Here is a 50,141-nt window from a genome sequence, read left to right as displayed (position 1 = left end):
CCATCACCTCGTCAGGCAATATCCCGACCTGTTCGAGGTCGAGAAGGAATGGTGCTGGAGCGGCACGCATTATCAGCGCACCGCGAACGACTGGCTGGTCAATTTCGATTCCAACCGGGAGGCCATCGAAGCGATCTTGCGCAAGGTCTATGGCGACGAGACCGTGCTCTGGATGCGGCGCTGGCGCTGGTTCTTCCTCGCCACCGCAGGTCTGTTCGGTTACGCCAACGGCAGCGAATGGGGCGTCAGTCATTACCGGATGAAGGCGGCGGCACAGGGGGCGTGCTCGCGACCCCGCACGCCGTAGAGTGTGCACGAGATCCGCTGTGCCTCTGATCGCGGCGCGATAGCTGAGCTTAGACCGGGTCTGAGTTGGGCCGATACGGGAAGCCTGCGCGACAAATTAAACGAGGAACCGGTGGGACTATCGAAGGGGCCCCGCCAAACCATACTGCGAAGCCCCAGGTTGAGTGAGGGATTCTCCGGATTGAAACCGGTCTTCCAACGGGTCTCAGTCCCTTGATTCAGGTCAAGGGCCTTGCGGATCACGACCCATGTCATTGGGACTTCGAAAGAAATGTCAGATGTCGACTCCGTAAGCGAACTAAACCAGTTCTAGACGTCGGCCGATAGGCAGAATGGCATGAGCGCAGCAGCGAATGCGAACACAACCGACGAGGTGGCGCCCTGGCACGCGATACCTCAGCATGAGGTCGTGGAGCGACTTGCTACCAGCTGCGAGAAAGGGCTTGCTCCGGCTGAGGCCGCTGTCCGACTTCAGAAATACGGTCAGAACCGCTTGCCCGAAGGGAGGAAACGCGGCTCGTTTGCGAGGCTTCTCGCACAGTTCAACAACATCCTGGTCTACGTGCTGCTCGCCGCAGGGTTCACCAAGTTGATGCTGAACCTGTGGGTCGACGCGGCGATCATCTTTGGCGTGGTCGTTCTCAACGCGCTCCTCGGTTTCATTCAGGAGGGCAAGGCCGAGAAGGCATTGGATTCCATCCGCAACATGCTGACCGCCGAGGCCAGGGCGGTACGCGGTGGGGAAACCCGCATGATCTCCGCGGAGCAGCTTGTCCCGGGGGACATCGTGCTCCTGGAGTCGGGCGACAAGATTCCTGCGGATCTGCGACTGTTCGAGACAAAGAACCTGCGGACCGAAGAGGCGGCCCTCACTGGTGAATCGGTGCCGGCGGAAAAGAGCGTCGACGCGGTGCCTGCGAACGCGACGGTCGGCGATCGCGAGAACATGGCATTTTCCGGCACCATGGTCGTATCCGGTCGCGCAACCGGACTGGTCGTCGCGACCGGCACTCAGACGGAACTCGGCCGTATCAACCAGTTGCTCGCCGACGTCAGCCCGCTCGAGACTCCGCTGCTGCGCCAGATCAAGAAATTTGGCTACGCCATCAGCGCGGCAATCGGGGTGATCAGCGTCCTGATCTTCGCCTACGGCAAGTGGGTGAAAGGGATCGACTTTGTGCAGCTCTTCCAGGCAGTCGTCGGCATCGCCGTATCGCTCATCCCGGAAGGACTACCTGCACTTATCACGATCACCCTGGCCATCGGCGTCCAGCGCATGGCCCAGCGCAACGCGATTATCCGGCGGTTGCCCGCAGTCGAGACGCTCGGCTCCGTGTCGCGGATCTGCTCGGACAAGACGGGTACGCTGACGCTCATGGAGATGATGGTGGTGTCCGCCGTCACGGCCGAGTCGGCGTATCAGGTCACCGGCGATGGCTATTCTCCCGTGGGCGAAATCAAGAAGGACGGACAGCCCGCTGGCAAGGATCCGGTCCTCGCGCTGATGGGGCGAGTGTCCCTGCTCTGCAACGACGCGGAGCTGTTCCAGGAGGAGGGCACCTGGAAGGTGGAGGGCGATCCGACCGAGGGCGCGCTCTATCCGTTCGCGGCAAAGCTCGGCATGGATCGGCAGCTCGAGCAGGCTGCATCTCCGCGTATCGACGCCATTCCGTTTGAATCCGAGCACAAGTTTATGGCGACGCTTCAGAGAGATGCGAAGGGCGAGCAAGTCCTGCTCGTCAAGGGCGCCCCGGAAGTCATTCTTGAACATTGCGATCGCCAGCAGACCGACGATGGCCAGTCGAGCCCGCTCGACCGCAATCACTTCTCGAAACAATCGGACAGGCTTGCGGCCCAAGGCGAACGTGTGCTGGCGTTCGCGTGGCTCCAGAACCCGAATGTGAAGGCTGGCGGTCTCACCGCGGCCGATCTGCCAAGGACGCTCGTCCTGCTCGGCCTGATCGGCCTCCTGGACCCGCCGCGCAAGGAGGCCATCGAAGCCGTGAAGGAGTGCCAAGGTGGCGGCATCCGCGTCACCATGATCACCGGCGATCACAAGATCACCGCCGCGGCCATCGCCAAGATGCTTGGGCTCGGCGACGGAAAGACCGCGATCACGGGCGCCGAAATCGAGGACATGGACACCGCGACGCTGCAGGAACGCGTTCGCGCCGTCGACGTCTTCGCGCGCGCCAGCCCCGAACACAAGCTGCGCCTGGTGAAAGCGATCCAGGCCAACAATCAAATCGTGGCGATGACAGGTGACGGTGTGAACGACGCGCCCTCTCTCAAGAAAGCCGACATCGGAGTCGCGATGGGGATCAAAGGCACCGAGGTCACGAAGGAAGCTGCCGAAATGATCCTCGCCGACGATAACTTCGCCTCGATCTCGGCGGCGGTGAAGGAAGGCCGCACCGTCTACAACAATATCGAGAAGGCCATGTTATTCATGCTGCCGACCAACGTCGCGCAGGCGCTGGTCATTGCGGTGGCGATCTTTGTCGGGTTCACCATGCCGATCACGGCCCCGCAAGTGCTCTGGGTCAATATGGTCACGTCGGTCGCGCTCGGCCTGGTCATCTCCTTCGAGCCGCACGAGATCGATGTGATGCACCGGCCGCCGCGCGCAGTAGACCGCCCCATCGTGACCGGCTTCGGGATTTGGCGGATCATCTTCGTCGGCTTGGCGCTCCTTGCTTACACCTTGCTGGCGTTCTTCTGGATGACAGGGCAAGGCGCATCGGATGGGCTTGCCCGAACGGTAGCCGTCAATGCCATCACAATCGGCCAGGTGTTCTATCTGCTGAATAGCCGCTACCTGCTCGATTCGTCGCTCTCCGTGAGGGCGCACTCGGGCAATGCGTACTTGCCGCTCGGCATCGCTGCCGTCGTGATCCTGCAACTGATTTTCACCTACGTACCACCGGTCCAGGCGATGTTTGGCAACGAATCTGTCCCGCTTTGGGTGTGGCCTTGGCTTCTCCTGGGCGGATTGCTGTTCTTCCTCGTGGTCGAGGCCGAAAAGCTTGTCATTCGCTCGTCAAGCTCCTTGCGAAAGATCGTTGTCGCCGCGGAAGCAGGTTCAGGAGACGCCTCGTCTTGAGCCTCAGGAGTCAGGCTTCGCGCGCAAGTTCCGCTCGAGCCGTGGCCAGCTCCTTCTTCTGCTCCGGACTTACCTTCGGATATGCGAGGTCGAGTTTCTCCACGGCCTCCACGATTGCCGCGGCGACGACAAGACGGGTGAACCATCTGTTGTCGGCCGGCACCACGTACCACGGCGCCTGCTCCGATGCAGTGGCCGTGATCGCCGCTTGGTACGCGCCCATATAATCGGCCCAGTACCTGCGCTCGCGCACGTCCGACGCGGAGAACTTCCAGTTCTTTTCGGGATTGTCGAGGCGCTTCATGAAGCGTTTCTTTTGCTCTGCGCGCGACACATGCAGAAAGAACTTGAGGATGACTGTGCCCTGCCGGGTGAGGTAATCCTCAAAGCGCGCGATGTCGGCCAGCCGTTCGTCCCAGATCCTGCTGCCCACGAACGACGACGGCAGCCTCTGCTGCTTCAGGATATCCTCGTGAACGCGCACAATGAGGACCTCCTCGTAATAGGAACGATTGAAGATTCCGATCCGTCCACGCTCCGGCAGACGCGATGCGTAGCGCCACATGAAGTCATGCGCGAGATCCTCTTGTGAGGGCTGCTTGAACGAAAAGACCTGGCAGCCCTGCGGATTCACCCCCGACATGACGTGTTTAATGGTGCTGTCCTTGCCAGCCGCATCCATGGCCTGGAACACGAGCAGCAGCGACCAACGGTCCTGGGCGTAAAGCATGTCCTGTTCTTCTGCGAGCCATCGAGTGCCCCGCTGCAGAAGATCGGCAGCTTCGCCCTTTTCCATGTTCAGACCGCGCGTGTCGCCGGGGTCGAAGTCCTTCAGCTGAAAGCCCTTGCCGCTGGAGATACGGAAGGGGTGGATGTACTTCTGAATCTGGTCGAGAATCTCTTTTCTCGGCATGGAGTGTCCTCCGTCTTAAGACAAAGACAATCTCGCGCTGCGTGAAAACGGTACGGACCCAAGCCGCACAGCCGGGTTCTGTTCGCGCGCAACTTTGACGTTAAACTTCCTGAGGTCGCCTCGCACCGGTTTATTTTCCCGCGCTCGAAAGCGAGAGCGGCGCAATCGCCGACCTCACCGGAGGTCCGAGTTGGGCCAACAGGCGACATTCGCGAAATGAAAGAGGCCGCCAACTGGGGCGGCCCTACTCTTTAGCGAGCTTCGCTGGCGTTCTGATTTGGCTGCTATTGCCACAATTCTGGCATGTGAACTTGTGCAGGACGGTGCGCTCGGCCTTGATCAACGCCGAATGAATCCAAGTCATCGCGATGCCGCACTTGGCGCAAATAGGTGCGCTCAAACGTTCTGGTTGCTTGAAGATTTCCATCTGAGGATGCCCATTCCTCTGACCGGAACATTCTACCTTGGAGGGCGTGGCCGCTCAAATAACAAAGGTTAGTGTTTCGCTGAGCGTTAAATACGGACCCCAGAGGGCATCTCCAATCGTCCCAGATGCGTTCGCCGCGCCGGCGCTCGTAAAAGCGAACGGTTTTGCCGTTTCGACTATCGCGCATGTTGTGAGCTAGGCGGCGCAGTCCACTCGGGGCCATAACCGGAAGTGGCCGGGCGGGGCAGCGTCGGCGCAAGGGGTAGGCCGAGCGTCTTGGCGTCTTGAGCATGATCATTTGAAGCTGTTACCCATTCTGCGTCCCATCCGCGTAGCCGCCGCCAATCTGTGTTCCTGGAGCGAGCAGCCCTTTGCCCGGAACATGATTAATCTCCAGCCTCGTGCCGTCTGGATCCTCGAACAGCACCGAGTAGTAGCCGGGGGCAAAACTGTCGTCTCGTGGTCCGTGAATGATATGTGCGCCGATCTTTACGAGGAAGTCATACGCCTCGTCGACATCGGCACGTTCTCGTGCACGGAAACAGTGGTGATGCAATCCAACAGAGCCCTGGCGGAATCGTTGGCCAACATACTCCTCTGCGGGCGCATGAATGCCGAATCCCGTACGGCCGCCGACGCAATAGAAGGTGTTCGATGTGTCGGCCACGATCGTAAGGCCCATAAACGGTAGCAGTTGTCCGTAGAAGGCACGTGCGGCTGAAAAATTTCCAGCCGTGATGAACGTGTGGGCAACGCCATTGATTTGCATGCTCGGTCCTCCCGCAAATATCATTTCTCGCAATGATCAATTTTACGAACAATACTCTGGGTACGCTGAAGTCCGCTACGCCCTCGGATAGCGGCGCAACAGGGGCAGCGCAGAAGTTGGTCTAGCCTTGACCGATGAGTTCGGCTTGGGGGCAACAGGCGACATCGCGAAACGAAAAAAGAAGCCGCCAACTGAGGCGACCTCAGTCGCCCCAGGCAAATTCTCCGCACAGGCATCGAAACAGGCGAAGCGTCCTACCGTTGCGGGAATCGAGTATCTCGATGAAAAGATGAAGCCTGGCGGCACATCTCGCACAAGAGACCTGCTCGCTCCTTCGGGCCTCGTTGCCCGCGCGCTCATCTGAATCAGTGCGATCCATGGTTTGTGTCCCCAGCTGCGTGCGCCCCCGGCCGCCAAGGTGGGTTGGGTTATGACCTGCGATCCGATTCGGTGCCTTATACTTTGTTACTTTTGCGAGTTGCGACGTCGGCGACCAAGCTCTGAATGCAGTCTTGACGAAAGCATGGCCGCACGATGGAGAGTATGGGGCGCGATGGAACACGGCGGTCGGGGCGCTGAGGTCAATACCGGCGATGAGTCCCGGCTGCGTTCGGCGCGCGCAAAGGATACAGTGTTTTTGATTAGGTTTCTGCCTTGCCCCGGTATCAGGAGGAAAAGATGCGGTTGCCAGTTGCAGTCTCTGTCGTACTGATTCCGGTCACATCGGTCATTGCGCGTGAGCAAGATCAGACCACATCCGTTGGGCCATGGACGATTGCAACTTCATTCAAAGCGGAGAAGTTTGACAGGTGCACGATGAGCCGGTCCGCCAATGATCTCGATATAACGTTTGCAAGATCCAATGACGGCTTGCGCCTGTTTCTCGATTCATCGAAATGGAAGCTCGAGAGAGGCAAGGCGTACGATGTGACGCTCGTTGCAGGTGCGCGATCAGTCCAGGCAAAAGCGTTGGCTGAAGGCAGGAGCGTAACGATCGCTCTATCGGACCGTCCGCTCAGCGAGAGAGTGCGCACGGCGAATATCCTCCAGGTGAGAGGAGAAGGAGCGACGTTGAAGGTACCACTCGACGGAAGTACTGCGGCCCTTGAACGCCTGGAATCATGTTTTGAGAGAAACAGCCACGCCGACGTTGAGAGTAACCCGTTCGTCGCCCCCAGTCGGAAGCCTTAGCACTTGACCTGGCTTAAACGGCAGTCCCCATCGACCTAGCGCGAGCCGGCATGATCCGTACAAGCAACTATATCGCGGGGAGATCTTCGACCCGCTTCCAGCGGTGGGACAAACACCGCCAAATATCCACCATCGCCTGCGAGCTGATACGTGGCGATCTCGCCATAGCCAACGGCGGATAATTCGCAACGCAACAGCTCAATCGGCGTGCCATGCCTTGAGGTCGGACGCTCGAAATCGACAATTCCGATCCGAGCGCCCGGCTTCAAGGCGGGCGCGAGATTATAGAGAAAGGCGTAGGGCTGGGTTATCTCGTGGTACATGTGCCCGAGGATGGCGGCATCCAGCGAGGAAGCGGGCAGGCGAGGGTCGTGTGGTTCGCCCATCGCGAACTTGACGTTTGCCAGCCCCAGTCGTTCCGTGCGCCTGCTCAGCTCGATGAGGTAATCCCGCATGACGTCCTGGGCGATGATGGCGCCCGTGGAACCAACGACGTACGACAGACGCACCGTGTAGTAGCCGCTGCCAGCACCAATATCGCCGACCGTCATGCCTGGGTTTAGCCCAAGAAGAAGTGCAACCTCTCCGGCTTCATTCAGGGAGTCGCGGTGCTCCTCGGTGGAGCGACTCAGGCTGGCGATCGGCGCAACCGGACGCCTAGGTGAGGGAAACTCCTTTGCAGGGATTCTTGGCGGCGTCAAATAACCAATGTCAGCGGCGAACGCGCGAATTGCGCCCAGCGCCATCACGATCGCCACTGCGCGGACGAGCGTGATCGTCGGGCCGCCAAGCATGAGGCGCGGCCGTCCACTTTGCGAAAGACGTGGCCCCGGGGGCATCTCTCTCCAACCAAACGCCGGAAGAAACGGCTTCGGAAATATAGCCAATCGATCGATTTGCTACGATCCTTTATTCCCGAAACAGCGGCTGCAGCCCGCTGGTGCGATGGTGCAAGCTGCTAACGCGGGTGAGCCCCGCTTCCCTTCTCGCGCCAATGAAGCATTCTATTGCGAGCATCGGCAGCAAAGTTGGCGTTCTGCCGGGCGCACATGTCGCAGAAGGCCATATGCGGACCGATCCAGCGCCGCCGCGCGGTGCTTCCAGTTCAGCCCGGAGGGGAAATCCCCGCAAGACGTCCGGCGCCCGTGATGCCAGCGATGTGACTAATCGTGAAGCCGCTGTTGTTGGGACGGCGCGACCTGGGCCTTACCTAAGCAGGCGCGGCTGTCGATTGGAGAAAAAGCGATGCGTTCTATTTTGGCATTGGGCCTTTTGATCACCCTGTGTGGCTCTGCGAACGCGGCTACAGTGCATCACACGCACCGAGGGCACGCTATCGTTCGTCCCGGTCAGGGCACGATCGCCTCCGACCCCGCTTCGGGTTTTGCCTACGCGCCATCCGGACCGGCGGTCCACTACCGGCCGGCACCGTACGATGATTACAATGGCCCGTATCCGGGAGATTCCCAGGGTTACGCGCCTGGCGAACGCGAGCAGTTTCTCGACAGTGTGAGACGAGGCGGTTAGACCGCCCAAACATATCAGAAGTTGGCCTTGCGGCGCAGGAAGGCCGGGATATCGAGAACGTCCTCCTCGATCCAATTGCGTGCCGTAGAGGAACGGCCGTACGGATCGAGGCCCTGCGGAGCCGCATGGCGCGCAGACTCCGAAGTCGGCTTTGTGGGTCTGCCCTCAGGGTGGCGGGCCGTCGGTGCGGGCGGCGGGCTCTCCAATGGCGGCGGCATCGGTGCGCTGCGCTCAATCCGGTCGGCGACGCGACGGCCGTCGTTGCCCAGCCTGCCGGCGAGTTCCGCGATTGAGCCTTGCGCTTGTTGCACCTGGCGTGCCGGCCCAAGATTATCGATGCCGGTCGCCACCACCGAGACGCGGACTATGCCCTCGAGGCGCTCGTCAAAAGTGGCGCCGACGATGATGTTGGCATCCTGGTCGGCCTCCTCGCGAATGCGGCTGGCAGCTTCGTCGACCTCGAACAGTGTCAGGTCCCTGCCGCCGGTAATGGAGATGATGAGGCCACTGGCTCGCTTGATCGACGGGTCCTCGATCAATGGATTGGAAATCGCGGCCACGGCGGCGTTGAGCACGCGCTTTGCGCCCGAGGCCTCGCCCCTGCCCATCATCGCCTTGCCCTTCTCGTGCATGATGGAGAGAACGTCGGCGAAATCGAGATTGATCAGACCTTCCTTGACGATGAGGTCGCTGATGCAGGCCACACCCGAATAGAGCACTTGATCGGCCAGGGCAAAAGCAGCGGCGAATGTGGTCTTCTCGTTGGCCACCCGGAACAGATTCTGGTTCGGGATGATCAGCAGGGTGTCCACCGCCTTCAGCAGATCCGCGATGCCCGCTTCGGCAAGGCGCATGCGGCGCTGACCCTCGAAGTGAAATGGCTTGGTGACCACACCAATGGTGAGAATGCCAAGCTCGCGCGCGGTCCTGGCTATCACAGGCGCTGCCCCGGTGCCGGTGCCGCCGCCCATGCCGGCAGTCACAAACACCATATGTGCGCCGGTCAAATGATCGCGGATCGCGTCGATCACCTCTTCGGCTGCGGCGCGCCCGACCTCGGGCTGCGAGCCGGCGCCAAGGCCTTTAGTCACCTGGGTGCCCATCTGGATGACGCGCTTGGCGTTCGACATGGTGAGCGCCTGTGCGTCCGTATTGGCGACGATGAAGTCGACGCCTTGTAACCCAGCCGCGATCATGTTGTTGACCGCATTGCCGCCGGCGCCGCCGACCCCGAACACGACAATGCGCGCTTTCAGCTCGCGAAGATCGGTGATGTCAGTCATTTTTGCCTCACGCTTTACTTCGGCGGGTTGGAGAATGTGAGAACTGGGATTGCTACTTGCATGCTCTGCGGTCTGCTTCCACGAGGTCGGCGAGGAGATGCCCCAGTCGGGATGTGGCTTGTCCGTGGCCGTCGGTCGAACCACCGGATCGGCCGCCGGTTCGCAGAGAGCCTTCAAGCCGCGCCGCTGCCTCCTTGGCGGCCGTCGCCTCGGCAGTCGCCTGCAGCAGCTCAGTTGTCAGGCGATCGGCGCGCTCTCGCTCCCGCTCGAAATCCGCCCGATGACCGGCTGCTGTTGCTTCGAGCCGCGCGATCTCCACCTGCAGTGCCAGGATCTTTTCTGCTTGCAGCGCGCCGTCGCCTGCTTGCCGACTTCCTGGTCGTCGTGGCGTATGCCGTAGATCGGCGAGATTAATGCTCACCAGTGCCTTTCCGGTATCCGAAAGTGAGCGCGGCAAGCGGCGCCGCTTGGCAAGCGAACGAGCCGCCAATGGCGAGATCTTCAGGCGAGCACCAAGTGCGGCATATGTCAGCGTCTCAATAGGCATCGGCTGTCCTCCTGGGACTGAACCGGGCGGTCGTGTGTGCGCTGATGACGACAGGCTAGGCCGCGATGGTTAACAGATCGTTAACGCGCCGGCTCCTCTCTTCCGCGTACGGGCAACTCGCGCGGACCGCGTGAGTCTCGCGCCTTTTCGGTGAGCCGCAATCTTAACCAAATTTCCAACTACGGCTCGGGCATTGGATCTGCCAACTGATTCGGTGAAAGATCGCGATCCCTGAGGATATTGCCATGGCATTCTTCAAGCGTGAGCTCGGCCCAGTCGAGCGCTTCGAAAGCGCACTAAAAAGTAGACAGGCGGAGCGGCAAAAACTGGTCGACCGGCTGGGCCTTGCCGAATCCGTGCTTGCGGAAACACGTGTCGCTGCCGAGCGGCTGGCGATGGCCGGCGCCGGCAATGCCAAGCTCGCGCGCGCGGAGGCCGAGCTGCGTTCAGTTGAGGATCGCGTCAAGACGGTGCGCGCGGCACTCGGAGAAACCAACGAACAGATCGTCGCAACCGAGCGTGCACTGGCCGACGCCATTGCGCAGCGCGACCGCGAATTGCTTGCGGATCGTATCGAGGCGCTCGCGGCGGCGATCGATCTGGCTGTCCCGGAATTTGCTTCGGGCGCAGCAGCGCTGGTCGGCGCTGTCGCCAAGGGTGCAGTAACGGTCGCGGAGGCGACGGGCTTCTCCGCCAGCGTGGACGAGGTGCGTCGCGAGGTGCTGTCGGCCGCGGATCTGGTCTGCTGGGAGCTGAGGACACTGGCAGCGCGCACGCGGGTGGGCAACGTCAACATCGCGCCGCCGCCGCCCGCCGCCACGCGCCCGCAGCCTCCGGAGGTCGAGCGGCAATTGATCTATACGCTCAATCCGCTCAAGTGGCAGGAGGGCAGCGAGTCGCGCAAAGCGCCTGCCTTCGCGCTGGTCGAGCTGCCGAAGACGCTGCTGCCCATCGCCCTGCGGCACCAGCATGTGGACTATCTCAATGCGAGGCGCGTGCAGACCCTGATGCACGTTCATGGCAGCGGCGGGAGCCAGGACGAGACACCTTGGGACGATCTACAGATCATCGATCTCGATGCCCTTACCGGCGAGGAGGGAGGGAGACCGCAAGCTGACGTTGCTTGAGCGCGGCGAGACGCTGACGGCATCCTCGATTGCCTTTGACTCTATCCGGCAACCTTATTCGATCACCTCGTCGGCGCGGCGCGGCGGGGCGACCTCGCACGGCTATCGATGCCAATCCGAACCCTTGGAACTAGAACCTCGGGACTAAACCGACGTCTCGTCGCGTTATACCGATGCATTAGCCCGAGCGTACCTCAGTACGGTCACTTCATACCTGCGCGCAATGGCGTCGCCCAGGTGCTCGGTGCTACCTAACCAATGCAGAGCGACAAGCAACGGAACCGGCCCGCGAGCAGGCAGTTGCAGGACAAGGTCTACGGCGTAGCGCCCGCCGGCCTTCCCTTTGATCGAGCCGCGCGTTGCCACTCCAGTTGAGTGTCTACTGCCACAATTGGCTGCGGAGAGTACGCCATGAAAAACGTCGCCGACTTCCTGATGTGGTTTTGGCAAGGGAGCCAGCCCGCGTCCAATACTCAGGTTGCGGCTATGGCCGAAAATCAGGATCGATCCAGCATGGCCGATTTTGTTCGCATCCTGCAGGCCTACGATCAAGACCAGTACGGCAGGAGTTAGGGCGACCGCGTCGGACCGCATTGCGTCCAGTTTTTCCATGTCTGCCGCGTCCGTTCAGGGTCCAGGTTGTGTAAAAACGCGTCGTCGGATTTGATTCTCGCGATATGATTCCTGCGCGATTTGCGGGGGATCGGATGAGACGTTTCGTTGAGGGCACTGATCGCGGGCAGAGCACGCTATTTCCTGAATGCCTGGGAGACTGGATCAGCGAGGACAATCCGGTTCGGGTGATCGATGTTTTTGTGGATGAACTCGATCTAGCCGAGCTTGGGTTCAACGGTGTCGAGCCCGAGGCGACCGGCCGACCCTCTTATCACCCATCGGTCCTGCTGAAGCTCTACATTTACGGCTATCTCAATCGGATCCAGTCGAGTCGCCGGCTTGAGCGCGAGGCTGGGCGCAACGTCGAGGTGATGTGGCTGACGGAACGTTTGGCTCCAGATCACAAGACGATTGCCGATTTCCGCAAGGACAATGGCACCGCCATCCGCAAAGTCTGCGCACGCTTCGTTGCGCTGTGCCGCATGATGGGCTTGCTTACGCAAGCCAGTGTCGCCATTGACGGCAGCAAGTTCAAGGCGGTCAACAATCGCGACAAGAACTTCACGCGCGCCAAGATGGACCGGCGCTTGGTGCAGATTGAGGAGAGTGTCGGACGCTATTTGCAGCAGCTCGACACCGCCGACCGGCAGGAGCCGTCCGAGGCACTTAAAACCAAGACGAGCCACCTGAAAGAGAAGATCGCGAAGCTGAAGGAGCAGATGCAGCGTCTCGAGGTTCTCAGGGTGGAAATGCTCGCCACTCCGGATCAGCAGATATCGCTGACGGATCCCGATTCCCGCTCGATGGCGACGAGTGGGCGCGGCTCCGGTGTTGTCGGCTACAACGTTCAGGTCGCCGTCGACACCGCAAATCATCTGATTATCACGCATGAGGTGACAAACGTCGGGACTGATCGATCGCAGCTCTCGGCCGTGGCCGAGCAGGCCAAGGCGACGCTGGAAGTGGAGAACCTCGATGCAGTCGCCGACCGCGGCTACTTCAGCAGCGAGCAGATCCTGGCCTGCGAGAAAGCAGGCATTACGGTCACGCTGCCAAAGCCAATGACGTCGCACTCAAAGGCGGAAGGACGCTTCGGCAAGCAAGACTTCCGCTACCTCGTGGCGGAGGACGTTTACGTATGTCCTGCCGGTGAAAGGCTCACCTACTCCTTCACAACCAAGGAAAATGGATTGGTCCTGTACCGCTACTCGACCAACGCTTGCCAGAGCTGCGCCATCAAGAACAGTTGCACCACAGGCAAGGAGCGCCGGATTACCCGTTGGGAGCATGAGCATATTCTTGAGGCCGTACAGCGCCGGCTCGACGAGCATCCGGAGAAGATGCGCCGGCGGCGGGAAACGGTCGAGCATCCCTTCGGCACGATCAAAGCCCGGATGGGTGCAACCCACTTCCTGATGAAGACGCTGCCACGGGTTGCCGCCGAGATGGCGTTGCACGTACTGGCTTATAATATGACGCGCGTCATCAACATCATGGGCACCAAACCGCTAATAGCGGCGATGAGGGCGTAGCTGCCCCCCACATCCGTCCGTCGGCTGTTGCAGAACCGCCCACGACGGCCGACGGCGTCAATGCTACCGCCAGCGCGTTTCTACACAACCAAGGTCGCAAGCGGAAATTTTCTAATTGATTGCGGAATTTTCCGCTTAGCCGTCAGAAGCCGAGATCATCTACATCTTTGTGCGTACATGCCCGGGCTCGTAACGATTGCTTGCGATGTTCTGTCGCAGTTGTGGACCTGGAGCCTGACTCACAAGCCAGTGAGGTCTGAAAACGGCCACGAACTCAGCGCCCTAGCGCGTGTGACATTGAGCCGCCCGTAGCATGCGTTGCGTCGCAGCACGCGCATTCTATCTTGACCGGATCAGCCGCGCGGAATCGCTTCGATATTGTTCCGTGCGTGTTGCTTTGTTCAACAACACCGGGGCACCCCACTTCATGTCAGGACTTCGAGCGCGATCGGCATGCGTTGCAATGATGCTCGCGGCCTTTGCGCCGCTGCTTGCGGGCTGTGATGAATCCAGCTCCGCGGTCTCCGCCGTCCAACCTTCCGAACCCGATGTCAGCATCGTCGTCGTCAAGCCGCAATCGCGCGCCGTGGTGCGCGAGTTGCCCGGCCGCATCGCGCCGACGCGCGTCGCCGAAGTGCGGCCGCGCGTCTCCGGTATCGTCGTCGAGCGTCTGTTCCGCCAGGGCAGCGAGGTGAAGGCGGGAGAAGCGCTCTATCGCATCGATCCGCGGCCGTTCGAGGTCGAGGTGATGGCGAATGAGGCAGGGCTCGCCAAGGCCGAGGCCGCGTTGATGCAGGCGCAGCAGCAGGCGCGCCGCATCGCCACGCTCACCAGCCAGCGTGCCGCCCCCGAAGCCGAGAACGAGAAGGCGATCGCCGCCGAGCGCCAGGCCCAGGCCGAGGTCGAGGGCCGCAAAGCGGAGCTCGCGCGCGCCAAACTCAACCTCGATTACGCCACCGTGCGCGCGCCGATCGACGGCGTCGTTGGTGCGGCGATCGTCAGCGAAGGCGCGCTCGTGGTGCAGAACGAGACCAATCTCGCCACGGTCCAGCAGCTCGATCCGATCTATGCCGACTTCACCCAGTCGGTCACCGAGCTGAACCAGCTTCGCCGCGCCTTCGAGAACGGCGATCTCGACCGCATCGCGGCCGATGCCGCGAAAGTCCGCCTCGTGCTCGACGACAACACGCTCTATTCGCTCGACGGCAAGCTCTTGTTCTCCGACGCCAAGGTCGACGCCCATACCGGCCAGGTGACGCTGCGCGGTGAGTTCCGCAATCCCAAGCGCGAATTGCTGCCGGGCATGTATGTCCGCGTCCGCATCGACCAGGGCATCGATGCCGATGCGATTGCCGTGCCGCAGCAGGCGATCCAGCGCAATGGCGGTGGCGGCAGCGAGGTGTTCGTCGTCAAGGACGACAACCGCATCGCGGTGCAGCCGGTGCGCACCGGCTCGGTGCAGGACGGCATCTGGTTCGTCACCGACGGATTGAGGGCCGGCGACAAGGTCGTGGTCGAAGGCTTCCAGAAATTCGCCGCCGGCGACAAGGTCAAGCCGCAGTCCTGGGCCGAGGCCGATGCGACGGCGGATGCCCAGCACGCCAGGGCCTTGCGGTAACGCGCCATGCCGAGCTTCTTCATCGACAGGCCGATCTTCGCCTGGGTGGTCGCGTTGTTCATCTGCTTGATCGGCGCAATCTCGATCCCGCTATTGCCGATCGCGCAATATCCGATCATCGCGCCGCCCTCGATCTCGATCTCGACCAGCTACCCCGGCGCCTCACCGGAAAACCTCTACAACAGTGTCACGCGGCTGATCGAAGAGGAGCTCAACGGCGCCTCCGGCATCCTCAACTTCGAATCGACCAGCGACTCGCTCGGCCAGGTCGAGATCATCGCCAACTTCGTTCCTGGCACCGACACCGGCGCGGCCTCGGTCGAGGTGCAGAACCGCATCAAGCGTGTCGAGGCGCGGCTGCCGCGCGCGGTGATCCAGCAGGGTATCCTGATCGAGGAAGCATCGAGCGCCGTGCTGCAGATCATCACGCTGAACTCGACCGACGGCAGCCTGGATGAGGTCGGGCTCGGCGACTTCATGATCCGCAACGTGCTCGGCGAGATCCGCCGCATCCCCGGCGTCGGCCGCGCCACGCTCTATTCGACCGAGCGCTCGCTTCGCGTCTGGGTCGATCCGGCAAAGCTCGTCGGCTATGGGCTGACGGCGGATGACGTCAACAAGGCGATCAGCGCGCAGAACGCGCAGGTCGCCTCCGGCAGCATCGGCGCCGAGCCGTCGACGGCCGACCAGCGCATCTCCGCGCTGGTGCTGGTCAAGGGCCAGCTCTCCTCCCCGGATGAGTTCGGCGCCATCATCCTTCGCGCCAATCCCGATGGTTCGACCGTACGGCTGCGCGACGTCGCGCGCGTCGAGGTCGGTGGTCTCAGCTATCAGTTCAACACCCGCCTGAACGGCAAGCCGACCGCGGGCCTCTCAGTGCTGCTGTCGCCGACCGGCAATGCGCTCGCGACCGCGAGCGCGGTCGAGGCCAAGATGAAGGAGCTGTCGCGCTTCTTCCCGGCCAACATCAGTTACGAGATTCCCTACAACATCACGCCTGTCGTCGAGGCCTCGATCAAGAAGGTACTATCGACGCTGGTCGAGGCCGTGGTGCTGGTATTCGTGGTGATGTTCTTATTTCTGCAGAACATTCGCTACACCATCATCCCGACCATCGTGGTGCCGGTGGCACTGCTGGGCGCCTGCACCACGCTGCTGCTCGCCGGCTACTCCATCAACATGCTCTCGATGTTCGGCATGGTGCTCGCGGTCGGTATCCTCGTCGACGATGCCATCGTCGTGGTCGAGAACGTCGAGCGCATCATGGCCGAAGAAGGCCTGCCGCCGAAGGAAGCGACGCGCAAGGCGATGTCGCAGATCACCGGCGCCATCATCGGCATCACGCTGGTGCTGATGGCCGTGTTCGTGCCGATGGCGTTCTTCCCGGGCTCGGTCGGCATCATCTACCGCCAGTTCTCCGTCACCATGGTCGCCGCGATCGGCTTCTCGGCCTTCCTCGCGCTGTCGCTGACGCCGGCGCTGTGTGCCACGCTGCTCAAACCCGTCGCGGCCGGCCATGGCCATGCGAAGAAGGGCGTGTTCGGCTGGTTCAACCGCATGCTCGAGGGCGGCAAGCAGGGCTATTCCCGCACCGTCGGCTTCTCGCTGAAGCGCACGGGACGGCTGATGCTGGTCTATGCCGCACTGTTGGTCGGCCTGTCCTGGGCTTTCGTCAACCTGCCCGGCGGCTTCTTGCCCGTCGACGACCAGGGCTTTGTCACCACTGACGTGCAGGCGCCGTCGGATTCGTCCTATGCCCGCACCGAGGCGGTGATCGAGAAGGTCGAGAAATATCTCGCCGAACGCCCCGGCGTGAAGGACGTCACCTTCCTCACCGGCTTCAGCTTCTCGGGTCAGGGCATGAATACCGCGCAGGCCTTCATCACGCTGAAGGATTGGTCGGAGCGCGGCCCGAAGGAGTCTGCCGCCGCGATCGTCTCCGACATCAACCGCGACCTGTCCTCGATCCGTGACGCAAAGATCTCGGCGCTCCAGCCGCCGCCGATCGATAATCTCGGTAACTCCTCGGGCTTTTCGTTCCGCCTCCAGGACCGCGGCCAGAAGGGCTATCCGGCCCTGATGCGCGCCGCCGACCAGCTCATCGCGGAGGCCAATGCGAGTCCCGTGCTGCAAAAGGTCTATATCGAGGGCCTGCCCGAGGCGGGCGTGGTCAATCTCGTGATCGACCGCGAAAAAGCCGGCGCCTTTGGCGTCACCTTCGAGGACATCAACAACACGATCTCGACCAATCTCGGCTCGAACTACATCAACGACTTCCCGAACCGCGGCCGCATGCAGCGCGTCGTGGTGCAGGCCGACGCGCGCGACCGCATGAAGACCGAGGACATCCTCAACTACAATGTCAAGAACAGTCGCGGCCAGCTCGTGCCTTTCTCCTCCTTCGCGACGGTCGAATGGTCGCGCGGGCCGACGCAGATCGCGGGTTTCAACTATTATCCGGCGGTGCGCATCTCGGGCGAGGCAAAGCCCGGCTTCACCTCGGGCGATGCGATCGCCGAGATGGAGAAGCTTGCCGGCAAACTGCCGCGCGGCTTCGGTTATGAATGGACCGGGCAGTCGCTGCAGGAGAAGCTGTCGGGCTCGCAGGCGCCGTTCCTGCTCGCGCTCTCGGTGTTCGTGGTGTTCCTGTGTCTGGCCGCGCTCTATGAGAGCTGGACCATTCCGCTCGCGGTGCTCTTGACCGTGCCGCTCGGCGTCACCGGCGCCGTGATCGCGGCGATGCTGCGCGGGCTTCCGAACGACGTCTATTTTACCGTCGGCCTCATCACCATCATCGGCCTTGCGGCGAAGGATGCGATCCTCATCATCGAGTTCGCCAAGGACTTGCGCAAAGAGGGCAAGCCACTGGTGGAAGCCACCATCGAGGCCTGCCGCCTGCGCTTCCGCCCGATCCTGATGACCGGCCTTGCCTTCATCTGCGGCGTGCTGCCGATGGCGATCGCCCACGGCGCCGGCGGCGCCAGCCAGCAATCGCTCGGCACCGTCGTGATGGGCGGCATGATCGCGGTGGTGATCCTGGCGCTGCTGATGGTGCCGGTGTTCTTCGTCTCCGTGCAGCGCGTGCTGGCGGGAGACAGGGAGCCGAAGGCCGCGAAGGACAGCGAGGCGTATGGGCCGCCGGCGGAGGTTAAGCGATAGCTCCGCGCGAATCCTTACCAAAGCTTCACATTCTCTGACGGAACCCGACGTAGGCAAATCTGATTGCCCGCGGGGTTAGGGGTTCCACGGAGAAATCGTCAAAATGTTGAAGAAGCTTCTTTCCGCTGCTGCTGTCGGCACCGGCGTGCTGATGATGTCGACCTTCACCGCATCGGCGGCAATCATGTGCCAGGGCCACACCTGCTGGCACACGCATGAGGCCTACGACTTTCCTCACGAAGCAGGGGTCGTCGTTCACGAGGACAAATGGCACTGGGGCCCGCGCGAAAAGTTTGCGTTCCGCGAGCACGAGGGCCGCGGTTACTGGCGCGGCCGCAAATGGGTGGCGTGGTAACAGCCGCCGTGTGACCTGAGACGGGAGGCCGCGATCTTGCGGCCTCCAAGTCGCGCGACGTCAAACAGGCGTTCGGCTTGCTTTCGCAGGAGCGTCGATCCAGAGTGCATCCCTGGATTGAACATGTGCATTCGCGCCGCGAAAGCACGTACAGCCTGCCGATTGAGAGCATGTGATGCGTCCGACCGACATTGCGATCTCGAACTATCGCTCCATTCGGCGGCTCTCGATACCAATCCATCCCCTGTCCGTCTTCGTGGGCGAGAATGGCGTCGGCAAATCCAATCTCTACAAGTCCTTGTCGCTTTTGCGCGACGCGGCGACCGGGCGGATCACGCGCACGATCGCCGACGAAGGTGGATTGAATTCAGTCTGCTGGTCCGGCATTCGCAAGCGTGGCGAGGATGGGCGACTACGGTTGTCGGCCAGGTTCGACCGTCTCAAATATTCCATCGAGATCGGATTTCCCGGCCCTCTCGAGGCAGCGTTTTCCGGCGAGCCGATGATCAAGGCCGAAACTATCGAGGCGACACAGGGCAAGCGAACGGTTCAGCTGATGGAGCGGAAGAACGCGCTTGTCAGCGTGCGCGGCGAGAGCGGCACCTGGAGCAGCCACAAGGATGCGGTGCTGCCGTCCGAGACGGCGCTTGCGGGTTTTTCCGATGGCAAGGAATGCCCCGAAATCGATGTGATCAGAAACGCAATCCTCGGTTGGCGATTCTATCACGACTTTCGTACCGATCCGGCGTCACCGATACGAAAGCCCTGTCTGGCGATCACGACGCCCTCGCTCAGCGCCGATGGAAGCGATCTGGCTGCGGCCCTGGCGACGCTCTATACTATCAGGGAAGACGCCATCGACCTTCAGGACGCCATCCAGGATGCATTCCCGGGCGCTGAGCTCCGCGCATGGGAAGCGAGCGGCTTGTGCGAGTTTGATCTGCAGCTGGAGGATATGCCGCGGCCGTTCAGGGCGCATGAACTATCCGACGGGACGCTGAAATACATTTGTCTGCTCGCGGTGTTCATGGGTTATCGGCTTCCGCCGTTCATCGCGCTGAACGAACCCGAGGCTAGCTTGCATCCCTCGCTCCTGGCGCCCTTGGCCCGGCTGATCGCCAAGGCATCACGCCGCGCCGACATCTGGATCGTCACCCATTCGGAACAGCTGATGGAGGCATTGCGAAGCGAGAGCTCTGTCCCGCTTCGCCGGGTCATCAAGTCGAAAGGGGCTACGACGATCGAGGGCCTGACTCTCGGCGGGGAATATCGCGACGAGGAATCGGGCGATGATGATTCTTAGCCGCGGCAGATCGAGCCGCAGCGCTGCCGCGCCAGCGGTTTGGGAAGGGGCAAGTGATCGATGAGAATCGTGGCCGTCATGGCGATCGCTTACATACTTACGGGCGCTCTCTACGTTTGGCGTGATTTCCGAAAGCCGATCGATAACCAACCCGGCTATGTCAGGTAGGGCGGGATACTGGCTTCCCGGTACGCTGTCTTCGGCATGTCGCGGCGGTGTCTTGCGAGATCAAGCCGTTCCATGGGCAATCTTTGCTGCCCTCACCGTCGCCGGGCTTTACTTCTCGAATATATAATTCCCCGCAGGCAGGGCATCGAGTCCGCCGCTTCCGTCCGTATCCAACGAACGTCTCTGGAATACTGGATCACCCGCTTTCTGTTTAGTCCGGGGACATGGAAGGCGGGTGATGACAGCGGAGAACGTGGCGGCTTATTACGCCGACTTCCGCAAGATCTTCACCAACTCGCCGTGCACGAACTCGTTGCCGCACACGACGTGGCCGGTCACCAGTGCGTCGCCCGGGGTTTCGATGTCGCTGACGGTGCCACCCGCTTCGCGGACCATGATCTGGCCGGCAGCGATGTCCCAGGATTGCAAATTGCGCTCCCAGTAGCCGTCGAGGCGGCCGGCGGCGACGAAGGCGAGGTCGAGGGAGGCGGCGCCGAAACGGCGCAGGCCCGCCACGCGGTCCTGGATCGCGGTCATCTCGCGGCGGAAGGATTCGTGGTCGCCGCGGCCGATATGCGGCAGGCCGCAGGCGATGACGCATTCGTTGAGCTGGCGGCGGCCGGCCACCCGCAGGCGCTGGTCGTTGAGGAAGGCGCCCTTGCCGCGCTCGGCGATGTAGAGCTCGTCATTGGCGGGGTTGTAGATCACGCCCGCGATCACGGTACCTTCGCGCGACAGCGCGATCGAGATCGCGAATTGCGGAATGCCGTGCAGGAAGTTGGTGGTGCCGTCGAGGGGATCGACGATCCAGGTGTGGCTCTTGTCGGTGCCTTCACGCGTGCCGCCTTCCTCGCCGATGAAGCCGTAGCCGGGGCGGGCCTTGGCGAGGTCCTGGTAGAGGATCTCTTCGGCGCGCCTGTCGGCGAGCGAGACGAAATTCGCAGGGCCCTTCAGCGAGACCTGCAAGTGCTCGATCTCGCCGAGATCGCGCTTGAGGCTGCGGCCGGCGCGGCGCGCGGCTTTGACCATGACGTTGATAGTTGCGGAATACAGCATGAGATCAGTCTTGATTTGCAGGAATTCGGCCCTCAAGCGCGATGAGATTGGGATAAACCGTCATCGCGCTTCAGGTTGTTGTTTGAGCATGATCTTTTCGGAAAACCGCTACGCACTTTTCCGGATCATGCTCTAGCCGCTCGATTTGGGGACTGGGTGCCCTGCGGCCGGGCTGGCGTCAAGTCATTTGGTCCCGAGCCATTTCTTGGCGGCGGCCTCGGCCTTGGCCCGGTCCTCGGGGGCCAGATCGCTCAATTGCTTGTCGAGATCGGGTTCGCCCTTGCCGGCGGTTCGGGCGATAAGATGCCATTTGAAACCCTCGATCTTGTCTACCGGCGTACCGTCACCATAAATCAGCACCCAAGCCAGTCGGCTCTGTGCGATTGGGCTACCCTGGCGGGCCGCCTTGCGCAGTAGCGCCACAGCGGCTGGCTTGTTCCTCGGCGTGCCGGTGCCGTTGAACAGCGCGATGGCATATTCGACCTCGGCATCGACATTGTCGGCGAGCGAGGCGGCCTGAAGCAGCCGCACCGCCCGGTCGATGTCCTTCGGCACGCCGGTGCCTTCCTTGTAGAAGGTCGCGAGCGCGTATTGCGCCTCGGGTAGCCCCGCATCTGCGGCCTGGCGCAGCAGCTCGGCCGAGCGCCTGACGTCCTGCGGCAGCGTCTGCCCGTCGAGATAGAGCAGCGCGAGATTGTAGGCGGCCTTTGGCTCGCCGAGCTTGGCGGCTGAGGCGAGCAGTTTTACCGCGTCGCCCTTGTCGATCGGGCCGCCGCGGCCGGCCACGCGCATCATCGCGAGCTCGAACATCGCCTCCCGGTCGCCGGCATCCGACGCGCGTTTGTACCATTCGGCGGCCTTGACATAGTCGCGCTTGATGCCGAGGGCGTTGGAATAGAGCTGGCCCAGCATGGTCATCGCCTTGGGATCGCCGGCTTGCGCTCGCGCGGTAGCAAGGTCGAAGGCGGTCTTGTACTGGCCGCGCTGATAGGCGCCGTACACGAGGTCGGCATTGGAATTGTCTGTCGGCGGCGCCGGGATCACGGTCGCGGCCGGCGGCGGGCTCGGCGAGGCCGAGGGTTTTGGCGCCGGCGCGGCCTCCTTCTTCTTGGTGATCGCGTGCGGCTTGGCCGCAGATTTTTCCTTTGGATTTTCCTTTGGATTTTCTTTGGGTTTCTCGGGCGCAGGGCTCGGCGTTGCCGCCGGCGGCGTCAGCGAGAGCTGCGCGGCCGCAGGCGTGGCGAGGAGTAACAGCGCCAGGAACGATGTGGAAAGCGGGGGCTTCATGATCGGCTGCTAGCCATGCTCCCGGCTTGCGGGCGCTTCCGCATAGGCCTTCTTGATCGCGGCTTCCGCGTCGACCAGCGCAGCCTTCGGCCCGCGCGGGTCGGCCCAGATGAAATCGCCAACCAGCACGAAATCCGCGCCCGCAGCGGCGAACTCGAAGGCTTCCGCCAATGAGGTGGCAAAGCCGACGCAGGGCGGCTCGAACAGCTCTGCCCACCAGTCCAGCCGCTCCGCGATCGCCTGCACCGAGGGGCGCTGGCCGTTTGCGTCGGGCTCGCCGAACAGCACGTAATCCGCGCCCATCTCGCCTGCGCTCATGGAATCATGCCTGGTCGTGAGCCCGCCGACGCCGGCGATGCGGTTCGGCTTCAGCGACGGCATGGCTTCTTCGAGCGCGGCGATGCCGATCAGATGCGCGCCATCGGCGCCGCCGCGCGCGACCAGCTCGACATGGCCGTCGAGCAGCAACGCAGCGCCGGCCTTCTGAACGACCGGCGCCAGCGCCTTCACCCGCGTGATCATCGTGCGCTGGTCTGTTTCCTTCAGTCGCACCAGCACGGCCGCGACATCGGCGGCGGCGAGCAGAGCGGGCAGCTCGCCGAGAAGGGAAGCGGGGTCGTCGACGAGCGGCGTCGCGAGATAAAGCCGCGGCGCCGGGCGCGCGGAAGCGGAATTGTTCGACAAGTCTACGCCGCCTTCTTTTCGAGCCCGCTGTCCCATTCGCCGCGGCTGGCGAGCGCGTTCATCCGCGCGCGATGGGCGAAGGCGCTTTGACCGGCCGCGACGTTTTCCGCCTTGCCCGACCAGGCCTTCTGCGGCGCGGCCTGGAGCGCGCGGCCATAGGAGAAGGTCAGCCGCCACGGCAGCGGGCCAAGCCTGTTCATGGCATCGAGATGCGCGGTTGCCTCCTCGTCGGACTGGCCGCCGGAGAGGAATGCGATGCCGGGCACTGCGGCCGGCACGCACGCCTTCAGCAGACGCACGGTCTTCTCGGCGACCTCCGCGACGGGGGCCTGCTTGGGGCACTTCTTGCCTGAGACTGCCATGTTGGGCTTCAGCACCATGCCTTCGAGCGCGACGCGCTGCACGCGCAATTCCTGGAACGTCTTGTTGAGCACGCGCTGCGTGACGTCATAGCAGCGGTCGATGTCGTGGTCGCCGTCCATCAGTACCTCCGGCTCGACGATCGGCACGATCTGCGTGGCCTGGCACAGCGCCGCGTAGCGCGCCAGCGCATGCGCGTTGACGCTGATGGCCGTCATCGAGGGGATGCCGCTGCCGATGTCGATCACCGCGCGCCATTTGGCGAAGCGGGCGCCGCGCTCATAGTATTTCTCCAGCCGCTCGGCGAGCTTGTCCAGGCCGACGGTAACGAGCTCGCCCGGGCACATCGGCAGTGCCTGCGTGCCCTCATCGACCTTGATGCCGGGAATGGCGCCGCTCGCTTCGATCAGCTTCACCAGCGGGGTGCCATCCTTGGCATTCTGCCAGATCGTCTCGTCATAGAGGATGACGCCGGAGATGTGCTGGCTCATGGCGTCTTTGGAGCGAAACAGCATCTCGCGGTAGTCGCGGCGGTTGTCTTCGGTGGATTCGACACCGATTGCGTCAAAACGTTTCTTGATGGTGCCGGAGGATTCGTCGGCGGCGAGGATGCCCTTGCCGGGCGTAACCATGGCCTGTGCGACCTTGTTGAGCTCAGTCAGATTCATCGAGAGGTCCTCCCAAAACGTTTCTGCCTTGCCCGCGAAAATAGACCGTTCTCGGGCAATTGCCGAGTTAACGTTGGTCGCAGGGTAAAGGGGGGAGATCGTTAGGGTCTGCGTTTTTGACCGGTCTGGGCGACCGCTTACCTCGCCCCGCTTGCGGGGAGAGGTCGCATCGCATCGAAGATGCGATGCGGGTGAGCGGGACTCTCCGCGAATTCGACTGTTACCGCATTTGCTGAGGCGGCCCCTCACCCCAACCCTCTCCCCGCGAGGGGCGGGGAGAGGGAGGGATAGATCACGCAATCTTCGGGTTGAGTTCGCCCTTGGCGTAGCGCTTGGCCATTTCGGCGGTGGTCAGGACGCGCTTGATCTTGGAGGCCTGGCCGGCGGTGTTGAACTCCTGGAGCCGCTGCTTGCACAGCTTGGTCATGGCTTCCATGGCCGGCTTCAGATACTTGCGCGGATCGAACTCTTCCGGGTTGTCCTTCAGGACCTTGCGGATCTGGCCGGTCATCGCCATGCGGTTGTCGGTGTCGATGTTGATCTTGCGCACGCCGTTCTTGATGCCGCGCTGGATCTCGGCGACCGGCACGCCCCAGGTCGGCTTCATCTTGCCGCCGTTGGCGTTGATGATCTCCTGAAGCTCCTGCGGCACCGAGGAGGAGCCGTGCATCACAAGATGCGTGTTCGGCAGCTTGCGGTGGATCTCCTCGATCACGTTCATGGCAAGGATGTCGCCATCCGGCTTGCGGGTGAACTTGTAGGCGCCGTGCGAGGTGCCCATCGCGATCGCGAGCGCGTCGACCTGGGTCTCCTTGACGAACTTCACGGCCTCATCCGGATTGGTCAGGAGCTGGTCGTGCGACAGCTTGCCCTCGGCGCCGTGGCCGTCTTCCTTGTCGCCCATGCCGGTCTCGAGCGAGCCGAGCACGCCGAGTTCGCCTTCCACCGAGATGCCGCCGAGATGGGCCATGTCCGTTACGGTCTTGGTGACGCCGACATTGTAGCCCCAGTCGCCGGGGGTCTTGCCGTCGGCCTTCAGCGAGCCGTCCATCATGACGGAGGTGAAGCCGGCCTGGATCGCGGTCATGCAGGTCGCCGGCTCGTTGCCGTGGTCGAGATGCACGCAGACCGGGATGTGCGGATAGATCTCGGTGACCGCGTCCATCATGTGCTTGAGCATGACGTCATTGGCGTAGGAGCGCGCGCCGCGCGAGGCCTGGATGATGACGGGCGCATCGACCTGGTTGGCCGCGTCCATGATCGCCAGCGCCTGCTCCATGTTGTTGATGTTGAAGGCCGGTACGCCGTAATCGTTCTCCGCCGCATGGTCGAGCAATTGACGCAACGTGATCCGAGCCATCTCTGTTTTTCTCCCGTTTCGGCCTTCCGGCCAACTAACTTACTTTGTGCGCAAAACCTCGACGCCGGGCAGGGGCTTGCCTTCCATCCATTCAAGAAATGCGCCACCGGCGGTCGAGACATAGGTGAAATCGGAGCCGACACCAGCCTGGTTGAGCGCCGCGACGGTGTCGCCACCGCCTGCGATCGAGATCAGCTTCTTGGTTTTGGTGCGTTCGGCGGCGTGCTTGGCGGCCGCCACGGTGCCGCGGTCGAACGGCTGAAGCTCGAAGGCTCCAAGCGGGCCGTTCCAGACCAGCGTTGCCGCATCGTCGATCGCGGCATGGATGCGCACAACCGATTGCGGGCCGACGTCGAGGATCATGCCATCAGCCGGGATCGCATCGAGCCCGTAGGCATGCGAGGGCGCATTGGCGGCGAAATGATAGGCGACGGTGGCGTCGACCGGGAGGATGATCGCGCAGTTCGCGGCCTCGGCCTTCTCCATGATGCGCACCGCCGTTGCGGCGAGATCCTTTTCGGCCAGCGACTTGCCGACCGCAACGCCCTGGGCGTGCAGGAAGGTATTGGCCATGCCGCCGCCGATCACGAGCGCATCGACCTTGCTGACGAGGTTTTCCAGGAGGTCGATCTTGGTCGAGACCTTGGCGCCGCCGATGATCGCGATGACGGGCTTGGTCGGTGCTTCCAGCGCCTTTTCCAGCGCATCCAACTCGGCCTGCATGGTGCGGCCGGCATAGGCCGGCAGCTTGTGGCCGAGGCCCTCGGTCGAGGCGTGGGCGCGGTGCGCGGCGGAGAAGGCGTCATTGACCCAGATGTCGCCGAGCTTTGCCAATTCCGCGACGAAGGTGGGATCGTTCTTCTCTTCCTCTTTGCGGAAGCGGGTGTTTTCCAGGCACAGGATGTCGCCATCGTTCAGCGCCGCCACGGCCTTGGCCGCGGGCTCGCCGATGCAATCGTCGGCAAATGCAACCGGCTTCTTCACGACCTTCGACAGCGCTTCGGCCACCGGTTTGAGCGAATCCTTGGGGTCGCGTCCCTTCGGCCGGCCGAAATGCGCGAGCAGGATGACCTTGCCGCCCTTGTCGGAGATTTCGGTAATGGTCGGCGCGACGCGCTCGAGCCGCGTTGCGTCGGTGACGCGCCCGTTGTCCATGGGCACGTTGAGATCGACGCGCAGCAGCACGCGCTTGCCCTTCACGTCGACGTCGTCGAGGGTGCGAAATCTGGCCATGTTTCTGATCACTCGTTAACTGGCGACGTTACGGCGCATCGCGCTCAGGTGGATTGCCTTCCTGCCTGGTCGTTACCTTGCTTCCCTGGCGCATGCCGTACGCGATCAATGCGAACAGCAGGATGACGCCAGGAATTCCGATCCAGGCAGGAAGCATCGCGCTCCCTTAGATCACCTTGCTCATCGCAACGGCGGTGTCCGCCATGCGGTTCGAGAAACCCCACTCGTTGTCGTACCAGGACATCACGCGCACCAGCGTGCCGTTCTGCACCTTGGTCTGGTCCTCGTGGAACGTGGAGGAGTGCGGGTCGTGGTTGAAGTCGATCGAGACGTTCGGTGCCGTGGTGTAGCCGAGGATGCCCTTGAGCTGCTGCTCGGAGGCGCGCTTCATCGCCGCGTTGACTTCCTTGGCGTCGGTGGCGCGCTTGGCGACGATCTTGAGGTCGACGACCGAGACGTTCGGGGTCGGCACGCGGATCGCGACGCCGTCGAGCTTGCCCTTCAGCTCCGGCAGCACGAGGCCGATCGCCTTCGCAGCGCCGGTCGAGGTCGGGATCATCGACATCGCCGCGGCGCGGCCGCGGTAGAGATCCTTGTGCAGCGTGTCCAGCGTCGGCTGGTCGCCGGTGTAGGCGTGGATCGTCGTCATGAAGCCCGTCTCGATGCCGACGAGGTCGTTCAGCACCTTGGCGATCGGGGCCAGGCAGTTGGTGGTGCAGGAGCCGTTCGAGACGACCAGATGATTCTTCGTCAGCGTGTCGTGGTTGACACCGTAGACGATGGTTGCGTCGGCGCCGTCGGCGGGTGCGGAGACCAGCACGCGCTTGGCGCCGGCGGTCAGATGCAAGGCGGCCTTGTCCTTCGAGGTGAAGATGCCGGTGCACTCCATCGCGATGTCGACGCCGAGATCTTTCCAGGGCAGCTTCGAAGGATCGCGCTCGGCGGTCACCTTGATCTTGCCGTTGCCGAGATTGATCGTATCGCCGTCGACGGTCACGGTTCCCGGGAAGCGGCCGTGCACGGAGTCGAAGCGGAGCAGATGCGCGTTGGTCTCGACCGGTCCGAGATCGTTGATGGCGACCACCTCGACGTCCTTGCGGCCGGACTCCGCGATGGCGCGCAGGATGTTGCGGCCGATGCGGCCAAAACCGTTAATTGCAACGCGGACTGCCATCTTTCGTCTCCTTCAATGACCGTTGTCATCCCGCGGAACGCTAGCTAGCGCGCCTGCGAGGGTTTTTAGGGCGGACGCCCGGTTCGGCCGGGCGGTACTTGATCATATGGGGAGCTTGGTAGTCCTTTTTTCCGGCAAGCTCAACTCTCAGGAAATGCGCTTCAGGACAGCGTTAACTGCAGCCTCGGCGGTAATTCCAAAGTGCTTGAAAAGGTCCTTGGCAGGCGCGCTCGCGCCGAAGGAATGCATGCCGATAAATTCGCCATCCTGGCCGATCACGGCATCCCAGCCCCAGCGGACCGCGGCCTCGATCGCGACCTTGACCGGCGCGTTGCCGATGATGGCGGCACGCTTCGCCTCTGGTTGCGCTAACAAGAGCTCGAGCGAGGGCACCGAGACCACCCGCGTCGGGATGCCGCGCTCGGCGAGCTGCTTTTGGGCGGCGACCGCGATCTCGACCTCGGAGCCCGAGGCGAACAGCGTCGCCTTGGCCTCGCCTTGGGCGGCGACCAGCTCGTAGGCGCCGTACTGGCAGGGGTTCTCGTTCGCGGAGCTGCGGAGCTGCGGCAGGTTCTGGCGCGTCAGTGCGAGCACCGTCGGACCGTCGATACGGTTCAGCGCCAGCTCCCAGCACTCGGCGACCTCGATGGAGTCGCAGGGGCGCAACACGCGCATGTTCGGAATAGCGCGCAGCGCGGCGAGATGCTCGACCGGCTGATGGGTCGGGCCGTCTTCGCCAAGCCCGATGGAATCGTGGGTCATGACGTAGACGACGCCTGCGCCCATCAAGGCGGCAATCCGCATCGCAGGCCGCGCGTAATCCGTGAACACCAGGAAGGTCGCGCCATTCGGCGCGAAGCCGCCGTGCAGGAAGATGCCATTCATCGCGGCGCACATGCCGTGCTCGCGAATGCCGTAATGGATGAAGCGGCCCTTCGGCGTCTTGGCGGAGAAGGCGACCGCCGACTTCGCCTTGTTGTTGTTGGAGCCGGTGAGGTCGGCCGAACCCGCCAAAAATTCCATCGGCATCGCGGCGGCGATCGCCTCGATCGCAGCTTCGGAGGATTTGCGCGTCGCGACGTTGAGTGGATTTTCCAGAAGGCCCTTCTTGTGCGCCTTCAGCGCCTTCGCGAGCGAAGCGGGGCGCTCATGACGCAGGCGGCGCTCGAACTCGGCGCGCTTGCGGCTGCCGAGTTCACCAATCCGCGCTTCCCACTCCTGCCGTGCGGCCGCGCCACGGCTGCCAGCCGCGCGCCAGGCCTTGAGCACGTCGTCGGGCACCGAGAACGGCTCGAGCGAGATGCCGAGATTTTCCTTGGCGGCCTTCAGCTCGTCGGCGCCAAGCGCCTCGCCATGCACCTTCGCGGTACCGGCCTTATGCGGCGCGCCATAGCCGATGGTGGTGCGGCAGGCGATCAGCGTCGGCTTGTTGGATTTTTTTGCGCGCGTGATCGCGGCGGATATTGCGGCCTGGTCCTGGCCGTCGATCTTCTCGGCGGCCCAGCCCGCCGACTTGAAGCGCTTCACCTGGTCGACCGAGTCTGCGATCGAGGTCGGGCCGTCGATCGAGATGCCGTTGTCGTCATAGAGCACGATCAGCTTATTGAGCTTCCAGTGCCCGGCCATGGCGATGGCTTCCTGCGACACGCCTTCCATCAGGTCGCCGTCGGAGGCGAGCACGTAGGTGTGGTGATCGACAATCTTCTTGCCGAACTCCGCCGCGAGCATTTTCTCGGCGAGCGCCATGCCGACTGCGGCGGAAATGCCCTGGCCGAGCGGGCCGGTGGTGGTCTCGATGCCCTTGGTGTGGAAGTTCTCGGGGTGGCCGGGGGTCAGCGATCCCAGCTGGCGGAAGTGTCTGAGCTGGTCCACCGTCATGTCCGGATTGCCGGTCAGGAACAGCAGCGAATAGAGCAGCATCGAGCCGTGGCCGGCCGACAGCACGAAGCGGTCGCGGTCGGGCCAGGCGGGTGCCTGGGCGTCGAATTTCAGGAACTGCGTGAACAGGACGGTCGCGATGTCAGCGGCTCCCATCGGCAGGCCGGGATGGCCGGACTTGGCCTTCTCGACCGCGTCCATCGAGAGCCCGCGGATCGCATTGGCCATACGGGTGGGATCGACCTGCGTCATGTCTGAAATCCGTCTGAAATGAGGCGCTTGGTGGCGGTGTACGCCCGCGCGGGAAGGAGCCTTTCGGCCGCTGGAAGGTCGGGGGCTGGATAGCACCTCGGTTCCGGGAGTCCAAGGCAATCGAACGTCATCCCCGGGCGAAAAGTTGCTCCAAGCGCGATCCGAAAAGCCCCAACAGTGGTCGCGCGCGACAGGAACCTGTCGGGGCGGGACGCCCGATCCCGATCTATCGGTGCATAGTTCTGCCGCGGCGTTGCGCTTCGCTTCCCTGCCACGTAAATTTCTGCTTCTAAGCGCTTGCCGAACCGAGTCTTTTGCCGAGCGGCAAGTCCTGGTGAAAAGGCCAACACAAGGGTCCGCCGCTGACTGCATGAGCGATCGCGCTGCCAACAGTTCCGCCATGACGGAGTCCGCCGCCGTCGAGATCGAGATCGCGACCCGGAGACTCACGTCGGCGCTCGACGCGCTTGAGAGCGCGGTCGAGCGACGGCGCGATGCCGATCGCGACGAGAACGAGCTCGCGACGCGCATCCAGGCGCTGGGCACGGACCGATCGCGACTCGCCGACGAGCTCGACGGTGCGCTGATGAAGGCGCGCAAGCTCGAGCGCACCAATCGCGAAATCTCCGATCGGCTGGATTCCGCGATCGTCACGATACGTTCGGTGCTCGATACCGGAGAGGACGGATGAGCCACATCAACGTCACCATCAACGGCCGGCAATATCGCATGGCCTGCGAGGAAGGGCAGGAGGTGCGACTGTTGAAGCTCGCCGAAGGCCTGGAGTCGCGGATCCAGAACCTGCGCGGAAAATTCGGCGAGATTGGTGACGCGCGGCTCACCGTGATGGCGGCACTCACCGCGTGCGACGAACTGGTCGATGCCGGCAACCGCATCCGGACGCTGGAAGCCGAGGTGAACGAGCTGCGGGATTTCCGCAATGCCGCCGCCGAGCGGGCCCGGATGACGCAGACCGCGGTGGTCAATGCGCTGAACGCCGCCGCCGAGCGCATCGAGAAATCGACCCAGGTCCTGAACCGGACCGTCGGCAACGGGATTGCGATCGGTTGACGAAGGAGCGGGCTGGCGATTCGTCAGCGTCGTTGCTAGATTGCGTCAAGCGAAGCTGCGACGCACGTCAGGAGCCATATATCCCCGGGGCCTTATCGATCCTTTAGGGAACTGTCCCTGGCCGGGCCCGTGGGCTCGGACATATGGTGCCCACCTACTTTCGTAGGGAACTCCGGGATCGAGTGCTTCAACGGCGTTTGCGGCTTCGCGCTTTTGTTTGCCTGGTTTGTGCCTGTCTAATTTGCGTCCCCGACACACTTGCGGTTGAATTTAGTCTCGGTGTCATGCCCCGCGAAAGCGAGGCATTCAGTACGCCGCGCTGTCGAGGTTCATGCTCTGGCGTCTCTGGAATACTGGATCGCCCGCCTTCGCGGGCGATGACGGCAGAACAAGGTTCTGCCTCAGGGAAAACGCTGATGACCAACTCAAAAGCCGAACTCCGTGCCAAGGCTCTCGCCAAGCGCGATGCGCTCAGCGAAAAGAAGCGCACTGCTGCTGCCGCAAAGCTCGGCAAGCGCGGCCTGCCGTTCGAGATCGTACCCGGCAGCATCGTCTCCGGCTATTCGCCGATCCGCAGCGAGATCGATCCGGTGCCCCTGATGCAGAAGCTCGCGGCCGAAGGCGCGCGGCTGGCGCTGCCTTGCGTCACGACGCGCGGCAAGTCACTGATCTTCCGCATCTGGAATCCGAGCGACCGGCTGATGCTCGGCCCGCTCGGCATTCCCGAGCCGTCGCCGGCGGCGGCCGAGGTCATCCCCGACATCATGCTGACGCCGCTTGCCGCGTTCGACCGTCTCGGCCACCGCATCGGCTATGGCGCGGGACATTACGATTTCACCTTCGCGCATTTGCGCAAGACCAAGCATGTCGTCGGCATCGGGCTCGCCTTTGCGGCGCAGGAGATCGATGCTGTTCCCGCACTATCGCACGACGTCGCGCTGGATTATGTGCTAACGGAAACCGACGTGTTCGATTTCCGGAGTTCTGAAGTTGCGCATTCTCTTCGTGGGTGACGTCGTCGGCCGGGCCGGCCGCGCGGCGATCGCCGAGCACCTGCCCAACATGGTCCGTGACTGGTCGCTCGATTTCGTCGTCGTCAACGGTGAAAATTCCGCCGGTGGATTCGGCATCACGGAAGCGATCTATCAGGAGCTGCTCGACGCCGGCGCCGATGCGGTCACGCTCGGCAACCATTCCTGGGACCAGCGCGAGGCGCTGGTGTTCATCGAGCGCGCCGAGCGCCTGGTGCGGCCGGCGAACTATCCGCGCGGCACGCCGGGTCGCGGCGCCGCTCTGGTCGAGACGAAGAACGGCCGTCATGCGCTCGTCGTCAACGCGCTGGGCCGCGTCTTCATGACGCCGTTCGACGATCCCTTCGCGGCGATCGAGCGCGAGCTCGGCGCCTGTCCCCTGCGCGAGGCGGCGGATGCGATCGTGGTCGATTTCCATTGCGAGGCGACCAGCGAGAAGCAGGGCATCGGCTTCTTCTGCGACGGCCGCGCCAGCCTCGTCGTCGGTACGCATACGCATGTGCCGACCGCCGATCACCAGATCCTCCCCGGCGGCACCGCCTACATGACCGATGCCGGCATGACCGGCGACTACGATTCGATCATCGGCATGCAAAAGGAAGAGCCGCTGCGCCGTTTCACCTCCGGCATCCCCTCCGGCCGTTTCGAGCCGGCGATGGGCACGGCGACGCTGAGCGGGGTCGCGGTGGAGACGGATGATGCAACAGGGCTCGCGCTGAAGATTGCGCCGGTGCGCGCAGGTGGTCGGCTCGAGCCGGCGACGCCGAGGTTCTGGTTGAGTTAGAAATCTAGCGCGGCACTGACGCTGCACCCTCTCCCCTTGCGGGAGAGGGTGGCTTCGATGCGAAGCATCGAAGCCGGGTGAGGGGTTCTATCCGCGAGTCACTCTCTCGCAGTGTAGCTTGCGGAAGCAACCCCTCATCCGGCGCTTCGCGCCACCTTCTCCCGCAAGGGGAGAAGGGACAGCAGCGCGCGGCTTCACCCCTGCCGGAATCCCATCCGGAAGGCGCCCCAGTGCTTGCCCTTCACGATGATCGGCGAGGACAGATCCTTCATCAGCACGAATTGGCCGCCGCCCATGTCGCGGCGGTAGGTCTGCAGCAGGAACGGCTTTGTGTTCGCCGCGACCTTCCTCACCGCGCGGTCGTTGAACAGGCGGCGGTTGCGGCAATTGGCGTTGTTCCAGACGGGGTCGTTGCCCTGCGGCAGGCGATAGTTCGGATTGTGGGTCGGCAGATAGCCGCCCTTCGCCCAGGCGACGCAGAACACGATGCGCGGGTCCGACTTCTGGATCGGGTCCTGGATCGCCGGCAGAACGCGGTCGGTAAAGTCGACGTAGCTGGTGAGAAATTGCTTGGGATCGGTGCCGGGAATCTCGCGATATGTCTCGTCCATGAGCTGATTGAGCGTGATCTCGCCGCGGTCGATCGCCGCATCGAACTCGGCTGAGATGCGCCTGGCGGTGTCGACGACGACGCTGATCAGCGGCGCGTCCGACGTCTCCACGCCGCTGTCGGCGATCAGCGCGATCAGGCCCTCGGAGGTGTCGAGCAGCTTTGCCACCCGCTCGTCGGCATTCCTGAGATCGCGCGAGGAGAGGTCGACGCCCTTGGCGAGCTCGCTGAGCTCCGAGATCACGGTGTCGCAATGGCCGAGATTGGAGGTCGCGGCGCGCGCGACGCTGTCGATCTCCGCGCCCACGGAGGCAAAGCCCTGCTGCACGCGCGTGATGATGCGGGAGATCTGCTGCGCGCCGTCGCCGGCGTTCTTCGCGCGCAGCGAGGCATCGCCGCTTTCGCCGATCAGGCTGCCGATCTGGCCGTCGAGATCGCGCACGGTATCCGCGATCTGTTGCGTGGCCTGCCGGGTCGCTTCCGCAAGGCTCTTCACTTCGCTCGCCACGACGGCGAAGCCGCGGCCGGCGCTTCCGGCGCGCGCCGCCTCGATCGTGGCGTTGAGCGCGAGCAGGTTGGTCTGCTTCGCAATCGCCTCGATCGAGCCGGAGACCTTGGCGACCTGGCTCAGTGCCGAGCCGACCGCGGCGAGCCGCGCTTCGATGCGAGCGACGGCTGCGACAAGCTCGGAGATGTGGCCAACCGCGGTCTCGACCACGTCGCGCGACTGCGCGATCTCGCCGACCGCGGTGGATGTCGTCGATTGAACCGCCTGCGACGCATTGGCGATCTCGCGATTGGCCGAGACCATCGTCTCTGCCGTCTTCTGCAGATGGTGGAACCGCTCCGACTGGCTGGCAACGCGATTGGCGACCTCCTGGACGTTGCCGGCGATGTCGGCGAGCTCAACCCCGAGGCCCCCGATGCGATCGGCGAGCTGGTCTATGAGGCGTTCGGCCAGCGTCCGGTTGGATGACGTGTCCATGACTGCACGCTGCACGACGGACATATTCGAACTTCCTCCAGCCGGAGTCGACTATCGACTCACAAACGGCATTCCCATTCCCATTTCAAAGCGTGATTCGTTTTAATGCTGATTCGCGCTTTGCCGTCTTGCCTGAGCGTGCACTAAAGCGCGATGAGATTTGGATGAACCGTCATCGCGCTTTAGGTTGTTGTTTGTGCATGATCTTTTCGGAAAACCGCTTCACACTTTTCCGGATCATGCTTTAGAGCTTGTAGGCCGTCCGGAACCCGCCCCAGTGCCGGCCCTGCACGCGGATCGGTACGTCGATCTCGCGCATCATCACCGTGTTGCCGTTGCCCATGTCGCGCGCGTAGCTCTGCACCAGGTAAGAGCGCAGATTGCGCGCCGCAGCGAGGCCCGCCGGGTCGTTGAAGATGCGCCGGTTGCGACTATTCGCTGTGTTCCAGGCGACATCGCCCGGGCGTTGCGGATGCGAATAGATCTTGTTGTGCACCGGCAGGAAGCCGTTGCGGTCGACCATGGCGCAGAACGCCATACGCTGATCCTTCGCCAGGAATGCTTCCTGGAAGGAGGGGAGGGCGCGGTCGGCCCAGTCGAGATATCTCGTGCGGTACTGCTGCGGATTGGTACCGGCGATTTCCGCGTAATCGGTGTCGAAGAGATCGTCGAGCCTGACCTCGCCGCGCGCGACTGCCTGCTCGAATATCCTCGTCAGCGCGGCGCCCGCTTCCATCGCGCGGGTCACGAATTCCGTGTTCTCCTCGTGGATCGACCAGAGCTTGTCCTCGATTTTTTCGCGCAGCTCGGCGTTCGGCGCCTGGAACTGCGCCCGCGCGCCGGCCTTGGACTGCTCGGCGACGCGCAGGCGGCAGGCGCCGATATCCTGGAGCACGCCGTCGATGGTCTCGTGCACCGAAAGCCTCGCGGCATCCGCGCCGCCGATCAGGACGCCGTCCATCGCAATCTCGTAGACCGGTATCGTCGCGCGGCGGCCCTTGATCTCGAGCTTGAGATGGCAGGGCAGGCGCTCGGTCTTGCGGCGGTCGTCGCCGTCGCTCTGCCTGAGCAGCACCGCGCAGCGCGATTTCAGCTTCTGCGCGAACTTCGTGACCGCCTTGCCGGCGCTGGAGACGCTTTCGCCATGGGCTTCCGCCGCCTTGGTGGCGGCATCGATCTCGGCGGCGCTGTCGCCGACGGATACGATGAACTGCGATGCGGTTGCCGCGTTGCCGGAGACCTCGCTGGTGGTCGCGGTCTGCTCGGCGACCGCGCCATTGACGGTGTCGAACACCGGGCGGATCGCCTCGATCGCCTGTGAGATGCGGTGCACGGCTTCCGCCGAGCCTGCCGCGTCCTTTTGCAGTGCCTCGATCTCCTGGTGATCTCCTCGGTCGCGCTCTGGGTCTGCACCGCGAGCGCCTTCACCTCGGTGGCAACGACGGCAAAGCCTTTTCCGGCCGCGCCGGCGCGCGCTGCCTCGATGGTCGAGTTCAGCGCGAGCAGCGTGGTCTGGCGCGCGATCTGCGCGATCAAATTGACGACGTTGCCGATCGCGGCGGAGGATTCGCGCAAGCGGTCAACATTGGCGCGGGCTTCTTGCGCGGCGGCGCTCGCAGCATCCGCAAGCTTGCCGGCCTCGCGGACCTGGGCGCCGATGCCCTGCGCGGACTGGGTGAATTTCTCGGCCGCGCTGGCAAAGGTGGTCGCGGTCGATTGCGCGGCGCTGCTGCGCCCCGTGAGGGCATCGGTGCGCTCGCGGATGGTCGCGAGCGTGTTGGCGGTTGCTTCCGCCCCGCCGGCGACCGATTCGGCGGCGCGCTCGAGCTGGCGGATCATCGCGCCGAGCTCGAGTTCCAGAAGCTCAAGAATTTCCTTGGCTGAATCGCCTTCCGGCGCAGCAGCGGGCTCGGCGACGGCTTGGGCCACCTGCGGCGTAGCCGCAGCCTGTTCCGGCAGACGCTTCCGAAGTAGTCCGAAGGCCATCAGGTCGCTCTTGTCGGGGGACGGGACGTGGATATTTTCACATCCCGAGATGAAGTCAGGGTTAACAGGTGCCTGATGGCGCGGCAGCGGCCCTACGATATTACCTTCAAGTATGCTCTTTCATTCCGGGGGGCTCGCGGCCTATAAGGCCCGCGCTCCATCCCCTTACCTTGGCTGACGATTCCTCAGAGACCACGCATGGCCGGACATTCCCAATTCAAGAACATCATGCACCGCAAGGGGCGGCAGGATGCGCAGAAGTCGAAGCTCTTCGGCAAGCTGGCCCGCGAAATCACCGTCGCGGCCAAGCTCGGCACGCCCGACCCCAACATGAATCCGCGCCTGCGCGCGGCCGTGATCGCGGCGCGCCAGGAGAACATGCCGAAGGACAATATCGAGCGCGCCATCAAGAAGGCGCTCGGCAATGAGGGCGAGAACTATGACGAGATCCGCTACGAGGGCTATGGCCCCGGCGGCGTCGCCGTCATCGTCGAGGCGCTGACCGACAACCGCAACCGCGCCGCCTCCGATATCCGCTCTTTCTTCACAAAATCCGGCGGAAATCTCGGCGAAACCGGCTCGGTCTCCTTTATGTTCGACCGCACCGGCATCATCGAATATGACCGCAGCGTCGCTTCCGACGACGCGGTGCTCGATGCCGCGATCGAGGCCGGTGCAGACGACGTCATCTCGGGCGAGAACGGCCATGAGATCTACGCCTCGACCGAAAGCTACCGCGATGTGGCCAAGGCGCTCGAAGCGAAGTTCGGCGAGCCGCGCAAGGCCGCGCTGATCTGGAAGCCGCAGAACACGGTGGTCGTCGACGACGAGACCGGCGAGAAGCTTCTCAAGTTGATGGACCTGCTCAACGAGCACGACGACGTCCAGAACGTCTATGCCAATTTCGAGATTTCCGACGCGCTGATGGCGAAGATGGGCGGATAAAGCGGCTCTCGTGTCCCGGACGCGGCGCACTGCGAAGCGGTGCGACGCAGAGCCGGGACCCACGCTTCCCAGTCTGCCGATGCAGAGATGGGCCCCGGTTCAGCAGCGCATCACTGCGTGCTGCGCTGCGCCCGGGGCACGAGACCATACTTCCCCGGGGACTTTCGTTCCGTTTCTGTTTCCCTCCCTCCGGCCAGCCGCTATCACTGGCCCATGACCGCGCTCCCGATTCGCCATCCCGTCCGCATCATCGGCATCGACCCCGGCCTGCGCCGCACCGGCTGGGGCGTGATCGAGGCCGACGGCAATCGCCTCGTCTATGTCGCCTGCGGCTCGGTGGAACCGCCTGAGGGCTTGGCGCTGTCGAGCCGGTTGCTCGCGATCCATGAGGGGCTCGCGTCTGTGCTCTCCCACCACAAGCCGATGGAAGCCGCCGTCGAGCAGACCTTCGTCAACAAGGACGGCGTTGCGACGCTCAAACTCGGCCAGGCCCGCGGCGTCGCCATGCTGGCGCCCGCGATGTTCGGCATCACGGTGGCCGAATACGCGCCCAACCAGGTCAAGAAGACCGTGGTCGGCGCCGGTCACGCCGACAAGAACCAGATCGCGGTGATGCTGAAGATCCTGCTGCCCAAAGCCGAGCCGCCGTCGGCGGACGCCGCCGACGCGCTCGCCATCGCCATCACCCACGCCCATCACCGCCAAAGTGCCGCCCTGCGGCTGAAGGTGGTGGGGATATGATCGGCAAGCTCAAGGGCCTGATCGATTCCTACGGCGAGGATTTCGTCATCCTCGACGTCGGCGGCGTCGGCTATCAGGTGCATTGCTCGACCCGCACGCTGCAGCATCTGCCCTCGCCCGGCGAAGCGGCCGTGCTCTCGATCGAGACCTATGTCCGCGAGGATCAGATCAAACTGTTCGGCTTCCGCACCGACCAGGAGCGCGAATGGTTTCGCCTGCTCCAGACCGTGCAGGGGGTCGGCGCCAAGGTTGCGCTCGCCGTGCTCGGCACGCTGCAGCCTTCCGACCTCGCGAACGCGATCGCGCTGCGCGACAAGGCCGCGGTGTCGCGCACGCCGGGCGTAGGTCCCAAGGTGGCCGAGCGCATCGTCACCGAGTTGAAGGACAAGGCGCCGGCCTTTGCCAATGTCGATCCGCACGTCGTTCATCTCGCCGGCGCCGTCGACGACCAGCGTGCCCCGCGGCCCGTCGCGGACGCGATCTCCGCGCTGGTCAATCTCGGCTACGGCCAGCCGCAGGCGGCGGCCGCCATCGCCACGGCGTCACGCAATGCCGGCGAGAATGCGGAAACCGCGCAGCTCATCCGTTTGGGTCTGAAAGAATTGTCGAAATAGACTATCCTGCGCGGCCCGCTGACTGACGAAGGAATGCATTTTCCGCCATGCTGAGCAACGAAGACAAGGAACTCATCGCCGCCGCGACCGCCGCGATCAGCGAGCGTTATCGCAACGACTGGCAGGAGGTGGGCGCTGCTATGCGCACGCGCGACGGCCGCATCGTCACCGGCGTGAACATCGACGCCTATATCGGCCGCATTGCAGTCTGCGCCGAGGCGATCGCGATCGGACGCGCCATTACGGAGACCGGTGACCGCGGCATCGAGACGATCGTCGCCGTGCGCCATCCCAAGCCGGACGAGCCCGGCGACATCGCCGTCGTCTCACCCTGCGGCATCTGCCGCGAGCTGATCCACGATTACGACGCCAAGGCGCGGGTCATCGTTCCCGACAATGGCCGCGAGCCGAAGGTCGTCAGCATCGGCGAGCTCTTGCCGAACAAATACCGGCGGGGCAACGAGTGAACAGGCCCTCCACTCTCGGTCGCATGTTCGTTGCCATTTTCCTGGGAGCTCTTGTTGCCGGATATCTTGCAATGCTGGCAGCTTCGGCATCAGCTTGCTTTCTGAGCCATGTCATTCGATGCTTCTCGATCTCGCGCGACCTGATCGGGTTCAGCTGGTTTGCTCTGAAAGGGTTGTCTTTGCCCGCGGTTGTTACTGCGTTGTTGGTTACAATGATCCTGCAAATCCGAGGCGTTGTTGCCTGGTGGAACGTTCTTGTTGCAAGCTTACTTTCGGCTTTTGTGTTTTGTCTGATTGATCGAGTGCCGTTGCTTTCGGGCGAGGTGCTTCTCATCTTTGTGTTGGGTTTGATCCTTTTTGTGGGGGCTCAAGCCTCCCTTCTGATCCGTCATCGACTCGCTAGATCTTCGATATGAACACCCCCTCCCGCATCGTCACACCCGAGCGCCGCAGCGACGATGTCGGCGATACGGCGCTGCGCCCGCAATCGCTGACCGAATTCGTCGGCCAGCAGCAGGCGCGCAAGAATCTGTCCATCTTCATCGATGCTGCGCGCAAGCGCGGCGAGGCGCTGGATCACGTGCTGTTCGTGGGTCCCCCCGGCCTCGGCAAGACCACGCTGGCGCAGATCGTGGCGCGCGAGCTCGGCGTCGGCTTTCGCGCCACATCGGGCCCGGTGATCGCCAAGGCCGGCGATCTCGCCGCGCTCCTCACCAACCTCGAAGAGCGCGACGTACTCTTCATCGACGAGATCCACCGCCTGAGCCCAGCAGTGGAAGAGGTGCTCTATCCCGCGATGGAGGATTTCCAGCTCGACCTCATCATCGGCGAGGGGCCGGCGGCGCGCTCGGTCAAGATCGAGCTTGCAAAGTTCACCCTCGTCGGCGCGACGACGCGTGCCGGCCTTCTCACCAATCCGCTGCGCGACCGTTTCGGCATCCCGATCCGGCTCAACTTCTATACGGTCGAGGAGCTGGAAGGCATCGTCACCCGCGGCGCGCGCGTGCTCAATGTCGGCATGAGCCCGGATGGCGCCAACGAGATCGCGCGCCGCGCCCGCGGCACGCCGCGCATCGCCGGCCGGCTGCTCAGGCGGGTGCGCGACTTTGCCTCCGCCGCCAACGCTGAAACCATTGATCGCGAGATCGCCGACCATGCGCTGAGCGCGCTGGAGGTCGATGCCGCGGGCCTGGATGCCATGGACCGGCGCTACCTGACGACAATTGCGCTCAATTATGGGGGCGGCCCGGTCGGCGTCGAGACCATGGCCGCCGCGCTGTCCGAGCCGCGCGATGCCATCGAGGACATCATCGAGCCCTATCTGATCCAGTGCGGCTATCTCCAGCGTACCCCGCGCGGCCGTCTCCTCACCACGCATGCCTTCCGCCATCTCGGCCTCACTGAGCCCTCGCGCGATACGGCACAGTTCGGCCTGTTCGGCACGGACGAGAGCGACGACTAAAGCGACGTTGAACCCACCTGTTTCGTGCTCCCACTAATGCGAACGCGCGGCGATCGGGGTCGCTGGCGCAACGCACATTGGCTGGAGTGGGAAGAATGGGGCTGAGTGAGCAAGCAACACTGCTTGAAAGCATCGCGTCCGCACCGCAACTGCGGACGCCCGACGAGACCGAAGCGTTCCTCGATCCGATGCCGCTGGCCGAGCTGGCCTCGATGTGGTGCGCGCTTCAGCGCGTCAGCCGGCGCGACCAGGCCGGCAGCATCTGGGCGCTGAAACTCTATTTCGATCATCTGCCGCATCGTCGCCCGCAGCGCGCGCTCGATCTCATCCTAGACGTGCTGAAGACCGAGACCGACAAGCCGACCGTGATGCAGCTCAACGACAAGTTCTTGCTGGCGCTGCTCTATGCCCATGGCGACGAGGTGATCGGGCGTATCGAGCATGAGGCGAAGCACAATGCGCGGCTGCGCTGGCTGCTCGGGGGCGTACATTTCGGCGACGAGGAGCCGCTGATGCGGCGCATCGCAGGGATTGCCAATCAAGCGGCCTGGCACGCCGATCACCTGGCCCAGCGCACTCCGCGCGAGCTGCTCGATTGCGCCAGCATGTCGCTGTCCGAGCTGGCGCAGGCCTGGATCGAGCAATATTCCAGGTCCGACCGCGACCAGGACGACAATCTGTTCGCGATCATGGATTTCGAGCGCGATTTGCGCGAGGACGATCCCGACCGGATGATCGACCTGATCCTGGAGATCCTCAGGGTGGAGTCCAATCCCGTGCTGCTGTCGGTGCTGGCGGCCGGTCCGCTCGAGGACGTGATCAGCCTGCGCACGATCGACCGCATCGAGCGCGAGGCCCGCGCCGACAGGCGCTTCCATGACTTGCTCGGCGGCGTCTGGTATTATCGGGCGTCCGACGAATTGAAGACGCGTCTGGATGCGCTGGTCGGCGTGAGGGACCGTTAACGTTTCTGCTGACGATCTGCACAAGCGCACCCCAATTCCGCTTCAATCGGAGGACATCAAGGCAAGGCATCACAATCGGTTTCCCATGATCTCTCGTCGCGCTTTCTTTCGGTCCATCGGCGGTCTGTCAGTCGCTGGCGTATCAACGACGGCTTACGGCGTCGGCATCGAGCCGGAGCGGTTGCTGGTCACCCGCTACAACCTGTCGCCGCCGCAATGGCCCGTCGATTTCGATCTGAGGATCGCCGTCATCGCCGATTTGCATGCCTGCGATCCCTGGATGTCGCTCGAACGCATCGCTGGCATCGTCCAACGTACCAATGCGCTCCAGCCCGACATTACCGTGCTGCTCGGCGACTACGTCGTCAGTCAGCGCCATGCCACGCGCGCCATTCCGGCCAGCGAGTGGGCATCGGTGCTGGGCGGGTTGAAAGCGCCGCTCGGAGTGCACGCCATTCTCGGCAATCACGATTATTGGGATGACAAGACCGTGCAGCGCGAGGGCAGGGGACTGCCGGCTGCGCGGATCGCGCTGGAGGCCGCCGGCATTCCCGTCTATGAGAACGACGCAACGCGCCTCACCAAAGCCGGACGTCCGTTCTGGCTCGCCGGGCTTGGTGACCAACTCGCCTATGTGCCGGCGCGCCACTTTCGCCCGATGCGGCGCGTCGGCGTCGACGATCTCAGCGCGACGCTCGCCAAGGTGACCGACAGCGCTCCGCTGATCCTGCTCGCGCACGAACCCGACATCGCTTCGCGCGTGCCGGCGCGCGTCGCGCTGCAATTGTCCGGTCACACCCATGGAGGCCAGGTGCGGCTGCTGGGCTGGTCACCGGCCGCTCCGTCGAGACCAGAACTCGCCTATGGCCACGTCCGCAAGAATTGCGACGTCGTCGTCTCCGGCGGGCTGGGCTGCAGCATCATACCCTTCCGCCTTGGCGTTCCTCCGGAAATCGTGCTGGTAACGCTGGGGAACGCGGGGCAGGCGGTGTCATAGCGATGGCTTGCGCGTCGGGCTGATTTGCGCAAAACACGAGCGTGGACAATGAACCAAGGCTCGCGCAGTGACAGTTCATCTCGACGGTGAGATCCGCGAAGGCCGCCACCACATGCAGGTCCGCGTCTACTACGAGGACACGGACTTTTCCGGCATCGTCTATCACGCCAACTATCTGCGCTTCATGGAGCGCGGGCGGACCAATCATCTGCGGCTGATGGGCGCCGAGCAGCAGGCGCTGTTCGAGCAGGTCGAGACGGAAGATGCCGGCTTTGCCTTCGTGGTGCGCTCGATGCATCTGGATTTCCTCAAGCCCGCGCGCATGGACGATGTGCTCGACATCGTGACCTGGCCGATCGCGGTGAAGGGCGCCTCGATCATGCTGGCGCAGGAGGTGCGGCGCGCCGAGGACGTGCTGGTGAAAGCGGAAGTGCGCGTCGCCTTCATCAGCGGCGGCCGCGCCCAGCCGATCCCGAAATCAATCCGGAACCTGATGAAGGCCGACGTGATTACGAAATGAGCCGATAGGGAAGACGGGCCATCGACTTCCAGGCGCGCGAGCGTAGATTTGCGTGTCCCCAACTGATGAGGCCAGCCATGTCGCGTCCGCCGCTTCCGCCCTTCACGAGAGAGACCGCCGCTCAAAAGGCCCGCATGGCCGAGGACGCCTGGAATTCGCGCGACCCGCAGCGTGTCGCGCTGGCCTATACCGAGGACAGCCGCTGGCGCAATCGCTCGGAGGTGTTTTGGGGGCGCGAGGCGATCGTGGCGTTTCTCACCCGCAAATGGGCAAAGGAGCTCGACTATCGGCTGATCAAGGACCTCTGGGCCTATGACGGCAACCGCATCGCTGTGCGCTTCCAGTACGAATGGCACGACACGAGCGGCCAGTGGTATCGCTCTTACGGCAACGAGCAGTGGGAGTTCGACGAGCACGGCCTGATGAAGCGTCGCGAGGCGTCGATCAACGACATCGCCATCGCGGAGAGCGATCGCCGCTTCCACTGGCCTGCACCGGGGCCAAGGCCCGCCGATGTGGCGGGACTGGGCGATAGTCCATTCTAAGACGCATCGACAGAAGCTGAGCTTGGCGCGCTGCACCCTCTCCCCTTGCGGGAGAGGTGGCTGTGGCCGCATCTCGCGAACTAAGAAGTTGTCGCCCGCCTCGTCAGAAACCTCGTGATGGCGCCACCGAGCTTCGCACTGTCCAGCGGCTCGGCGAGCGAAGCCTTGGCGGCGGCGACGACGTTGTCGGGCGCGTGGCCTTCGCGGAGCTCGCAGCAGACTTGCGCGAAGCTCTTGTCGAATTCCGGATGCGGCTGCACGGAGAGCGTCGTGCCGTTGGCGTAGAGCAGGCCGGCATGCGGGGCGAATTCCGAATACAGGATCGTCCGCGCGTCCTGCGGTGGTTCGATGACCTGGTCCTGGTGCGAGCAGGCGATTGCGAGCTGTTCGCCGTCGATGACGCCGTTGTTCGGCGCCACCTGATAGACCTGCCGGCCGATGCCCCAGCCCTTGTCCGACTTGCGCACGGTGCCGCCCAGCGCCTGCGCGATCAGTTGGTGGCCGAAGCAGACGCCGACCATCGGCGTCTTGTTGGCATGGGCCGTGCGCACGAATTCTTCGAGCGGCGCGATCCAGTCGAGCCCGTCATAGACGCCGGCCGCCGCGCCGGTGATCAGGATCGCCTCCAACTGGCGAGGGTCGGGGAGCGCCTCGCCATCGGGGATGCTGACGACGTCGAACGCAGCAGAAGAATCCTCGGTACGGATCATGCGCTCGAACATGTCCGGAAACGAGCCGTGGCGCTCGCGATGTTTGCGAGGGACGGCTCCGGTCTCGATGATGGTGATGCGTGCCATGTGTCCTCGAAGAATTGCATCCTCGGCTAAGAACGTGTCCTCGGTTAAGAGATTGTGTGTGCCTGCGCAAGCTCAGTCGCGCTGTGTCTCCTGTGGCGTGCCGCTCTCCAGAAGCCTGCTCTGCTTGCGAACCTCGTTGAGGAAGGCCTTTGCCAGCCGCGACAGCGGTTCTGCTTCCGACCACAGCATATAGGCGACCGCGCGCGTCGTCGGCGCGAACGGGCGCACGACGAGGCCGTTGCCGCCGTTTTGCCGCGGCGAAAATGGATCGACCACCGCGGCGCCCACGCCGGCGGCCGCGAGCACGCAGGCTGTGTTGCAGTAGCGCACCTCGACCGTCGGCTGGAAAGGCGCGCCGGCGCGGGCAAAACTGTCGCGCACGGCTTCACCTAACCGTGTGCCGCGCTCGAGCCCGATGAAGGGCAGGCCGACGAGATCGGAGGCGGAGATCACCGGCTGCCCGGCCAGCGGATGCTTTGGCGGCAGCACGCAGACCATCTCGCCGGTGTGCACCACCTCATGCGCGATGCCGGGATGATGCGTGAGCCCGAGCGCGAAGCCGAGCTCGGCGACATGGCTCAGCACGCCCTCGATGATGCCCTCGTAGCGCCGGACATCGAAGAACACCCGCGTCTCCGGACGGCGGCGCAGGAAGCCGGACAGAGCGGAGGGGATGATGCTGTAGGCAAGCGGCGGCGTCGCCACGAGCGACAGATGTCCCGAGCGGTTCTCCCGCAGATCGCGCACGCGGCTTTCGAGCTTGGCATGCAGCGCGAAGATCGCCTCGCTCTCCTTGTAGAGCGCCATCGCTTCGGCGGTCGGAAACAGCCGGTTGTTGACGCGCTCGAACAGCGCAAAGCCGGCCTGCGCCTCCATCGTCTTCAGCGCGTTGCTGACCGCGGGCTGTGACAGCGCCAGCTCGTCCGCTGCCGCGACCGTGGTGCGGTGGCGAATGACGGCACGCAGGATCTCGAGCTGGCGGAGGTTCATATAAGCCCCGATTATACTCTCGGCCAAAATATCATAGCACATTGAATTGCTTTTCAACTCCCGTTTCCGCGTAATGGCGGCGGATTTGCACGCTGGATCAAAGAGTTCCGCCGCCCAACGAGGCAGCAGCGCGCACAGATTGGAGGCAGTCTTGGTTCGTGTCCTTCGCGCCGCCGCCGCCCAGATGGGGCCGACGCAAAAAGCCGATACGCGCGCGCATACGCTTGGCCGGATGCTGAAGCTGCTGGAGGAGGCTGCCGCTCGCGGCGCCAACCTCGTGGTGTTTCCCGAGCTTGCCTTCACCACCTTCTTTCCGCGCTGGCTGCTCGAAGGCGCAGCGCTCGACGAATATTTCGAGCGCGGAATGCCAAACCCGGCCGTGGCAAAGCTGTTCGAGCGCGCGCGTGCGCTCCGCGTCGGCTTCTATGTCGGCTATGCCGAGCTGACGGCGGACGGCCGCCGCTTCAATTGCTCCATCCTGGTCGATCGCGACGGCGAGATTCTCGGCCGCTATCGCAAGGTGCATCTGCCGGGCTCGGTCGAGCCGCGGCCGGGCGCGCGCTATCAGCAGCTCGAGAAGCGTTATTTCGAGTATGGCGACCTCGGCTTTCCCGCCTTCCGCGCCGGCTCGGCCTGGGCCCATGCAATCATGGGCATGATGATCTGCAATGACCGGCGCTGGCCGGAATCCTGGCGCGTGCTCGGCCTGCAAGGCGTCGAGCTCGTCTGCATCGGCTACAATTCGGCGGCCTATGATCCCAATGGCGGCACGACGGAAGACGCCGGCCTTCGCACCTTCCATTCGACGCTGGTGACGCAGGCCAATGCCTATATGAACGCGACCTGGGCGATCTCGGTCGCCAAGGCGGGCGAGGAGGATGGCTCCGGATTGATCGGCGGCTCCTGCATCGTCGATCCCAGCGGTCGTATCGTTGCGCAGGCCGAGACGCTGGCCGATGAAGTGATCGTCGCCGACATCGATCTCGACCTCTGCCGCCAGGGCAAGGACAAGATGTTCAACTTCGCCGCCCACCGGCGGCCGGAGCAATACAGGGTGATCACCGAACGCGCCGGCGTCATCGAGCCGGCCGTACTCGACGCGGATTGACATCAAACGGCCGGTCGCGGCGCCAGCCAAAGGAGCTGACATGACACGCCTCTCGCATTTCCTAAGGGCCGCAGCGTTGGCTGCCGTGACGTCCGCGCAGGCGGCCGAGCTTCCGGCGGAGATCAAGCAGGCGGCCACGTTGAAGCTCACGGTCAACTCGACCTACGCGCCGATGGAATATCGCGATCCCGCAACCAACGAGCTCGTCGGGCTCGACATCGATCTTGCAAACGAGCTCGCCAAGCGGCTCGGCGGCCTCAAGATCGTCTGGAGCGAGACGCCGTTCGCCGAGCTGATCCCCTCGCTCCAGACCAAGCGCGCCGATTTCATCATCAGCGGCATCTCGGACCGTGCCTCGCGGCGCGAGACCGCCGATTTCGTCGACTATCTGACGACAGGCCCGCAGTTCTTCGTGATGGCCGAGAGCGAGGCGAAAGCGGCGACGGATATTTGCGGCAAGAAGGTCGGCACGACGCGCAGCACCAGCTTCCCGGTCGAGATCGAGAAATGGAGCAAGCAGAATTGCGAGGCGGCCGGCAAGCCGGCAATCCAGTACGTTCCCGGCGAGAACTCGATCGACGTCCGCAACCAGCTCAAGCAGGGCCGCATCGATGCCGCCGTGCAGGGCAGCGAGACCTTGCCTTACGCGCAATCGCAGGAGGCCGGCAAATATCGCGTGGTCGGCGAGCCCTTCGCGAAGGGCTTTCAGGGCATCATGTTCCGCAAAGATGATGCGGCGCTCCGCGAAGTGGTGACGGAAAAGCTCGCCGCCATGATTGCCGACGGATCCTACAAGGCTATTCTCGACAAATGGGGATTGGGTGCGAACGCCGTCGAGAAGCCCTTGATGAACGCGGCGCCGCAATGAAGGCCGCGCCCGCCCTCGCGGAGGGATTTCCCGACCTGTCCGGGCTCCACGTCGCGCGCGAGCCGCACTGGTTTCGCTGGTTCAGCGCGGCGCTGATCGTTCTGGTGCTGGCTGCCATTGGCCGCGCCTTTGCGGGCGGCCAGATCGAATGGTCCTATGTCAGCCGCTTCCTGACGGCGAAAGTGATCCTCGAGGGTATCGTCAACACCATGGTGATGGCCGTGCTCGCGATGGCGCTCGGCATTTTTCTCGGCGTGGTCGTGGCGATCATGCGGCTGTCGCCGAACCCGGTGCTGAAGTCGGTCGCGGCCGGCTACACCTGGCTGTTCCGCGGCACGCCGCTGATCCTCCAGCTTCTGTTGTGGTTCAACCTCGCGCTGGTGTTTCCGACCATCGGCATTCCCGGCCTGTGGAGCGCACGCGCCGTCGACGTCATGACGCCGTTCCTCGCAGCGTTGCTCGGGCTCGGCATCAACCAGGGCGCCTACACCTCCGAGGTGATGCGCGCCGGCATGCTGTCGGTCGACATCGGGCAATATGAGGCGGCGCAGGCAATCGGCATGGGACGCTTGCGCGCGCTGCGCCGGATCATTCTGCCGCAGGCGATGCGCGTCGTGATTCCGCCGATCGGCAACGAGTTCATCGGCCTCGTCAAGGCGACCTCGCTCGCCAGCGTCATCCAGTATCCGGAGGTGCTGCACAACGCCGAGAACATCTACTACGCCAACTCGCGCGTGATCGAGCTCCTGATCGTCGCCGGGCTCTGGTATCTCCTGGTGGTGTCGATCCTGACGCCGCTCCAGATGCTGCTCGAGCGACGCTTTGCCCGCGGCACATTGCGGTTTGCCCGATGACAAAACCCCTCGTCGCGATCCGCTCCGTCAGCAAGCATTTTGGAGAGTTCCAGGCTCTCAAAAGCGTCTCGCTCGACGTGTGGCCCGGCGAGGTGATGTGCCTGATCGGTGCATCCGGCTCGGGCAAGACGACGCTGCTCCGCTGCGTCAACCAGCTCACCGCGATCGACAGCGGCGGCATCTGGCTCGATGGCGAGCTACTCGGCGTACGGGAAGAGGGCGGGCGGCTCTATCGTCTGACCGAGCGGCAGATTGCCCGGCAGCGGCTGAAGACCGGCATGGTGTTCCAGCGCTTCAACCTGTTTCCGCACAAGACGGCACTTGAGAACATCACCGAAGGTCCGCTGCAGGTGCAGGGCCGGAAATCCGACGAGGTGCGCGGTGAAGCCATCGAGCTCCTCAGGCGCGTCGGGCTTGCGGCCAAGGCCGATTCCTATCCCGCGCAGCTCTCCGGCGGCCAGCAGCAGCGCGTCGCGATCGCGCGCGCCCTCGCCATGAAACCGATGCTGATGCTGTTCGACGAGCCGACCAGCGCGCTTGATCCCGAGCTCGTCGGCGAGGTGCTCGCGGTCATGAAGGAGCTCGCGCAAAGCGGCATGACCATGATGGTGGTGACGCACGAACTCGGTTTCGCTCGCGAGGTCGCCGATCGTGTCGTCTACATGGACCAGGGCGCGATCGTCGAATCCGGGACGGCATCTGACGTGCTCGGCGCGCCGCGCGAGGCGCGCACCAAAGCTTTTCTTTCCGCGGTGATCTAAAATGGGGGCGTTTCGATGATGAGAGTGTTCGTTGCGGCGGCGCTGGTGTGTGCGACGACGGCATCAGTGATGGCGATCGAGCTGCCGCCTGAGATTGCCAAACGGGGCAGCATCAAGGTCGCGCTGGTGCCGAACTATCCGCCGATGGAGTTCCGCGATCCCGCCACCAACACGCTTTCCGGATTCGACATCGACCTCGGCGAGGCGCTCGGCCGCAAGCTCGGCGTCAAGATCGAATGGCAGGAGACCAGTTTCGCCGAGTTCATGCCGTCGATCTCGACGGGCCGGGTGGACGCCATCCTGTCGGGCTTCACCGATTATGCCAGCAGGCACGAGATCGCGTCTTTCGTCGATTATTTGCGCAGCGGTCCAAAATTCTTCGTGCAGCAGTCGCGCGCGGCTGAGTTCAAGGACATGGCCGCGCTGTGCGGCAAGAAGGTCGGCGCCAGCCGCCGCACCATGTTCCCGGCAGAGATCGCGGCGTGGAGCGAGAAGAATTGCGGCAGCAACCCGATCCAGTTCGTCGGCACGGACGGCTCGGCTGATGCGCGCACGCAGCTCAGGCAAGGCCGCATCGACGCTGCCGTGCAGGGCAACGAGACGCTGCCCTATATCATGGACCTCGAGCCCGGCACCTATGCGCCGGTCGGCGACGCCTTCGCAACGCAGTTCACGGGCATCGCGCTGCCGGTTAAGGAAAAGGCATTGCAGCAGGCGATGGTCGAGGCCATCGATGCGCTGATCGCGGACGGCACCTATCGTACGCTGCTGGCGAAATGGAAACTGAACGACAACGGAATAGAGAAGGCGACCATCAATGCTGGACAGTAAGGCACTCCAGAGCATCCCGCTCGTCCCGGCGAACACCGCGGACCCTGCGCCGCACTATCCCTGGCCAAAGCCCTATACGTCGGCGATGTTCCTGTCGTTCGACGTCGATGCGGAGAGCGCGTGGACCAGCAAGGACGCCGTGCACGCGCAGCGCCTGATCACCATGAGCTACGGCGGCTACGAGGCGCGCGTCGGCACGCCGAAGCTGCTGGAGCTGCTCGATCAGCTCGATCTCAAGGCGACGTTCTTCGTCACGGGATGGTCGGTCGATGCGCACCCCGCCATGGCCGAGTCGATCCTCAAGGCCGGTCACG

Annotated in this window: 47 protein-coding genes, 1 other RNA gene and 2 pseudogenes; 32 read left to right on the top strand and 18 right to left on the bottom strand. The window is 63.5% G+C overall.

What is annotated here, in order from left to right; all coding sequences use genetic code 11:
- Positions 1 to 307 (top strand): annotated as a pseudogene (locus tag Q2941_RS31750) (SAM-dependent methyltransferase); the annotation flags it as partial.
- A gap of 336 nt (positions 308 to 643) precedes the next feature.
- Positions 644 to 3,409 carry an HAD-IC family P-type ATPase gene (locus Q2941_RS31745; protein WP_458194868.1) on the top strand — a complete coding sequence of 922 codons (2,766 nt, stop codon included), beginning with the start codon at positions 644 to 646 and terminating at the stop codon, positions 3,407 to 3,409.
- Positions 3,410 to 3,419: 10 nt separating this feature from the next.
- Here the strand turns inward: Q2941_RS31745 and Q2941_RS31740 are convergent, their stop codons facing one another.
- The 3 genes from Q2941_RS31740 to Q2941_RS31730 all read right to left on the bottom strand — a co-directional run bounded on the left by Q2941_RS31740 (position 3,420) and on the right by Q2941_RS31730 (position 5,518).
- Entirely contained in the window at positions 3,420 to 4,322 is a 903-nt protein-coding gene (locus tag Q2941_RS31740) for a polyphosphate kinase 2 family protein (protein WP_458194867.1), read from the bottom strand.
- 244 nt (positions 4,323 to 4,566) lie between these two features.
- On the bottom strand, positions 4,567 to 4,749 hold the full coding sequence (locus Q2941_RS31735) for a hypothetical protein (protein WP_027521824.1): 183 nt from the start codon (positions 4,747 to 4,749) through the stop codon (positions 4,567 to 4,569).
- Positions 4,750 to 5,056: 307 nt separating this feature from the next.
- Entirely contained in the window at positions 5,057 to 5,518 is a 462-nt protein-coding gene (locus tag Q2941_RS31730; RefSeq protein WP_035661467.1) for a VOC family protein, read from the bottom strand.
- Between the two features lie 127 nt (positions 5,519 to 5,645).
- Here Q2941_RS31730 and Q2941_RS31725 point away from each other — a divergent pair, with 127 nt between their 5' ends.
- Positions 5,646 to 5,882 carry a hypothetical protein gene (locus Q2941_RS31725; protein ID WP_156944151.1) on the top strand — a complete coding sequence of 79 codons (237 nt, stop codon included), beginning with the start codon at positions 5,646 to 5,648 and terminating at the stop codon, positions 5,880 to 5,882.
- Between the two features lie 314 nt (positions 5,883 to 6,196).
- Positions 6,197 to 6,709: a hypothetical protein gene (locus tag Q2941_RS31720; RefSeq protein WP_458194866.1), complete on the top strand. Its 513-nt coding sequence runs from the start codon at positions 6,197 to 6,199 to the stop codon at positions 6,707 to 6,709.
- Between the two features lie 35 nt (positions 6,710 to 6,744).
- On the opposite strand, the gene Q2941_RS31715 is transcribed toward Q2941_RS31720, so the two are convergent.
- The 3 genes from Q2941_RS31715 to Q2941_RS31705 form a co-directional block, all read right to left on the bottom strand.
- Entirely contained in the window at positions 6,745 to 7,503 is a 759-nt protein-coding gene (locus tag Q2941_RS31715) for a class I SAM-dependent methyltransferase (protein WP_458194865.1), read from the bottom strand.
- Between the two features lie 747 nt (positions 7,504 to 8,250).
- Positions 8,251 to 9,519, bottom strand: coding sequence for a cell division protein FtsZ (gene ftsZ / locus Q2941_RS31710; RefSeq protein ID WP_458194864.1), 1,269 nt, complete (start codon positions 9,517 to 9,519; stop codon positions 8,251 to 8,253).
- A 52-nt stretch (positions 9,520 to 9,571) separates the two neighbouring features.
- Positions 9,572 to 9,940 carry a hypothetical protein gene (locus Q2941_RS31705; RefSeq protein ID WP_458194863.1) on the bottom strand — a complete coding sequence of 123 codons (369 nt, stop codon included), beginning with the start codon at positions 9,938 to 9,940 and terminating at the stop codon, positions 9,572 to 9,574.
- A gap of 371 nt (positions 9,941 to 10,311) precedes the next feature.
- Here Q2941_RS31705 and Q2941_RS31700 point away from each other — a divergent pair, with 371 nt between their 5' ends.
- The 7 genes from Q2941_RS31700 to Q2941_RS31670 all read left to right on the top strand — a co-directional run bounded on the left by Q2941_RS31700 (position 10,312) and on the right by Q2941_RS31670 (position 19,775).
- Positions 10,312 to 11,193, top strand: a complete 882-nt coding sequence (locus tag Q2941_RS31700) for a hypothetical protein (protein ID WP_458194862.1) — start codon at positions 10,312 to 10,314, stop codon at positions 11,191 to 11,193.
- A gap of 411 nt (positions 11,194 to 11,604) precedes the next feature.
- Positions 11,605 to 11,766 (top strand): hypothetical protein, encoded by a 162-nt coding sequence (locus Q2941_RS31695; protein WP_458194861.1) that lies wholly within the window; start codon positions 11,605 to 11,607, stop codon positions 11,764 to 11,766.
- Positions 11,767 to 11,900: 134 nt separating this feature from the next.
- Positions 11,901 to 13,340 (top strand): IS1182 family transposase, encoded by a 1,440-nt coding sequence (locus Q2941_RS31690; RefSeq protein WP_458194859.1) that lies wholly within the window; start codon positions 11,901 to 11,903, stop codon positions 13,338 to 13,340.
- Positions 13,341 to 13,767: 427 nt separating this feature from the next.
- Positions 13,768 to 14,958: an efflux RND transporter periplasmic adaptor subunit gene (locus Q2941_RS31685; RefSeq protein ID WP_254109092.1), complete on the top strand. Its 1,191-nt coding sequence runs from the start codon at positions 13,768 to 13,770 to the stop codon at positions 14,956 to 14,958.
- Between the two features lie 6 nt (positions 14,959 to 14,964).
- A complete protein-coding gene (locus tag Q2941_RS31680) occupies positions 14,965 to 18,117 on the top strand; it encodes a multidrug efflux RND transporter permease subunit (protein WP_027521832.1) in 3,153 nt (1,050 codons plus the stop codon).
- Positions 18,118 to 18,220: 103 nt separating this feature from the next.
- Positions 18,221 to 18,472, top strand: coding sequence for a hypothetical protein (locus Q2941_RS31675; protein WP_254109091.1), 252 nt, complete (start codon positions 18,221 to 18,223; stop codon positions 18,470 to 18,472).
- 175 nt (positions 18,473 to 18,647) lie between these two features.
- Positions 18,648 to 19,775, top strand: a complete 1,128-nt coding sequence (locus Q2941_RS31670; protein ID WP_458194857.1) for an AAA family ATPase — start codon at positions 18,648 to 18,650, stop codon at positions 19,773 to 19,775.
- A gap of 432 nt (positions 19,776 to 20,207) precedes the next feature.
- Here the strand turns inward: Q2941_RS31670 and Q2941_RS31665 are convergent, their stop codons facing one another.
- The 8 genes from Q2941_RS31665 to tkt all read right to left on the bottom strand — a co-directional run bounded on the left by Q2941_RS31665 (position 20,208) and on the right by tkt (position 29,895).
- On the bottom strand, positions 20,208 to 20,999 hold the full coding sequence (locus Q2941_RS31665; protein ID WP_458194856.1) for an inositol monophosphatase family protein: 792 nt from the start codon (positions 20,997 to 20,999) through the stop codon (positions 20,208 to 20,210).
- 183 nt (positions 21,000 to 21,182) lie between these two features.
- Entirely contained in the window at positions 21,183 to 22,286 is a 1,104-nt protein-coding gene (locus tag Q2941_RS31660; RefSeq protein ID WP_254109089.1) for a tetratricopeptide repeat protein, read from the bottom strand.
- Positions 22,287 to 22,295: 9 nt separating this feature from the next.
- The gene (locus tag Q2941_RS31655) at positions 22,296 to 22,970 is read right to left on the bottom strand and encodes a thiamine phosphate synthase (protein ID WP_027521836.1); all 675 of its coding nucleotides are present in this window, start codon (positions 22,968 to 22,970) and stop codon (positions 22,296 to 22,298) included.
- 2 nt (positions 22,971 to 22,972) lie between these two features.
- A complete protein-coding gene (locus tag Q2941_RS31650) occupies positions 22,973 to 23,998 on the bottom strand; it encodes a class I fructose-bisphosphate aldolase (protein WP_458194855.1) in 1,026 nt (341 codons plus the stop codon).
- A gap of 292 nt (positions 23,999 to 24,290) precedes the next feature.
- Entirely contained in the window at positions 24,291 to 25,358 is a 1,068-nt protein-coding gene (gene fba / locus Q2941_RS31645; RefSeq protein ID WP_027521838.1) for a class II fructose-bisphosphate aldolase, read from the bottom strand.
- A 39-nt stretch (positions 25,359 to 25,397) separates the two neighbouring features.
- Complete coding sequence (locus Q2941_RS31640) at positions 25,398 to 26,591, bottom strand: phosphoglycerate kinase (RefSeq protein ID WP_458194854.1); 1,194 nt, start codon at positions 26,589 to 26,591, stop codon at positions 25,398 to 25,400.
- A 166-nt stretch (positions 26,592 to 26,757) separates the two neighbouring features.
- Positions 26,758 to 27,765: a type I glyceraldehyde-3-phosphate dehydrogenase gene (gene gap, locus Q2941_RS31635; RefSeq protein ID WP_027521840.1), complete on the bottom strand. Its 1,008-nt coding sequence runs from the start codon at positions 27,763 to 27,765 to the stop codon at positions 26,758 to 26,760.
- A 147-nt stretch (positions 27,766 to 27,912) separates the two neighbouring features.
- The gene (tkt, locus tag Q2941_RS31630; RefSeq protein ID WP_458194853.1) at positions 27,913 to 29,895 is read right to left on the bottom strand and encodes a transketolase; all 1,983 of its coding nucleotides are present in this window, start codon (positions 29,893 to 29,895) and stop codon (positions 27,913 to 27,915) included.
- Positions 29,896 to 30,265: 370 nt separating this feature from the next.
- Here tkt and Q2941_RS31625 point away from each other — a divergent pair, with 370 nt between their 5' ends.
- The 5 genes from Q2941_RS31625 to Q2941_RS31605 all read left to right on the top strand — a co-directional run bounded on the left by Q2941_RS31625 (position 30,266) and on the right by Q2941_RS31605 (position 32,781).
- Complete coding sequence (locus tag Q2941_RS31625) at positions 30,266 to 30,586, top strand: DUF4164 domain-containing protein (protein WP_027521842.1); 321 nt, start codon at positions 30,266 to 30,268, stop codon at positions 30,584 to 30,586.
- Positions 30,583 to 30,966 carry a cell division protein ZapA gene (locus tag Q2941_RS31620; RefSeq protein WP_027521843.1) on the top strand — a complete coding sequence of 128 codons (384 nt, stop codon included), beginning with the start codon at positions 30,583 to 30,585 and terminating at the stop codon, positions 30,964 to 30,966. Before Q2941_RS31625 ends, Q2941_RS31620 begins: the two co-directional genes overlap by 4 nt.
- Positions 30,967 to 31,015: 49 nt before the next feature.
- Positions 31,016 to 31,176: non-coding RNA, 6S RNA (gene ssrS / locus Q2941_RS31615), on the top strand.
- Positions 31,177 to 31,382: 206 nt separating this feature from the next.
- The gene (locus tag Q2941_RS31610; protein ID WP_458194852.1) at positions 31,383 to 31,979 is read left to right on the top strand and encodes a 5-formyltetrahydrofolate cyclo-ligase; all 597 of its coding nucleotides are present in this window, start codon (positions 31,383 to 31,385) and stop codon (positions 31,977 to 31,979) included.
- Positions 31,957 to 32,781, top strand: a complete 825-nt coding sequence (locus Q2941_RS31605; RefSeq protein WP_027521845.1) for a TIGR00282 family metallophosphoesterase — start codon at positions 31,957 to 31,959, stop codon at positions 32,779 to 32,781. The genes Q2941_RS31610 and Q2941_RS31605 overlap by 23 nt, the downstream gene beginning before the upstream one ends.
- Positions 32,782 to 32,975: 194 nt before the next feature.
- Here the strand turns inward: Q2941_RS31605 and Q2941_RS31600 are convergent, their stop codons facing one another.
- Both Q2941_RS31600 and Q2941_RS31595 read right to left on the bottom strand, forming a co-directional pair.
- A complete protein-coding gene (locus tag Q2941_RS31600; RefSeq protein ID WP_458194851.1) occupies positions 32,976 to 34,400 on the bottom strand; it encodes a methyl-accepting chemotaxis protein in 1,425 nt (474 codons plus the stop codon).
- 220 nt (positions 34,401 to 34,620) lie between these two features.
- A pseudogene (locus tag Q2941_RS31595) lies at positions 34,621 to 36,362 on the bottom strand (methyl-accepting chemotaxis protein).
- Between the two features lie 198 nt (positions 36,363 to 36,560).
- Here Q2941_RS31595 and Q2941_RS31590 point away from each other — a divergent pair.
- The 10 genes from Q2941_RS31590 to Q2941_RS31545 all read left to right on the top strand — a co-directional run bounded on the left by Q2941_RS31590 (position 36,561) and on the right by Q2941_RS31545 (position 43,618).
- Entirely contained in the window at positions 36,561 to 37,307 is a 747-nt protein-coding gene (locus Q2941_RS31590; protein ID WP_027521848.1) for a YebC/PmpR family DNA-binding transcriptional regulator, read from the top strand.
- 213 nt (positions 37,308 to 37,520) lie between these two features.
- The gene (gene ruvC / locus Q2941_RS31585; protein ID WP_027521849.1) at positions 37,521 to 38,048 is read left to right on the top strand and encodes a crossover junction endodeoxyribonuclease RuvC; all 528 of its coding nucleotides are present in this window, start codon (positions 37,521 to 37,523) and stop codon (positions 38,046 to 38,048) included.
- Positions 38,045 to 38,662, top strand: coding sequence for a Holliday junction branch migration protein RuvA (ruvA, locus tag Q2941_RS31580; RefSeq protein ID WP_458194850.1), 618 nt, complete (start codon positions 38,045 to 38,047; stop codon positions 38,660 to 38,662). The genes ruvC and ruvA overlap by 4 nt, the downstream gene beginning before the upstream one ends.
- Positions 38,663 to 38,709: 47 nt before the next feature.
- A complete protein-coding gene (locus Q2941_RS31575; RefSeq protein WP_027521851.1) occupies positions 38,710 to 39,129 on the top strand; it encodes a cytidine deaminase in 420 nt (139 codons plus the stop codon).
- A gap of 71 nt (positions 39,130 to 39,200) precedes the next feature.
- A complete protein-coding gene (locus Q2941_RS31570) occupies positions 39,201 to 39,545 on the top strand; it encodes a hypothetical protein (RefSeq protein ID WP_458194849.1) in 345 nt (114 codons plus the stop codon).
- Complete coding sequence (ruvB, locus tag Q2941_RS31565; protein ID WP_027521852.1) at positions 39,542 to 40,591, top strand: Holliday junction branch migration DNA helicase RuvB; 1,050 nt, start codon at positions 39,542 to 39,544, stop codon at positions 40,589 to 40,591. The genes Q2941_RS31570 and ruvB overlap by 4 nt, the downstream gene beginning before the upstream one ends.
- Before the next feature lie 95 nt (positions 40,592 to 40,686).
- Positions 40,687 to 41,556 (top strand): DUF6869 domain-containing protein, encoded by an 870-nt coding sequence (locus Q2941_RS31560; protein WP_027521853.1) that lies wholly within the window; start codon positions 40,687 to 40,689, stop codon positions 41,554 to 41,556.
- Positions 41,557 to 41,641: 85 nt separating this feature from the next.
- Entirely contained in the window at positions 41,642 to 42,553 is a 912-nt protein-coding gene (locus Q2941_RS31555; RefSeq protein WP_254109082.1) for a metallophosphoesterase, read from the top strand.
- A 112-nt stretch (positions 42,554 to 42,665) separates the two neighbouring features.
- Positions 42,666 to 43,073, top strand: a complete 408-nt coding sequence (gene ybgC, locus Q2941_RS31550; protein WP_051389640.1) for a tol-pal system-associated acyl-CoA thioesterase — start codon at positions 42,666 to 42,668, stop codon at positions 43,071 to 43,073.
- Between the two features lie 77 nt (positions 43,074 to 43,150).
- Positions 43,151 to 43,618: a nuclear transport factor 2 family protein gene (locus Q2941_RS31545; protein WP_027521856.1), complete on the top strand. Its 468-nt coding sequence runs from the start codon at positions 43,151 to 43,153 to the stop codon at positions 43,616 to 43,618.
- Positions 43,619 to 43,698: 80 nt separating this feature from the next.
- On the opposite strand, the gene Q2941_RS31540 is transcribed toward Q2941_RS31545, so the two are convergent.
- Both Q2941_RS31540 and Q2941_RS31535 read right to left on the bottom strand, forming a co-directional pair.
- Positions 43,699 to 44,415, bottom strand: coding sequence for a type 1 glutamine amidotransferase (locus Q2941_RS31540; RefSeq protein ID WP_458194848.1), 717 nt, complete (start codon positions 44,413 to 44,415; stop codon positions 43,699 to 43,701).
- 72 nt (positions 44,416 to 44,487) lie between these two features.
- Positions 44,488 to 45,405, bottom strand: a complete 918-nt coding sequence (locus Q2941_RS31535) for a LysR family transcriptional regulator (protein WP_458194847.1) — start codon at positions 45,403 to 45,405, stop codon at positions 44,488 to 44,490.
- 151 nt (positions 45,406 to 45,556) lie between these two features.
- Between Q2941_RS31535 and Q2941_RS31530 the strand changes: the two genes are divergently transcribed.
- From Q2941_RS31530 to Q2941_RS31505, 6 genes are all read left to right on the top strand, one after another.
- Positions 45,557 to 46,513: an N-carbamoyl-D-amino-acid hydrolase gene (locus Q2941_RS31530; RefSeq protein ID WP_458194846.1), complete on the top strand. Its 957-nt coding sequence runs from the start codon at positions 45,557 to 45,559 to the stop codon at positions 46,511 to 46,513.
- Positions 46,514 to 46,553: 40 nt separating this feature from the next.
- Positions 46,554 to 47,381 (top strand): ABC transporter substrate-binding protein, encoded by an 828-nt coding sequence (locus tag Q2941_RS31525; RefSeq protein ID WP_458194845.1) that lies wholly within the window; start codon positions 46,554 to 46,556, stop codon positions 47,379 to 47,381.
- A complete protein-coding gene (locus Q2941_RS31520) occupies positions 47,378 to 48,235 on the top strand; it encodes an amino acid ABC transporter permease (RefSeq protein WP_458194844.1) in 858 nt (285 codons plus the stop codon). The genes Q2941_RS31525 and Q2941_RS31520 overlap by 4 nt, the downstream gene beginning before the upstream one ends.
- Positions 48,232 to 48,996, top strand: a complete 765-nt coding sequence (locus Q2941_RS31515; RefSeq protein WP_458194843.1) for an amino acid ABC transporter ATP-binding protein — start codon at positions 48,232 to 48,234, stop codon at positions 48,994 to 48,996. Before Q2941_RS31520 ends, Q2941_RS31515 begins: the two co-directional genes overlap by 4 nt.
- 15 nt (positions 48,997 to 49,011) lie before the next feature.
- A complete protein-coding gene (locus Q2941_RS31510) occupies positions 49,012 to 49,827 on the top strand; it encodes an ABC transporter substrate-binding protein (protein WP_458194842.1) in 816 nt (271 codons plus the stop codon).
- On the top strand, positions 49,814 to 50,141 hold a 328-nt coding region (locus Q2941_RS31505), incomplete at its 3' end, for a polysaccharide deacetylase family protein (protein ID WP_458194841.1). The genes Q2941_RS31510 and Q2941_RS31505, both read left to right, overlap by 14 nt.

It is taken from the genome of Bradyrhizobium sp. UFLA05-153 (genome assembly GCF_054185185.1).
This window is presented reverse-complemented; position numbering and strand designations above follow the sequence as displayed.

Coding starts and splice junctions, on each gene's coding strand:
- Q2941_RS31745 (WP_458194868.1), top strand. CDS start 644: ATGAGCGCAGCAGCGAATGCGAACACAACCGACGAGGTGGCGCCCTGG.
- Q2941_RS31740 (WP_458194867.1), bottom strand. CDS start 4,322: ATGCCGAGAAAAGAGATTCTCGACCAGATTCAGAAGTACATCCACCCC.
- Q2941_RS31735 (WP_027521824.1), bottom strand. CDS start 4,749: ATGGAAATCTTCAAGCAACCAGAACGTTTGAGCGCACCTATTTGCGCC.
- Q2941_RS31730 (WP_035661467.1), bottom strand. CDS start 5,518: ATGCAAATCAATGGCGTTGCCCACACGTTCATCACGGCTGGAAATTTT.
- Q2941_RS31720 (WP_458194866.1), top strand. CDS start 6,197: ATGCGGTTGCCAGTTGCAGTCTCTGTCGTACTGATTCCGGTCACATCG.
- Q2941_RS31715 (WP_458194865.1), bottom strand. CDS start 7,503: ATGCTTGGCGGCCCGACGATCACGCTCGTCCGCGCAGTGGCGATCGTG.
- ftsZ (WP_458194864.1), bottom strand. CDS start 9,519: ATGACTGACATCACCGATCTTCGCGAGCTGAAAGCGCGCATTGTCGTG.
- Q2941_RS31700 (WP_458194862.1), top strand. CDS start 10,312: ATGGCATTCTTCAAGCGTGAGCTCGGCCCAGTCGAGCGCTTCGAAAGC.
- Q2941_RS31695 (WP_458194861.1), top strand. CDS start 11,605: ATGAAAAACGTCGCCGACTTCCTGATGTGGTTTTGGCAAGGGAGCCAG.
- Q2941_RS31690 (WP_458194859.1), top strand. CDS start 11,901: ATGAGACGTTTCGTTGAGGGCACTGATCGCGGGCAGAGCACGCTATTT.
- Q2941_RS31685 (WP_254109092.1), top strand. CDS start 13,768: ATGTCAGGACTTCGAGCGCGATCGGCATGCGTTGCAATGATGCTCGCG.
- Q2941_RS31680 (WP_027521832.1), top strand. CDS start 14,965: ATGCCGAGCTTCTTCATCGACAGGCCGATCTTCGCCTGGGTGGTCGCG.
- Q2941_RS31675 (WP_254109091.1), top strand. CDS start 18,221: ATGTTGAAGAAGCTTCTTTCCGCTGCTGCTGTCGGCACCGGCGTGCTG.
- Q2941_RS31670 (WP_458194857.1), top strand. CDS start 18,648: ATGCGTCCGACCGACATTGCGATCTCGAACTATCGCTCCATTCGGCGG.
- Q2941_RS31665 (WP_458194856.1), bottom strand. CDS start 20,999: ATGCTGTATTCCGCAACTATCAACGTCATGGTCAAAGCCGCGCGCCGC.
- Q2941_RS31660 (WP_254109089.1), bottom strand. CDS start 22,286: ATGAAGCCCCCGCTTTCCACATCGTTCCTGGCGCTGTTACTCCTCGCC.
- Q2941_RS31650 (WP_458194855.1), bottom strand. CDS start 23,998: ATGAATCTGACTGAGCTCAACAAGGTCGCACAGGCCATGGTTACGCCC.
- fba (WP_027521838.1), bottom strand. CDS start 25,358: ATGGCTCGGATCACGTTGCGTCAATTGCTCGACCATGCGGCGGAGAAC.
- Q2941_RS31640 (WP_458194854.1), bottom strand. CDS start 26,591: ATGGCCAGATTTCGCACCCTCGACGACGTCGACGTGAAGGGCAAGCGC.
- gap (WP_027521840.1), bottom strand. CDS start 27,765: ATGGCAGTCCGCGTTGCAATTAACGGTTTTGGCCGCATCGGCCGCAAC.
- tkt (WP_458194853.1), bottom strand. CDS start 29,895: ATGACGCAGGTCGATCCCACCCGTATGGCCAATGCGATCCGCGGGCTC.
- Q2941_RS31625 (WP_027521842.1), top strand. CDS start 30,266: ATGAGCGATCGCGCTGCCAACAGTTCCGCCATGACGGAGTCCGCCGCC.
- Q2941_RS31620 (WP_027521843.1), top strand. CDS start 30,583: ATGAGCCACATCAACGTCACCATCAACGGCCGGCAATATCGCATGGCC.
- Q2941_RS31610 (WP_458194852.1), top strand. CDS start 31,383: ATGACCAACTCAAAAGCCGAACTCCGTGCCAAGGCTCTCGCCAAGCGC.
- Q2941_RS31600 (WP_458194851.1), bottom strand. CDS start 34,400: ATGTCCGTCGTGCAGCGTGCAGTCATGGACACGTCATCCAACCGGACG.
- Q2941_RS31590 (WP_027521848.1), top strand. CDS start 36,561: ATGGCCGGACATTCCCAATTCAAGAACATCATGCACCGCAAGGGGCGG.
- ruvC (WP_027521849.1), top strand. CDS start 37,521: ATGACCGCGCTCCCGATTCGCCATCCCGTCCGCATCATCGGCATCGAC.
- ruvA (WP_458194850.1), top strand. CDS start 38,045: ATGATCGGCAAGCTCAAGGGCCTGATCGATTCCTACGGCGAGGATTTC.
- Q2941_RS31575 (WP_027521851.1), top strand. CDS start 38,710: ATGCTGAGCAACGAAGACAAGGAACTCATCGCCGCCGCGACCGCCGCG.
- Q2941_RS31570 (WP_458194849.1), top strand. CDS start 39,201: ATGCTGGCAGCTTCGGCATCAGCTTGCTTTCTGAGCCATGTCATTCGA.
- ruvB (WP_027521852.1), top strand. CDS start 39,542: ATGAACACCCCCTCCCGCATCGTCACACCCGAGCGCCGCAGCGACGAT.
- Q2941_RS31560 (WP_027521853.1), top strand. CDS start 40,687: ATGGGGCTGAGTGAGCAAGCAACACTGCTTGAAAGCATCGCGTCCGCA.
- Q2941_RS31555 (WP_254109082.1), top strand. CDS start 41,642: ATGATCTCTCGTCGCGCTTTCTTTCGGTCCATCGGCGGTCTGTCAGTC.
- ybgC (WP_051389640.1), top strand. CDS start 42,666: ATGCAGGTCCGCGTCTACTACGAGGACACGGACTTTTCCGGCATCGTC.
- Q2941_RS31545 (WP_027521856.1), top strand. CDS start 43,151: ATGTCGCGTCCGCCGCTTCCGCCCTTCACGAGAGAGACCGCCGCTCAA.
- Q2941_RS31540 (WP_458194848.1), bottom strand. CDS start 44,415: ATGGCACGCATCACCATCATCGAGACCGGAGCCGTCCCTCGCAAACAT.
- Q2941_RS31535 (WP_458194847.1), bottom strand. CDS start 45,405: ATGAACCTCCGCCAGCTCGAGATCCTGCGTGCCGTCATTCGCCACCGC.
- Q2941_RS31525 (WP_458194845.1), top strand. CDS start 46,554: ATGACACGCCTCTCGCATTTCCTAAGGGCCGCAGCGTTGGCTGCCGTG.
- Q2941_RS31520 (WP_458194844.1), top strand. CDS start 47,378: ATGAAGGCCGCGCCCGCCCTCGCGGAGGGATTTCCCGACCTGTCCGGG.
- Q2941_RS31515 (WP_458194843.1), top strand. CDS start 48,232: ATGACAAAACCCCTCGTCGCGATCCGCTCCGTCAGCAAGCATTTTGGA.
- Q2941_RS31510 (WP_458194842.1), top strand. CDS start 49,012: ATGATGAGAGTGTTCGTTGCGGCGGCGCTGGTGTGTGCGACGACGGCA.